The organism is Staphylococcus sp. GDY8P120P (assembly GCF_017892065.1).
GTDB classification, from domain to species: domain Bacteria; phylum Bacillota; class Bacilli; order Staphylococcales; family Staphylococcaceae; genus Staphylococcus; species Staphylococcus nepalensis.
The window spans coordinates 1-57,671 of the sequence record NZ_JAESKI010000012.1 but is presented as its reverse complement, the minus strand read 5'-3'; the positions used below and the strand labels follow the sequence as shown (position 1 = coordinate 57,671).

At 31.9% G+C, this 57,671-nt stretch carries 52 protein-coding genes and 1 pseudogene (1 of these 53 running past the window's edge); 37 read left to right on the top strand and 16 right to left on the bottom strand.

The features are described from left to right. From narH to KA900_RS08740, 7 genes are all read left to right on the top strand, one after another. A protein-coding gene (narH, locus tag KA900_RS08770) for a nitrate reductase subunit beta (protein WP_103372691.1) crosses the window boundary here: on the top strand, window positions 1–871 show its 3' portion. It extends 698 nt beyond the left edge of the window; 871 of the gene's 1,569 nt are visible here — the last part of the coding sequence; the start codon falls outside the window, past its left edge; its stop codon occupies window positions 869–871. Next, window positions 864–1,439 (top strand): nitrate reductase molybdenum cofactor assembly chaperone, encoded by a 576-nt coding sequence (narJ, locus tag KA900_RS08765; RefSeq protein ID WP_096808525.1) that lies wholly within the window; start codon window positions 864–866, stop codon window positions 1,437–1,439. Before narH ends, narJ begins: the two co-directional genes overlap by 8 nt. Further along, complete coding sequence (gene narI, locus KA900_RS08760) at window positions 1,432–2,109, top strand: respiratory nitrate reductase subunit gamma (protein WP_096808526.1); 678 nt, start codon at window positions 1,432–1,434, stop codon at window positions 2,107–2,109. The genes narJ and narI overlap by 8 nt, the downstream gene beginning before the upstream one ends. A 14-nt stretch (window positions 2,110–2,123) precedes the next feature. Then, window positions 2,124–2,576: a nitrate respiration regulation accessory nitrate sensor NreA gene (gene nreA / locus KA900_RS08755; protein ID WP_096808527.1), complete on the top strand. Its 453-nt coding sequence runs from the start codon at window positions 2,124–2,126 to the stop codon at window positions 2,574–2,576. A gap of 3 nt (window positions 2,577–2,579) precedes the next feature. Then, a complete protein-coding gene (locus tag KA900_RS08750) occupies window positions 2,580–3,620 on the top strand; it encodes a sensor histidine kinase (RefSeq protein ID WP_096811195.1) in 1,041 nt (346 codons plus the stop codon). 21 nt (window positions 3,621–3,641) lie between these two features. Then, window positions 3,642–4,295, top strand: a complete 654-nt coding sequence (nreC, locus tag KA900_RS08745) for a nitrate respiration regulation response regulator NreC (RefSeq protein WP_119487911.1) — start codon at window positions 3,642–3,644, stop codon at window positions 4,293–4,295. A gap of 559 nt (window positions 4,296–4,854) precedes the next feature. Further along, a complete protein-coding gene (locus KA900_RS08740) occupies window positions 4,855–6,018 on the top strand; it encodes a nitrate/nitrite transporter (RefSeq protein WP_119487912.1) in 1,164 nt (387 codons plus the stop codon). Window positions 6,019–6,152: 134 nt separating this feature from the next. On the opposite strand, the gene KA900_RS08735 is transcribed toward KA900_RS08740, so the two are convergent. The 3 genes from KA900_RS08735 to KA900_RS08725 form a co-directional block, all read right to left on the bottom strand. Next, the gene (locus KA900_RS08735) at window positions 6,153–6,587 is read right to left on the bottom strand and encodes an Hsp20/alpha crystallin family protein (RefSeq protein ID WP_096808530.1); all 435 of its coding nucleotides are present in this window, start codon (window positions 6,585–6,587) and stop codon (window positions 6,153–6,155) included. Between the two features lie 42 nt (window positions 6,588–6,629). Beyond that, on the bottom strand, window positions 6,630–7,001 hold the full coding sequence (locus tag KA900_RS08730; RefSeq protein ID WP_103372688.1) for an Hsp20 family protein: 372 nt from the start codon (window positions 6,999–7,001) through the stop codon (window positions 6,630–6,632). A gap of 242 nt (window positions 7,002–7,243) precedes the next feature. Continuing rightward, window positions 7,244–7,684, bottom strand: a complete 441-nt coding sequence (locus KA900_RS08725) for a MarR family winged helix-turn-helix transcriptional regulator (RefSeq protein WP_096808532.1) — start codon at window positions 7,682–7,684, stop codon at window positions 7,244–7,246. Window positions 7,685–8,082: 398 nt separating this feature from the next. Between KA900_RS08725 and KA900_RS08720 the strand changes: the two genes are divergently transcribed. The 4 genes from KA900_RS08720 (at window position 8,083) to KA900_RS08705 (ending at window position 12,067) form a co-directional block, all read left to right on the top strand. Next, on the top strand, window positions 8,083–8,439 hold the full coding sequence (locus KA900_RS08720) for a DUF3139 domain-containing protein (protein WP_096808533.1): 357 nt from the start codon (window positions 8,083–8,085) through the stop codon (window positions 8,437–8,439). Window positions 8,440–8,696: 257 nt separating this feature from the next. After that, window positions 8,697–9,218 (top strand): TetR/AcrR family transcriptional regulator, encoded by a 522-nt coding sequence (locus tag KA900_RS08715; RefSeq protein WP_115341973.1) that lies wholly within the window; start codon window positions 8,697–8,699, stop codon window positions 9,216–9,218. Window positions 9,219–9,291: 73 nt separating this feature from the next. After that, the gene (locus KA900_RS08710; protein WP_103373764.1) at window positions 9,292–10,236 is read left to right on the top strand and encodes an SDR family NAD(P)-dependent oxidoreductase; all 945 of its coding nucleotides are present in this window, start codon (window positions 9,292–9,294) and stop codon (window positions 10,234–10,236) included. 556 nt (window positions 10,237–10,792) lie between these two features. Continuing rightward, a complete protein-coding gene (locus tag KA900_RS08705) occupies window positions 10,793–12,067 on the top strand; it encodes a cation:dicarboxylate symporter family transporter (protein ID WP_210139449.1) in 1,275 nt (424 codons plus the stop codon). Window positions 12,068–12,321: 254 nt separating this feature from the next. On the opposite strand, the gene KA900_RS08700 is transcribed toward KA900_RS08705, so the two are convergent. Both KA900_RS08700 and rsp read right to left on the bottom strand, forming a co-directional pair. Next, window positions 12,322–12,666 (bottom strand): DUF4889 domain-containing protein, encoded by a 345-nt coding sequence (locus tag KA900_RS08700; RefSeq protein WP_096808537.1) that lies wholly within the window; start codon window positions 12,664–12,666, stop codon window positions 12,322–12,324. Window positions 12,667–12,812: 146 nt separating this feature from the next. Next, window positions 12,813–14,912, bottom strand: a complete 2,100-nt coding sequence (gene rsp, locus KA900_RS08695; protein ID WP_147641329.1) for an AraC family transcriptional regulator Rsp — start codon at window positions 14,910–14,912, stop codon at window positions 12,813–12,815. 211 nt (window positions 14,913–15,123) lie between these two features. Between rsp and KA900_RS08690 the strand changes: the two genes are divergently transcribed. Further along, the gene (locus KA900_RS08690; RefSeq protein WP_096808539.1) at window positions 15,124–15,699 is read left to right on the top strand and encodes a peptidoglycan recognition protein family protein; all 576 of its coding nucleotides are present in this window, start codon (window positions 15,124–15,126) and stop codon (window positions 15,697–15,699) included. A 114-nt stretch (window positions 15,700–15,813) separates the two neighbouring features. Beyond that, complete coding sequence (locus tag KA900_RS08685) at window positions 15,814–17,244, top strand: sucrose-specific PTS transporter subunit IIBC (protein ID WP_103372481.1); 1,431 nt, start codon at window positions 15,814–15,816, stop codon at window positions 17,242–17,244. 109 nt (window positions 17,245–17,353) lie between these two features. On the opposite strand, the gene KA900_RS08680 is transcribed toward KA900_RS08685, so the two are convergent. After that, window positions 17,354–18,292, bottom strand: a complete 939-nt coding sequence (locus KA900_RS08680) for a magnesium transporter CorA family protein (RefSeq protein WP_115341974.1) — start codon at window positions 18,290–18,292, stop codon at window positions 17,354–17,356. Window positions 18,293–18,619: 327 nt separating this feature from the next. On the opposite strand from KA900_RS08680, the gene KA900_RS08675 reads away from it, so the two are divergent. The 4 genes from KA900_RS08675 (at window position 18,620) to KA900_RS08660 (ending at window position 24,529) form a co-directional block, all read left to right on the top strand. Next, window positions 18,620–20,284, top strand: coding sequence for a Na/Pi cotransporter family protein (locus KA900_RS08675; protein WP_103372479.1), 1,665 nt, complete (start codon window positions 18,620–18,622; stop codon window positions 20,282–20,284). A gap of 367 nt (window positions 20,285–20,651) precedes the next feature. After that, window positions 20,652–21,668 (top strand): MsnO8 family LLM class oxidoreductase, encoded by a 1,017-nt coding sequence (locus KA900_RS08670; RefSeq protein WP_115341975.1) that lies wholly within the window; start codon window positions 20,652–20,654, stop codon window positions 21,666–21,668. Further along, the gene (locus KA900_RS08665) at window positions 21,665–22,996 is read left to right on the top strand and encodes an LLM class flavin-dependent oxidoreductase (protein WP_103372477.1); all 1,332 of its coding nucleotides are present in this window, start codon (window positions 21,665–21,667) and stop codon (window positions 22,994–22,996) included. Before KA900_RS08670 ends, KA900_RS08665 begins: the two co-directional genes overlap by 4 nt. Before the next feature lie 48 nt (window positions 22,997–23,044). Then, complete coding sequence (locus tag KA900_RS08660; RefSeq protein WP_210139447.1) at window positions 23,045–24,529, top strand: YfcC family protein; 1,485 nt, start codon at window positions 23,045–23,047, stop codon at window positions 24,527–24,529. A gap of 105 nt (window positions 24,530–24,634) precedes the next feature. Here the strand turns inward: KA900_RS08660 and KA900_RS08655 are convergent, their stop codons facing one another. Further along, the gene (locus KA900_RS08655; RefSeq protein ID WP_096808546.1) at window positions 24,635–25,396 is read right to left on the bottom strand and encodes a DeoR/GlpR family DNA-binding transcription regulator; all 762 of its coding nucleotides are present in this window, start codon (window positions 25,394–25,396) and stop codon (window positions 24,635–24,637) included. Window positions 25,397–25,570: 174 nt separating this feature from the next. On the opposite strand from KA900_RS08655, the gene KA900_RS08650 reads away from it, so the two are divergent. From KA900_RS08650 to KA900_RS08610, 9 genes are all read left to right on the top strand, one after another. After that, the gene (locus tag KA900_RS08650) at window positions 25,571–26,653 is read left to right on the top strand and encodes an MDR/zinc-dependent alcohol dehydrogenase-like family protein (protein ID WP_096808547.1); all 1,083 of its coding nucleotides are present in this window, start codon (window positions 25,571–25,573) and stop codon (window positions 26,651–26,653) included. Window positions 26,654–26,702: 49 nt separating this feature from the next. After that, entirely contained in the window at window positions 26,703–27,701 is a 999-nt protein-coding gene (locus KA900_RS08645) for a dihydroxyacetone kinase subunit DhaK (RefSeq protein WP_096808548.1), read from the top strand. Window positions 27,702–27,712: 11 nt separating this feature from the next. Further along, window positions 27,713–28,345: a dihydroxyacetone kinase subunit DhaL gene (dhaL, locus tag KA900_RS08640; protein ID WP_115341977.1), complete on the top strand. Its 633-nt coding sequence runs from the start codon at window positions 27,713–27,715 to the stop codon at window positions 28,343–28,345. A gap of 35 nt (window positions 28,346–28,380) precedes the next feature. Further along, on the top strand, window positions 28,381–28,827 hold the full coding sequence (gene rpiB, locus KA900_RS08635; RefSeq protein WP_210139446.1) for a ribose 5-phosphate isomerase B: 447 nt from the start codon (window positions 28,381–28,383) through the stop codon (window positions 28,825–28,827). A 334-nt stretch (window positions 28,828–29,161) separates the two neighbouring features. Then, window positions 29,162–30,412, top strand: a complete 1,251-nt coding sequence (locus KA900_RS08630; protein WP_210139444.1) for a copper resistance CopC/CopD family protein — start codon at window positions 29,162–29,164, stop codon at window positions 30,410–30,412. 14 nt (window positions 30,413–30,426) lie between these two features. Continuing rightward, complete coding sequence (locus tag KA900_RS08625; RefSeq protein ID WP_119488146.1) at window positions 30,427–31,008, top strand: YcnI family copper-binding membrane protein; 582 nt, start codon at window positions 30,427–30,429, stop codon at window positions 31,006–31,008. 128 nt (window positions 31,009–31,136) lie between these two features. Then, window positions 31,137–31,550, top strand: a complete 414-nt coding sequence (locus tag KA900_RS08620) for a DUF2871 domain-containing protein (RefSeq protein ID WP_096808553.1) — start codon at window positions 31,137–31,139, stop codon at window positions 31,548–31,550. A 315-nt stretch (window positions 31,551–31,865) separates the two neighbouring features. Then, entirely contained in the window at window positions 31,866–32,897 is a 1,032-nt protein-coding gene (locus KA900_RS08615) for an NAD(P)/FAD-dependent oxidoreductase (protein WP_096808554.1), read from the top strand. A gap of 55 nt (window positions 32,898–32,952) precedes the next feature. Further along, window positions 32,953–33,354, top strand: a complete 402-nt coding sequence (locus KA900_RS08610) for a GNAT family N-acetyltransferase (protein WP_096808555.1) — start codon at window positions 32,953–32,955, stop codon at window positions 33,352–33,354. 133 nt (window positions 33,355–33,487) lie between these two features. Here the strand turns inward: KA900_RS08610 and glcP are convergent, their stop codons facing one another. Beyond that, window positions 33,488–34,852, bottom strand: coding sequence for a glucose transporter GlcP (gene glcP, locus KA900_RS08605; RefSeq protein WP_182478054.1), 1,365 nt, complete (start codon window positions 34,850–34,852; stop codon window positions 33,488–33,490). 218 nt (window positions 34,853–35,070) lie between these two features. Continuing rightward, complete coding sequence (locus KA900_RS08600) at window positions 35,071–36,060, bottom strand: acrylyl-CoA reductase family protein (protein WP_103373577.1); 990 nt, start codon at window positions 36,058–36,060, stop codon at window positions 35,071–35,073. Between the two features lie 219 nt (window positions 36,061–36,279). Here KA900_RS08600 and KA900_RS08595 point away from each other — a divergent pair, with 219 nt between their 5' ends. Continuing rightward, entirely contained in the window at window positions 36,280–36,798 is a 519-nt protein-coding gene (locus tag KA900_RS08595; protein WP_096808557.1) for a GNAT family N-acetyltransferase, read from the top strand. Between the two features lie 278 nt (window positions 36,799–37,076). Then, window positions 37,077–37,829, top strand: coding sequence for a hypothetical protein (locus tag KA900_RS08590; RefSeq protein WP_119488145.1), 753 nt, complete (start codon window positions 37,077–37,079; stop codon window positions 37,827–37,829). A 301-nt stretch (window positions 37,830–38,130) separates the two neighbouring features. Here KA900_RS08590 and KA900_RS08585 read toward each other — a convergent pair whose 3' ends face one another. Further along, entirely contained in the window at window positions 38,131–39,828 is a 1,698-nt protein-coding gene (locus KA900_RS08585; protein WP_096808559.1) for a CDP-glycerol glycerophosphotransferase family protein, read from the bottom strand. Window positions 39,829–40,114: 286 nt separating this feature from the next. On the opposite strand from KA900_RS08585, the gene KA900_RS08580 reads away from it, so the two are divergent. Further along, a complete protein-coding gene (locus KA900_RS08580; protein WP_096808560.1) occupies window positions 40,115–41,719 on the top strand; it encodes an L-lactate permease in 1,605 nt (534 codons plus the stop codon). 148 nt (window positions 41,720–41,867) lie between these two features. On the opposite strand, the gene KA900_RS08575 is transcribed toward KA900_RS08580, so the two are convergent. Continuing rightward, entirely contained in the window at window positions 41,868–43,016 is a 1,149-nt protein-coding gene (locus KA900_RS08575) for a glycosyltransferase family 4 protein (protein WP_096808561.1), read from the bottom strand. A 396-nt stretch (window positions 43,017–43,412) separates the two neighbouring features. On the opposite strand from KA900_RS08575, the gene mqo reads away from it, so the two are divergent. After that, complete coding sequence (gene mqo, locus KA900_RS08570) at window positions 43,413–44,891, top strand: malate dehydrogenase (quinone) (RefSeq protein ID WP_096808562.1); 1,479 nt, start codon at window positions 43,413–43,415, stop codon at window positions 44,889–44,891. Between the two features lie 64 nt (window positions 44,892–44,955). Here the strand turns inward: mqo and KA900_RS08565 are convergent, their stop codons facing one another. Both KA900_RS08565 and KA900_RS08560 read right to left on the bottom strand, forming a co-directional pair. After that, window positions 44,956–46,326, bottom strand: coding sequence for a HAMP domain-containing sensor histidine kinase (locus KA900_RS08565; RefSeq protein ID WP_096808563.1), 1,371 nt, complete (start codon window positions 46,324–46,326; stop codon window positions 44,956–44,958). After that, window positions 46,319–46,993: a response regulator transcription factor gene (locus KA900_RS08560; RefSeq protein ID WP_096808564.1), complete on the bottom strand. Its 675-nt coding sequence runs from the start codon at window positions 46,991–46,993 to the stop codon at window positions 46,319–46,321. The genes KA900_RS08565 and KA900_RS08560 overlap by 8 nt, the downstream gene beginning before the upstream one ends. A gap of 154 nt (window positions 46,994–47,147) precedes the next feature. On the opposite strand from KA900_RS08560, the gene KA900_RS08555 reads away from it, so the two are divergent. After that, on the top strand, window positions 47,148–48,200 hold the full coding sequence (locus KA900_RS08555; RefSeq protein ID WP_096808565.1) for an ABC transporter permease: 1,053 nt from the start codon (window positions 47,148–47,150) through the stop codon (window positions 48,198–48,200). Beyond that, entirely contained in the window at window positions 48,200–48,868 is a 669-nt protein-coding gene (locus tag KA900_RS08550) for an ABC transporter ATP-binding protein (RefSeq protein ID WP_096811197.1), read from the top strand. The genes KA900_RS08555 and KA900_RS08550 overlap by 1 nt, the downstream gene beginning before the upstream one ends. Before the next feature lie 325 nt (window positions 48,869–49,193). On the opposite strand, the gene KA900_RS08545 is transcribed toward KA900_RS08550, so the two are convergent. Further along, window positions 49,194–50,165 carry a YdcF family protein gene (locus KA900_RS08545; protein ID WP_107644117.1) on the bottom strand — a complete coding sequence of 324 codons (972 nt, stop codon included), beginning with the start codon at window positions 50,163–50,165 and terminating at the stop codon, window positions 49,194–49,196. Window positions 50,166–50,386: 221 nt separating this feature from the next. Between KA900_RS08545 and KA900_RS08540 the strand changes: the two genes are divergently transcribed. The 3 genes from KA900_RS08540 to KA900_RS08530 all read left to right on the top strand — a co-directional run bounded on the left by KA900_RS08540 (window position 50,387) and on the right by KA900_RS08530 (window position 54,087). Then, the gene (locus tag KA900_RS08540; RefSeq protein WP_096808567.1) at window positions 50,387–50,851 is read left to right on the top strand and encodes a MarR family transcriptional regulator TcaR; all 465 of its coding nucleotides are present in this window, start codon (window positions 50,387–50,389) and stop codon (window positions 50,849–50,851) included. Between the two features lie 381 nt (window positions 50,852–51,232). Further along, window positions 51,233–52,618: a membrane-associated protein TcaA gene (locus KA900_RS08535; protein ID WP_096808568.1), complete on the top strand. Its 1,386-nt coding sequence runs from the start codon at window positions 51,233–51,235 to the stop codon at window positions 52,616–52,618. Window positions 52,619–52,875: 257 nt separating this feature from the next. Then, on the top strand, window positions 52,876–54,087 hold the full coding sequence (locus KA900_RS08530; RefSeq protein ID WP_318270776.1) for a putative multidrug effflux MFS transporter TcaB: 1,212 nt from the start codon (window positions 52,876–52,878) through the stop codon (window positions 54,085–54,087). A gap of 71 nt (window positions 54,088–54,158) precedes the next feature. Here the strand turns inward: KA900_RS08530 and KA900_RS08525 are convergent, their stop codons facing one another. Continuing rightward, window positions 54,159–54,707, bottom strand: coding sequence for a TetR/AcrR family transcriptional regulator (locus tag KA900_RS08525; RefSeq protein ID WP_103372883.1), 549 nt, complete (start codon window positions 54,705–54,707; stop codon window positions 54,159–54,161). 126 nt (window positions 54,708–54,833) lie between these two features. On the opposite strand from KA900_RS08525, the gene KA900_RS08520 reads away from it, so the two are divergent. Further along, window positions 54,834–55,481 (top strand): HlyD family secretion protein, encoded by a 648-nt coding sequence (locus KA900_RS08520; RefSeq protein WP_096808571.1) that lies wholly within the window; start codon window positions 54,834–54,836, stop codon window positions 55,479–55,481. 12 nt (window positions 55,482–55,493) lie between these two features. After that, window positions 55,494–57,386, top strand: a complete 1,893-nt coding sequence (locus KA900_RS08515; RefSeq protein ID WP_096808572.1) for a DHA2 family efflux MFS transporter permease subunit — start codon at window positions 55,494–55,496, stop codon at window positions 57,384–57,386. Between the two features lie 87 nt (window positions 57,387–57,473). Here KA900_RS08515 and KA900_RS08510 read toward each other — a convergent pair. Beyond that, window positions 57,474–57,671, bottom strand: a pseudogene (locus KA900_RS08510) (IS5/IS1182 family transposase); the annotation flags it as partial.

The window sequence follows — 57,671 nt, the reverse complement described above, 5'->3', positions numbered from 1 at the left end:
TTTTAATTGGAAGACAAATAAAGCTGAAAAATGTACATTTTGTTTCCCACGAATTGAAGCTGGTTTACCAACAGTTTGCTCAGAAACGTGTACAGGACGAATGAGATATTTAGGAGTACTTTTATACGATGCTGATAGAGTTGAAGAAGCAGCTACAACAGAAAATGACCAAGATTTATATGAAAAACAATTAGATTTATTTTTAAACCCATATGATGAAAGCGTGGTTGAACAAGCACAAAAAGATGGCATTTCTATGGAATGGATTGAAGCGGCGCAAAATTCACCTGTCTATAAATTAGCTATTGAATATAAACTCGCATTCCCATTACATCCAGAATACCGCACAATGCCGATGGTTTGGTATTGCCCTCCACTAAGTCCAATTATGAGTTATTTCGAGGGTAAAACGGCGATGGATGCCAATAGAAATCCTGATATGATTTTCCCGGCTATTGAAGAAATGCGTTTACCAATACAATATTTAGCAAGTTTACTTACAGCGGGAAAAACTGAACCAGTCAAAGAAGCACTGCAAAGAATGGCGATGATGAGAAGTTACATGCGCGCCCAAGTTACGAATAAACCATTTGATGAAGATAAGTTACAGAGATTAGGTTTGACCGAACGTCAAACTAAAGATATGTATCGTTTACTTGCTATTGCTAAGCATGAAGATCGATTTGTTATTCCAACTTCTCATAAAGAAGCCTATATGGATACGTACCATGCACAAGGCAGTCAAGGATATGGAGGAGAATATTTTGGTTCAAATTGCGAAGGGTGCGGCGTGCCTGTAGGCACAGCTTCAGAAAAATCGGGGCAAGAGATATATAATGATAATTTCTATGGAGGGATTTTCCGTGATTAATATCGCACAATTTAAATCATTTCAAGAAACACTCGGATATTTCGCTCAACAATTAGATTTTCCTGAAAAATTGACATTACATCCTAAACCATTTGAAAGTATCATTCATCCAGACCATCCAGCTTATCATAACCTTATTATATATCGAGAGCGCATACATGCATATCGTTTTTTAGAGGTTCAACAACTCTATTCTGACACGTTTGATTTTAATAAGAAGGCGCCGTTGTATATGACTTATAATAAATTTGATACTCAAAAAGAACGGGGACAATTATTAGCTAAATTAAAAGTACTATACGAAATGTTTGGTTTGAAAATGGCGGACAATGAGTTATCTGATTTTTTACCACTAATGCTGGAATTTTTATATATTGCACAATGGCAAAATGACCCAAGAGCAAAAAGCAATATTGAGTTTGTCATTATGATTATTGAAGATGGTACGTACGCTATGGCAAATCAATTGGCAGAACAAGATAGCCCTTATTATTATTTGGTTAAAGCTTTAAGAGAAACGCTAAAAGCGTGTATTGAGCCAACAAATGAGGTGAAAGCAAATGTTTAATCAATTCTTATGGGTTATATTTCCTTACCTATGTATCGCTATATTTTTTATTGGACATATTGCAAGATTTAAATTTGATAAGTTTTCATGGACGGCAAAATCGAGTGAATTTATAGAAAAAAAACGCTTGAGGTGGGGGAGCCTCATGTTCCATTTAGGCATTATTCCAGTAGCGGTTGGACACTTTGTTGGTTTAATTATTCCAGCTTCTTGGTTACGAGCGGTTGGCGTTAACGATCATTTATATCATATAGGGGCAGTGTATATTGGTAGTATATTTGGTATAATAACATTGGTAGGTATGTTGTTATTAACTGCACGACGCATCACTCAAAAAAATATTAGAAAGCTCAGTTCAGCTTCAGATATCATTGTTAACCTTTTATTATTACTGATTGTTTGTATGGGGTGTTACGCTACTTTAGTTACTAACGCTGTGACGCCCGATTTTGATTATCGTGCATCCATATCAATTTGGTTCAGAAATTTATTTATCTTTTCACCAGATGCAGCTTTGATGGCAAATGTACCACTCTCATTTAAATTCCATGTGTTGTTAGGATTTACAATTATGGCATTATGGCCATTTACGAGACTAGTTCATGTGTGGAGTGTGCCATTAACATATGTGAGTAGAAGTTATATTATTTATCGTAAACATAAAGTATAAAAGGGGGCCGTATATTGAGTTCATTGCTTTTAAATAAAAAGATTGATTACCAAGCAGCTTTGGATTTAATTAGAACAAGAGAAGGTTTTGACTTTGCGGGATTAGCGTTTTATGAGCAAGAAAATCAAATATCACCTATTAAATGGCATTATGTTTCAGGCAATCTGAATACTAGATATAAACTGATTGTCTTGAGAAAAGGTAAAGGGCTTGCTGGTAATGTTATGAAGACAGGTAAACGTATGATTATTGAAAATGTAGACCAATGTTTATTACCTTCAGAAAAATATAAATATCCGATTGTTTTAACTGAATGTTTAACTGCAATGGTGGCAATCCCTTTATGGTACAACCATAAGGTGTACGGTGTTTTGCTTTTAGGACAGAGAAATAGAAAAAACTTACCTTTAGCGCATGCTACACTTTCAATAAGTGATGTGTTAGGTATTTTTAAAGAAGAAGACTAGGTGATGATAGTGCAAATAAATCAGATGGAAGATATGAGTCAATTATTATTGCAGTATTTTAATAACACAAGAGAAAAGATAGTATTCGTTGATAATGAAGGTAAAGTCATTGCTAAGAATCAAGCTGCAAAAGATATTATTTCCAATGATGAGAACTATCGTGATATGACTCATGTTATATGTAATCGATGTGATGGTTATACAAATGAATTTGATTTACAATCATGCAAAAATTGCTTTCTTGAAGCTGAAGAAGTAGGAAACACAAGTTTTCAGGTTTTTATGAAAACAAATAGAGGTACTGTTGAGCCATTTACTGCTACATACCAAACGATTGATCCAATCAATGACATTAAAGTATTCACTCTACAAAATGTTTCTCCGCAAATTGAGCGTCATGATAAAATGTACCAACGTAAGATGATGCAAAAAACAATTTCTGCACAAGAGAATGAAAGAAAACGTATTTCTAGAGAATTGCATGATAGCGTTGTTCAAGAAATGTTGAATATAGATGTAGAGCTGAGATTATTAAAATATCAGCAAGAAATGGCTGATTTGCTTGAAGATTCAAAACACATCGAAGGGTTGATGTCCAAGCTTATAGATGATATACGCAATTTATCTGTTGAATTAAGACCATCTTCTTTAGATGATTTAGGTTTAGATGCAGCGTTTAAAACATATTTCAAACAAGTTGAATCGAATTATGGAATGAAAATTGTTTATCATTCCAATTTAGATGCCCAACGATTCGATAATGAAATTGAAACGGTTGTTTACCGTGTGGTACAAGAGGCACTATTTAATGCCATTAAGTACGCTAATATCGATAAAGTAGATATTGATTTACATTATAATCATAATAGATTAATTGCTGAAGTTGTTGATAGAGGTAGAGGATTTATTAAAACAGACCAACCACAAGGAACTGGTTTAGGGCTTTATGGCATGCATGAGCGCGCTGAATTAGTTAATGCGGAAGTGAATGTTGATAGCCAAATTGGGAGAGGAACGATTGTGACTTTAGAAGTGCCAATTTAAGGGAGTAAGGAGAAGTTAATTTTGAGAATAGTTATTGCAGATGATCACGCGGTTGTCAGAACAGGGTTTTCTATGATTCTAAACTACCAGGACGATATGGAAGTTGTGGGAACTGCTGCTGATGGTGTAGAAGCATATCAAAAAGTAATGAAACATAAACCGGATGTATTAATGATGGACTTGAGTATGCCCCCAGGAGAATCTGGGCTAATAGCAACCAGTAAAATAGCTGAAAGTTTCCCTGATACAAAAATCTTAATATTAACAATGTATGATGATGAAGAATACTTATTTCATGTATTAAAAAATGGAGCAAAAGGTTATATTTTAAAAAATGCTCCAGATGAGCAGCTCATTTTAGCAATTAGAACTGTTTATAAAGGTGAGACATATGTAGATATGAAACTAACCACTTCTCTTGTAAATGAATTTATTAGTAATACTTCACAAGATATAGCTTCAACATCAGATCCTTTTAAAATTTTATCTAAAAGAGAAATTGAAATATTACCTTTGATTGCAAAAGGCTATGGTAATAAAGAAATAGCAGAACAATTATTTGTATCGGTCAAAACAGTAGAAGCGCATAAGACACATATTATGCAAAAATTGGAACTAAAATCGAAACCTGAATTAGTAGCATATGCGATGAAGAAAAAACTAGTTGATTTTTAGTTTATTAGATAATATATTCATGTAAAACCATAACGCCGAGAATAGGACAGAAATCACATGTTTTTTAATGACTTCATTGTCTCCTCTAAGGATTGGTTAGAACTATACATTTGCGTAAACGCGTTGTATAGGCTAACACACATATGCCATCAGTAATGTTAATTTAATCCATTGATAAGTGATGCTTCATAAAAAAGCATGGACCCAAACGGGTCTTTTTTTTATATAAAAGCCTTAGGTTAAGTAGACGATATGAACTAAAGTTTATGCATATAAGGGTGATTTTACAAACTATTTATAATCAATTCATGAATATAGAAATAGGGGGAATTTGACAAAAGTTAAGGGATAATCCTTATGTTTATTTTTTCACAAAGATTTTACACTAACTATATAGCTAGTATTCTACGATGTTAAAAATTTTAAAGACTCAAATGTTACACCAGTTTTACCTTTCATAGTTAATTCCTTAATACTTAATAATGAAATACATGATTATTGTAGGCCATTTGTAGAATACTAGTGTTTTAATTAAAAAACGTAAATGTAGGTGAATGTAATGAACAAAGCAAGTGGCGGTTTTCAATTAACTTTACAATCTTTAAGTTTAGTCGTGGGGTTCATGGCATGGAGTATTATCGCACCGTTAATACCTTTTATTTCACAAGACGTTAATATATCTGGGAATCAACTCTCTATTATATTAGCAATACCTGTTATACTCGGTTCTATTTTAAGAGTACCGTTTGGTTATTTAACAAATGTCATAGGTGCTAAATGGGTCTTTTTCTGTAGCTTTATTATTTTATTATTTCCAATTTATTTTTTAAGTCAAGCTCAAACAACAGGGATGTTAATGACTTCAGGATTCTTTCTAGGCGTCGGTGGCGCTGTGTTTTCGGTTGGTGTTACATCTATCCCTAAATACTTCCCTAAAGAACGCGTCGGCTTAGCAAATGGTATATATGGTATGGGTAATATTGGGACTGCAATTTCATCATTTTTGGCACCACCTATAGCTTCAATCATTGGTTGGCAAACGACGGTGAGAAGTTATTTAGTCGTAATCGCTTTATTTGCAGTTTTAATGTTTTTATTTGGAGATGCAAAAGAGAAAAAGGTTAAAGTGCCTTTAATTGAACAATCTAAACGTCTGTTTAAAGATTTGAAATTATATTATTTATCACTTTGGTATTTTATTACTTTTGGCGCTTTTGTGGCATTTGGATTATTTTTACCTAATTATCTTGTACAAGACTTTGGTATTAGCGAAGTAGATGCTGGTCTACGGTCGGGCGTATTTATAGCATTAGCAACATTTTTAAGGCCTTTGGGAGGGATATTAGGAGACAAATTTAATGCCGTTATATTATTGATGATTGATTTTTCTTTGATGATTGTGGGCGCAATTATTTTAGGCATCTCAAATCATATTCTGTTATTTACAATTGGTTGTTTACTCATTAGTATTTGTGCTGGGTTAGGCAATGGGCTTATCTTTAAACTTGTACCGTTTTACTTTAGTAATGAGGCTGGTTCTGCAAATGGTATTGTTTCTATGATGGGGGGCTTAGGTGGCTTTTTCCCACCTATTGTTATATCTTATGTAACGATGATGACAGGAACAAGTCATTTGGCTTTTATATTGTTAGCTATATTTGGAACGATTGCTTTGTTAACAATGATGCATATGTTGAAAAGAAACAAGGTAAGCACTGTTTAATATAATAATATAGTCAAATAGTTAACTATTCATTAATAGTAGTTGTTTTATTTAGATTACTTTATAAATAGCTAGAAAGTAATACAAATAAAAAAGCAACGCTTGATTTTAAAGCGTTGCCTTTTTTAGATGGATTAATCTATTTGAATGTTAGAAGATGAGGATTCTTCTTTCTCTTTTTTAGGTAGTGTAACATTTAACATACCGTTTTCATACGCAGCTTTAATACCATTTTCATCAACATTATCAAATTGGTATTGTCGTTTTACATCACTATAGCTACGTTCTTGATGGATAATACGTCCATTTTCATCTTCTTTGTTATTTTCGAAGGTTTGTTTACCTTCAATTGTTAAAATATTATCTTCAAATTGTAAATTAATATTTTCTTTTTTCATTCCTGGTAATTCAGCTTCTACTACGTAAGCGTCTTCTAATTCTTTAACATCCGTTTTAATATTGCTACTGCCTGGGAATTGATCGAAGATTTGACGTCCAAAATCTTTGAAAAAATCGCTAGGGTTCACATCGAAAAATGAATTATCAAAAGGTCTCATATTGAAAGCCATAAAAACATCTCTCCTTCAATTTAATTATATTTAGTTTATAATTTAGTCAATATTAATTTGTGTTTTTGTGTGATTAATTGGTAATTCAACACTTAAAATACCATCTTCCATTGTTGCTTTGATATTTTCTTTATCTACATTTTTAAATATAAATTGTCTACTTTGTTCATTTGAATTGCGCTCTCTAATCAAGTATTGATCTTGGTTTTCGGTTGTAGTAGAAGTTTGTGTTACGCGAATCGTTAATGTTTTATCTTCAAATTGAATAGTGACATCGTCTTTGCTATAACCAGGGAGTTCAGCTATGACTTGATATGCACCATTTGATTCATACACATCTACTTTAAAATCATGATGCTCAGTTAGTAAACTTTCAATTATATCTGTTGGAAAATTTTGAGTGTTTTGCATCATCTTTTCACCTCTCCTTTAACCTTATATTCATATTATAATACAATAGTCAAAGAAAGTCAAAGTCAAAGCATGAAAGTTAAAAGTAATTTATATTTCAATTTCATCATAGTGTAATGGAAGGATATTCGCAAAATATTGAAAGTATTATATTTAAATGACTTATTAAAAAAATAGAGGCAAGTATAAGTTCAAATGAGATGTATGATTTATAACATCCAAACTTTTCTTTGCCTCTTTATATATTAAAGTTCTTTATTAAAATTTTTATTTACGAAGTTTTGTAGAGTTTCTTTTAAGTGAATAGCTTCTTCAATATCCATATCGAATTCACTAAAAACTTTTCTAGAAACATGGGATAATGCCTCTTGAATTTCAGCACCTTGGTCTGTAAGTGCGATTTGTAAATTACGTTCATCATCAATCTCACGTGTTCTACTAACATATCCTTTCTTCTCTAATTTTTTTAGTAAAGGTGTTAGTGTCCCTGAGTCAAGATAAACACGTTGACCAAGTGTTTTAATGTTTATCTTTTCATCATTTTTTATAGCGAGCATAACAATATAGCCAGTGTATGTTAAATCATACTCTTTTAAATAGGTAGTATATTTTTTTATAATTTCTTTAGAAGAAACATAAAAAAGAAAGCACAGTTGTTTTTCTAAGTAGCTAATTTTTTCCTCCATTTAATCACCCCTTTTGAAATTTAACCTTATTATGAACCACGAACATTGTCAAGGAACTGTTGTGCACCTTATTCATAATATTTTTATACTATTATTTAAGTATTATCTGAGTAGACATATTGAATATTGCTTATTTAAAAGAAATTCAACCTTAATACAAGTACATACCATCTGAAAAATTAAAACAAAAATGTACGTTTATTCGTTGTTTGAAATAAATCTAATCACTTATTAAAGTCATAATTTAAGAACATTTTGTTACAAAAAGATATAATACTTTATAAATGATTTATTATCATTCATAATATGAATATTATGTATTTTAACAAAAAGTTGATGGGTTTAATGGTGAATGAAAAAATATTTAATTGATTGTTTTTATTAAAAGGAGATTAAAGATGAAGACGTTTTTAAAAATTTTAGGACTATTGGTGCTTTCATTGGTTTTAGCAGTGGCATTTTTCTTCGGTTTAAGGACGTATCAAGGCCACAAAAATTTGGAATTAGTTGATAATTATATGGATGAAACGCATTTAACAGAAAAAATCCAATCTGAAAAAACCTTATATAGTGCTAAAAAAGGATTGTATTATAAGGAAGTTAAATTCAAAGATGATTCAGAACATACTTATGTTGTGCAACCAGTTAGCACATTTAAGGGGATATTAGTACAAGGTTTTGATGAAGAAACTAAGAAAAATGTAAAAGATGCAAAACATAATACGTTTAAAGAGAAATATAAACCTAAAGATTAAAAAGTTATTTGTTTAATGATGTTATCATTTTATTGATTAGAGCAAAAGCAATATAAAGTTGGCTGATTCCTTATTTATATAGGGTGTCAGCCATTTTTTATTAATGAGAGGTAAATATATTAAGTGAAAAGTAAAAGTGAATCTAATAGTTTACTTTTATAGTTTATTTTTAATATTAATATGTATAATTTGCATTATAATATTATTAGGTTTATATTATTTATTAATCAATCAATAAATAAAGGGGCAGAGCCGAAATGGAAAATAAAAATAGCATGAAACGAAAAAATGAAATTTTAGAAGCTAGTTTAATAGCGTTTTCGAAGAATGGTTACTTTAAAACTACAACGGCACATATAGCGACTATAGCGGGTATTTCGCAACCCTATGTTTTTAAATTTTTTAAAACAAAAGAAGCATTATTTATTGCGGCTTTAAATCAAGCATTTGAAAGAATTATAGAAAGTTTTGAACAAATTAAATCTAATAACGCAGATATTGTAGAAGATATGATTACGGCTTATGAAACGATTTCTAATAAATATCCTAATGAAGTTAATATTCAAGTGATCGCGTTTTCGGTGACAGAAGAAAATATACAAAATACAGTTAGAACAGGTTTATTAAAAATTAGAGATTATGCGTTAAAAAGATTTGAAAATGAAAATGTGAACAACCCAGAAAACGAAGTTACTACTTTTTTAGCGAGAGGTATATTATGTAATATTTCTCAGTTTATAAATTTACCTAGTTTGATAAATCGTAATTTAAATAAATAATCATTTGAAATGGTTATTTATTTTTTTGGAAGTTTATTTATTGATTGATCACTAACAAAAAGGAAGTGTTAACATGAATAAAGTTATTGTTTTAGGGGCGACTGGCGGTACAGGTCAAGCGTTAGTTTATGAATTGCTACAACGTAATATACAAGTAATTGCTTTTGGGCGATCTAAACGCAAACTAGAAACTTTAATTAAAAAACATAATAACGCTAATCTCACTTATGCACTAGGCGATATATTTAATTACCAAAGCATATTAGAAGCTTCTGAAAATGTAGATATAATATTTCAATGTGCTAACGTACCTTATCAAGAAATGAAATCGAAATTACCTATTATCGGAGAAAACGTGATGCAGGTAGCAGATAAGTTAGAGAAAAAAATAGTGATTATTGATGGTATATATGTATATGGCCGTCAGTGTGCGCAAGGAGATGAAAATCATCCAAAACTTCCAAATACGAAAAAAGGTGCAATACGACTTCAATTTGAAAATTTGATTTTTGATAAAAATAAATGGACTAAAGCAAAGCCATTAATTGTTAGATTACCTGATTATTTTGGACCTAGTGCTCAAAACACATATTTACAGCCCACAATAGATGGCGTATTAAATAATAAACATACAATTTTCATTGGAAATTTGAAAACGTCTCGTGAGTATATTTATTTACCAGATGCTGCCAAAATGATTGTAAATATTGCAGAAAAAGAAACTTCATACGAAGAAAATTGGAATATACCAGGAAGTAATCCCATTTCAGGGAAAGAGATCATTCATAAGATTCGTAAAATTACAAATTATAAAAAGCGCATCATCCCATTAAATAAACTAATGATTTCATTAATAGGACGGTTCAATCCATTTATGAGAGAAATTATTGAAATGATGTATATCACAAAAGAAGGGTTTATTTTGAATGGTGATAAATATCAAAATAGAATTGGGCCTATCGTACGTACTGACTTTGATAAAGCATTAAAGGAAACTTTAAATCGTGCGGATGATTAATTTAAGTATGAGGAGTGGAATCATTATTTCACATACTCAATCTAGTCAACCACTGTCAATATCATAAAAGAACCTGAGACATCGATTGATGTATCAGGTTTATTTTTTATAATAAATAGATTTTACTTTCTATTCTTTCAATCCATTGCTTACTTTATTACAACTTAAGCCACATAACATAGATTTTCTACTTACTATAACGAATGTTAAATGATATTGTAATATAACAATTTATTCACGCTTGAAGTGAAACGAATATTAAAAAATAGTACTGATTATTTATGTTACACAAATATAAAAATAACTAAAAGAGAAGTGATTTTAAGCGCTGAAACGTGAAATTATAGTATGTTGAAATCTCTTCTATTTATGTATTGCTTTAATACTCAACTAGATTTTTTAGGGATTAGACAAAAGGTTAATGTTACTTATATATATATAAATAGAGTAATAATAAAATATAAATGTAATATTATAAATTTTATCAAAAAAATTTATATCTAAACAAAAAATATTTTGATATAATTAAGCAATGTCAGAAGAGGGGAGTAACATCATGGCAATAATAAGAAGAATAAGTTTGCCAATGCAAGTTATTATCGCATTGGTATTAGGTATTATCGTAGGTCTATTACTTTATGGACATGATGAGATTGCAAATTATATTAAGCCTTTTGGCGATATCTTCTTGAATTTAATAAAAATGATTGTAATTCCAGTTGTTTTTTGTTCACTAGCGTTGTCTATTTCAAACTTAGGTGAATCTAAAACAGTAGGACGTTACGGTTTTAAAACAATTTTATATTTTGAAATAATAACAACAGTTGCTATTGGACTAGGCATACTTTTTGCAAATATATTTAAACCAGGTAGTGGATTAAATCCTGATAAACTACCAAAAGGTGATATTTCAACATATGAATCCTCAGCGAAAGCTGCTGAAGAATCTACATATGGCAACCATTTTATCGATACAATTGTAAACATTGTACCGCAAAACTTTTTTGAAGCTTTAACCGCAGGAGAATTATTACCGATTATATTCTTTGCAGTATTTTTTGGTATTGCATTATCAGCCATTGGTAAAAAAGCGCAACCAGTTCAGGACTTTTTAAATGGTTCATTAGAAGCTATATTTTGGATGATAAATAAAATATTGAAATTAGCTCCAATTGGTGTATTCGCATTTATTTGTACAACCATAATGACTTTTGGCGCCGCAGCATTACTACCATTATTAAAATTATTATTAGTAGTTATCGGTGCCATGGTGTTCTTTGTTATTGTGGTATTAGGTATTGTAGCTAGAATGTGTGGTATTAGTATTTTCTCTATTATTAAAATATTAAAAAATGAATTGGTATTGGCATTTTCTACGTCTAGTTCTGAATCTGTATTACCAATCATAATGAAAAAGATGGAGAACTTTGGTTCACCAAAAGACATTACATCGTTTGTAGTGCCAATCGGATATACTTTCAACCTTGATGGTTCTGCATTATATCAATCTATAGCAGCATTATTTGTTGCGCAAATGTATGGTATAGACATGTCAATCGGACAACAAATAATGCTTATGGTCACTTTAATGGTAGCTTCTAAAGGTATGGCAGGCGTACCAGGCGTATCCATTGTCGTGCTTATTACAACGCTAACTTCTATGGGATTACCAGCGGAAGGTTTAGCGCTGATTATTGGTATAGATAGATTATTAGATATGGTACGAACTTGTGTTAACGTTTTAGGCAATGCTTTATCTACTATTGTTATCGCAAAATGGGAAAACGCTTATGATAAAGAAAAAGGCCAAGCCTATTTAAAATCTATATAATTAAAAAATTGAATTCTGACATTTTCGCACTGAATAGCAAAATGAGCTATTCAGTGCTTTTTATATAAATACTAGAAATAAAATAGATAATTTTAAATAAGTTTCGTTATCTAGCGTCTACAGGGAAGTTAAAAAGTGGAATGGTGCTATATGTTTATGCTTCAACACATTAGCTACTGTCTATATCATATTTATGGCTGGAGCATTAATGAACGCACCAGCCATAAATAGAATGCTATTAAATTAATTTTATATTACATGCCTTTCATGTCCATGTCATGGATCTTCATCATTAAACCATGTGGTACATCATCGTGATCGACTACTTCCATTTTACTATAGTCGTCTTCATTTTCAGACTTAGTTAATTTGACGAAGTCGCCTTTTTTAGGGTTAAATCCTGATTCAGAAGGTATTTTTACATTTTCTTCTACTTTATGGTCTTTCTCACTCACCACTTTTTCAGCTGTTGTACTATTTTTCATGTAGCCGAAATATGTTTCTTTTTGTCCGCCTGAAACCATCATGATAACTAAGACAATTGCTACAATAACCATAATAGCACTGATAATAATTGCAAACATTTTATTGTTTTTCAAAATAAGATTCTCCTTTATATACCTTTACTTCAGTTATATCTAAAATATTAGGATAATGCGATTGAAGAAGAAGTAAAGAGTGTACTTTTAAAAACAATTGTACGAATTTCGCCTTATTTCTTATTGACTGTATTATATAAAAATTGTTACTTATGCGTAGGCGTTAAAAGCATGTATTTGACTTCGTCGTGTCCTATATCAAATTCTATTGGACTATTAGGGAACGTAGTATGCCGTAATTCAGATTTTGGCATGTTTGAACGTTCAATGTTTCGTAAAAGCGATTGCTCGATAAAAGTATTATTAAAAATAGGCGGCAATGCGTAAGCAATAAAACCATGTTCTCTATTTAAAGTACGAATAAACAAAATCGATTTTGAAATAGATGATTGTTTTTTTAATATGAATTTTTGTGTTTTTTCTGTAGTGTGTTGTTTTGAATTAAATAATAATAAGTGTATACCATGCTTATCTTTTGTAATTAAATAATTAGATTGTATCAGAGCAGGTTTATTATAAAATGGTTTCAAGAACTGAAAGATATAAACAATAGGTTCATAAATGCCATGTTGATTCATTAAAGCAATATCTGAGCCATTTTTAGACATTAATTCATAACCTATAGCAGCCCCATTTTTTATTAAAAATAAAAAATGTTGCATCATTTCTGATACCCCTAAAGGGGTTTTGGGGTCGCGTTGAGTAAAATAATTTTTCGTAATCTTTGTGTATACACATTTGGAAGGCTTCAACTTGGATATAGCGATGAATATTTCATAATAATCTTGATAATTTGAAATATTGTCAAATCGATTGCTATATTTATGCACCATAGCTCGGACATCATTTCGTTCTATATCGATAAAATTGAAGTCAAAATTAAATCTATGTAAAAGTGTAATTGTATGATTGAGGTTTTGCGTTTGGTTAAGTACACCTTCAATATTTATAGCTAATTTGATATTAATACTTAAACTTTTAGCTCTGATATACAAACGATTTACATCGTTTAAAGAAAGATATTCTGTATCGAATAGAATCATAAAATGATACATCTCATTGTGGTTATGATACTTTGGTTTAAATATAAGGAATTGAGAGATAACTTGTTCGACTTTTTCGTATTGTTCTATGGATTTAATTTTAATGACCACACCCATACACTGAGAAAACAGTGTATCGATAAAATTGACAATGCCATTTAAATTTAATGTCTCTAATGCAAGATTGCTAATGTTATTTATGAGCAAATAGCAATTGCTAAGATCGCTAAAGTTAAGCTTTTGATTTAAATTTGTTTGAATAACATCCATAATACTATCTATATGAATAAAAACAGTAGGTTGCTTCGCAGAGTCATCGTATTCTAGGTAATCTAAATTGATTGTTTGTATATTAAATGTCTGAGGTTTATCAATTAATTGTGATTTAAAATAACATGAATAATCGCTTACATCAGTAGTTAATAATTTAACAGACTTATGATGTAGTAAGTTTAGCCTTTTTCTATACGAGATGGGTGTTAAATTTAGATAATTTTTAAATTGTTGCGTGTAATTTGCGTAATGATTGAACCCCATATTTTCTGAAATAGTGTAAATCGTTTTATTACTGTTCATAACCTCTGAAAGCGAAATGGCAATTTTTAAACTTGTAATATAATGTTTAAAACTGATCCCTAAATACTTTTTAAACAAAATTGAAATGTATGAAGCAGAAATATAAAAAGTAGCAGAAATTTCTTTAGACATGATAGGCCGAGTGATATGACATTTAATATATTCTGATATTTTATTTAACAGTTCATTATCAGATTGGATGTTTGGTATGTAAAAATAATCATTTGATTTTTTAGTTTCTTGTTCTAAGATAGCGATGATTTCAGTTAATTGTGGTAGCTCTATTGTGCTATGGTCACTTAATTTTTCAATCATATTTAAAATTAAATGCTTTAAATATTCTGATGAATTTAAAACTTTAACATCATAATGGCAATTAAAAAACAATTGATTTAGCGGGATGATTTGTTGAATAGGGATTTTTAACTCAACAAGTTGTTCTGCATGTGTGATACGAAACAGATCACTATGATTGATGATGACGATATTACTATCAAACGACCCTTGTTTACCGTTTATATTGATATCTATCTGACCTTTTAAAGAAAATAACAATATCACTTGATTGATACAACGGCGAGTGTTTGTAGTTAAAAACTCGTGGATACATAATGTGGCATGTTCCATTTAATCTAGCAACTCCTAATAGTGTATTGATATATTAGTTAAATTACATTATATAATAAATAGTTGTGAATATTAACATATTAAATATAACTTTTTTCCTATTTTGGCAGTTGATTTCGTCTGATAAATTAAATTGTATACGTCCTTAATTATTTTATAGATAAATTTAAGTGGTTCATGGTAAGAAATTTTAATAATAGGAGAGTGGCTTATGGAACATATATATTCTGATTATTTTAATCTAACTGAGACAATCACAGAATTGAAAAGAGATATATTAGGTGTGGTACTTCATGATGATGCAGAAAATTATACAGCAAAAGCATATATCACTTGGTTAAAAAAAAGAATCGACCAAGATGAGTTAGAAAAAGGGTGGGCAAGTGTTTATGTTGATCAAACGACTTGTTATTGGTTTCATCCAACACATTATACGGAATGGCACTGTGGAGATAAGTTTGCGAATACCCACTATATTGGGATAGAACGATGCCAATCTAAAATAAATGGTGTATTAAATGATAATGAGTTTATGAAGGTAGAAGAAGTTAGTTTCTGGTTAGCTGCTGCAATATTAAAGAAATATCATTTACCTGTTAATAGAACCACGGTAAGAATCCATAAAGAGTTTTATAATACGGCTTGTCCAGCTAGGTCATGGCTAATTCATTTACAAAATGGGCTAGATACGTTGGAAAGTATTAACAAACTCAAAGACTATTTTATTTTTAAAATAAGCCAGTATTATAGCGATATTAGCAAAAAGGACATTGAGATTCTTGGATAAATAATAAAGCTTAAAAATCATCAAAATTTCAAAAAATATTGCGTTCTAATTTGGAACCGGTTACAATAATAGTAAAGGAATTTGGAACCGGTTTCGTTATTGGGAGGTTAAACTATGAATTATAAAAAATCAGCTGAGAGTATTTTAAATGCGATTGGCGGAGAGAATAATATTGATGCAATGGCACATTGCGCCACGAGATTACGTCTTGTGCTCAAAGATGAAAGTTTGATTGATGAAGAAAGTTTATCATCAATGGAAGTAGTAAAAGGCACCTTTGCTACAGGAGGTCAGTACCAAATTATCATAGGTTCAGGTACTGTAAATAAGGTGTTCGCAGAATTGGAAAAAATCACAGGAAAAGAAGCATCGACAACTTCAGAGGTGAAATCTGAAGGTAATAAGAGCATGAACCCATTCCAAAAATTTGTGAAAATGTTATCAGACATATTTGTACCTATTATCCCAGCAATTGTAGCTGGTGGTTTGTTAATGGGTATTAATAATATTTTAACAGCGCCAGGTATATTTTATAATCATCATTCTTTAATAGAGGTACATAGCCAATTTAAAGGCTTAGCAGAAATGATTGATATATTTGCTAATGCACCTTTCACGTTGCTACCAATTTTAATTGGTTTTAGCGCAGCAAAACGTTTTGGCGGTAATGCGTTTTTAGGGGCTGCCCTAGGGATGATTCTAGTTCACCCAGAACTAATGAGCGCATACGATTATCCTAAAGCGGTTGAATTAGGAAAATCAATCCCTCACTGGCATTTATTTGGGTTAGAAATTAATCGAGTCGGATACCAAGGACAAGTATTACCTATGTTAGTAGCAACTTATATATTGGCTAAATTAGAACAAGGATTGCGTAAGGTCGTGCCAACGGTGTTAGATAACTTATTGACACCTTTAATCTCAATATTAGTTACCGCTTTTATAACATTTTTATTTGTTGGACCTATAACAAGAACATTGGGTTACTGGCTTTCAGATGGTTTAACGTGGTTATATGAATTCGGCGGTGCAATTGGAGGACTAATATTTGGACTGTTATATGCACCTATTGTGATAACAGGCATGCATCACAGCTTTATCGCAATTGAAACTCAGCTCATTGCTGATAACGCAACGACCGGCGGATCATTTATTTTCCCGATAGCAACGATGTCAAATGTGGCACAAGGCGCAGCTGCGCTTGCTGCTTTTCTAATTATAAAAAAGAATAAGAAATTAAAAGGGATAGCTTCTGCTGCAGGTATTTCAGCATTATTAGGTGTTACTGAACCTGCAATGTTTGGAGTGAACTTAAAATTAAGATACCCATTTATTGGAGCAATTATAGGTTCTGGAATTGGTGCAGCCTATATATCATTTTTTAAAGTAAAAGCGATCGCATTAGGAACTGCAGGTTTACCAGGGTTCATTTCCATCAGTGGTGTGAATCACGGATGGTTACATTATGGCATAGGTATAGCTATTACTTTTATAGTTACATTTGTTGTAACGTATGCTTTGTCTTTCAGAAAAAAATATGTGTGATTACGGATAAACAATAATTTAAGATACACCCCTAAAGTTGAATGGTATCATTCATTTTAGGGGTGTGTTTTTATAAAAAATAAAGATAAATTGTCTTTAGTTCTTTTTATTAAAATTTTTGTTTACGCCATAAAAATGCGCCGACTAAAGAAACAATTGTTAGTGAAATACCGATTACGATAATCCAAGAAATATAACTATGTTCATCGATAGGTAATGGAACATTCATTCCAAAAAAGCTAAATACTAGGGTCGGTAGCGTTAAAAATACAGTGAATAGTGTTAGTGTTTTCATAGTGTTATTCATTTCATTTGAAAGTAATGATGCATACGAAGTAGTAATGCTTTCTAATATGTCTGTATATAATCGCGTCGTTTCCAAAGCTTGGTTATTTTCAATTAATAAGTCTTCAAGCAACGCTTCATCTTCTTCAAACCGCTTGATTGCAGGTACTCTAAAAAGTTTTTTGATAATTGTTTCATTGCCTTTGAGTGCAGCTAAGAAATAAACTAAACTCTTTTCAACTTCCATTAAGTTATATAATTGCTTATTTGTAACATTATTTTTTAAATCACGCTCTATACGTAATCTCGTTTTGTTCAATAATCTAAGATTTCTATTGTAATGATTCGCAATAGTTAATAAAATATTGAGTGCGAAGCGACTGTGAAAATGTAAATTAATATTTTGCTGGCTGAATTTTTCGAGAAACTCATTTTCAATATTACATACAGTAATTATTTTTTGATTACCAATAATAATACCTAAAGGAATCGTGGTAAAAGACAGCACTTTAAGGTTTGTATCATTGACAACAGGTAAGTCTAGAATAATAAGAGAATAGCGTGTATCTTCATCATATTCAATACGTGAACTTTCTTCAGTATCTAGTGGGTCTTTAATAAAATCTTCAGGTATATGATATAAGGTCATTAATTGTTCTATTTCTTCCCAATTTGGGTCTATAACGTTAATCCATGATGCGTTATGGTCTAAAGTAGATGTCACAACCTCTTGTGTACGTGTATGTTTATAAGCAGTGATCACAATATAAATCTTCCCTTCGTTAAATTCTTTTTAATAGTAGCGAAGATTTGAAAATATGACAAGTTCTATTCTATATTGTTAATGTTATTTTGGATAAGCATTTAATCAATATTTAGATATTTCATTAAATAGACATAATTTTTATAAATGTACATATTACTGTCAGGGTTGTAATGACGGGCTTTGAAATGCGAATAAACGCCTGTTGAAATAAGATTACAAAATTATTTAGAAATTAGATTCTAATTTTAACTAGAAATTAACATTAGCTTAACAAAAATTAGTTATAATTCACATAGTTTACAAATATTTTAAAGAGGTGTGACGATGGACTCTTCTGTAATGGAGATTATATTTACTTTTATAGGTGGATTGGGAATCTTTTTATATGGTATTAAACAAATGGGCGACGGTTTACAAGCTGCTGCTGGTGATAGATTAAGAAGTATATTAAATACCTTTACGAGTAACCCTTTGATGGGTGTACTAGCAGGTATGATTGTGACAATTTTAATTCAAAGTAGTTCAGGTACTACAGTTATTACTATAGGTCTTGTTAGTGCAGGTTTTATGACAATGCGTCAAGCTATTGGCGTCGTTATGGGAGCGAATATTGGTACTACGGTTACTGCATTTATTATAGGTATTGATATTGGTGCCTATTCGTTGCCTATTTTAGCCATTGGTGCGTTTTTAATTTTCTTTATACAAAAACGCAAAGTTAAAAATATAGGCATGATTTTATTTGGTTTCGGTGCATTGTTCTATGGTTTAGAATTAATGGGCGGTGCAGTAAAACCATTAGCTAATTTAGATTCCTTTAAACAAATTATGTTAGATATGTCTTCTAATCCAATTTATGGTGTGTTAGCTGGAACAGTCTTAACAGTTATTATACAAAGTTCAAGTGCCACAATCGGTATTTTACAAGGGTTCTTTGCTAATGACTTGATTAGTCTACACGGTGCCTTACCAGTATTGTTGGGAGATAACATTGGTACGACAATTACTGCAATTCTTGCCAGTTTAGCTGGATCATTAGCAGCAAAACGTGTGGCCTTGGTTCATGTATTATTTAATGTTATAGGCGCGACGATATTCTTAATCATCTTGCCACTATTTCAATTAGTAATTGAGTGGATGCAAGGTGCCATGAATTTAAAACCTGAAATGGTAATCGCCTTTGCACATGGTACTTTCAACGTAACAAATACACTGATTCAATTACCATTTATCTTTGTTTTAGCTTGGATTGTGACGAAATTAGTGCCAGGTGAAGATTTGAATGAAAAATATAAGCCAAGAGTATTAGATAAAAATTTAATTAATAGAGCGCCTAATATAGCTTTGCAAGAAGCACAAGATGAAATTCAAAACATAGGCAGAATGACATTCGATATGTTCGAAAACATAAAAAATTGTGATGGAAAAACAGAAAAAGAGATACTCCAAAAGCGTGCTGCTGTAGAAAGCATGTATGAAAATGTAAGACAATATTTAACTAAAATTTCAGAGAAAAAGATATCGAAACAAGATGCAGAAAGAATGTCTGTACTATTCGACGTAAATCGAACGTTTATAAAAGTAGCGAGTTTGACTGAAGCGTATTTACTAGATTTAAAGAAAAAAGAAGCAGACTCAATACAGATTTCTGAGAAGGCAGAAAGAAGTATTGAAAAATTATATAATCATGTCAATGCGTCTCTTGAAAAGACAGTTGAAATGTTTAGTGTGTATGACAGAGTTAAAAAAGATGAAATAGTAAGTTTAAGTAATGACTCTTATTCACTTGAGCATGATCTCCGAAAAAAACATATTAAGCGTTTAAGTTCAGGAGAGTGTACGTTAGAAGGTGGCTTGTTATATCTAGATATGATAGCTATCTTAGAACGTATTGGTTACCATTCAAGAAATATTTCAGAATCTATGATAGATATTGATAATATTGAAAATGAAAACGTAGTAGAACATACATTAGGATGGTCATATTAAAAAAATGACGTTGAGTTCTATAGTATATGTAAAATTTAATATTATGATAGCAAACATATGAAATCAATGTTGATTTTCATACTTTGAGAGACCCGGCCATCTGTTGTGCTTAAGAATACAAGAGCTCATTGCTCTTTGTAGGCAATCAGAGATCCAATCGGGTCTCTTTTTTTATGCAATAAAGCATGTATGGGCTAAAAATTAGTGTCGTTTTAGTATCGTCATTTATCGATAATGAGAGAGAACAATGGTCTGTGGGCATCACTTTTTAAAACATAGTAAATCGATAAGGATACTTGACAAAAACAAGAAGTACGTCTAAGATTACAATTAATATAATTTTCAGAAAATGATTGGGGGGCTGTTTATGACAGCTATAAGTATTCTTGACCAAAGTCCAATAGACGATAATGAATCAGTTAATACAGGCTTATCTAGAACCGTTGAATTAGCACAAGTAGCAGAAAAGTTAAATTATACAAGATATTTTGTGGCAGAACATCATAATATAAATGAAGTAGTGGGGACAAGTCCTGAAATATTAGTTACGCATTTATTAAATCAAACAAACCATATAAGAGTTGGTTCTGGTGGCGTTATGTTACAGCATTATAGCCCATTCAAAGTGATTGAGCAGTTTCATTTTATTAGCCATATTGCTCCAGGAAGAGTTGATTTAGGTATTGGTAAAGCACCTGGTGGTTTTCCGTTAGCTACCCAAGCCTTGCAAGAAGATATCAAGGACATACCTACATCTTTCAACGATAAATTTCATCGACTCAATCAATTTAATAATGAAACATTTTCAGAAGTAGATGCCTATTCAAATTTAAAAACAACAATCCGTAATGAAGAAATTCAGAAACCGCAAGTCTTTCTTTTAGGGGGAAGTGAGCGTTCAGCATGTTTTGCAGCTGATGAAAAAGTTGGTTTTATTTATGCTTATTTTTTAAATTCTGATCAGGCGCTTTTACACAAAGCAATCAGTACATATAAAGCCCATTATCCTGAAGGGAAAATAATCGTCGCGTTAGCTGCTGTCGTATCGGAGAACGATGAAGATAGCGCCTTAATTGAAGAAGGAAGAACAAATTATGTGTTGCATTTTAATGATGGGCGTAAGTTAACGTTAAGTAGTAAGCATCAAATTGAGGATTTTAAAAAGCAAAGTTCAGAGCATTTTGAAATAGAAGCGCAACAAATAGAAGTATTTAATGGTACAGCTGAATCAATACAACAACAGATTCAAGAATTAAATATTGATAATCACGTTGATGAGTTTATGTTTCATATGCCAGTGAAAAATCATGCATTACGTTTAAAAACATTAGAACAGTTAGCACAAATTTACAATAAAGAGAATTTGAAAGAAGGGGTAAAATGACTAATAAAAAGATAGATTTAGGAATTATGTTGAATGGCCCTGGTAGTCATATGCATGCTTGGAAATCGGATGAAGTACCTAGTGATGCAAGTACAAATTTTAATTTTCAATTGGATATCGCACGTAAAGCAGAACAAGCTGGGTTTAGCTTTGTTTTTGTAGCAGATGGGTTATATATAAATGAAAAATCGATACCACACTTTTTAGATAGGCATGAGCCATTAACTTTTTTAGCAGCACTTGCTCCGATAACAACACAAATCGGGTTAGTAGGAACTATTTCAACTTCGTACAGTGAGCCATTCACAGTTGCAAGACAACTTTCAACTATTGATAAGTTAAGTAATGGTCGTGCCGGTTGGAATGTTGTGACGTCACCTTTAGCGGGAAGTGCTGATAATTATAGTAAAGGAGATCATCCAGAACATGATATTCGGTATGATATCGCAGAAGAACATATCCAAGTAGTTCAAGGATTATGGGATTCTTACGAAGATGATGCATTTATGTTCGATGTTGAGACAGGTGAATATGTTGATAAAAGTAAAATGCATACATTAGATTACAATGGTCAATTTTTCCAAGTTAAAGGGCCTTTAAATGCGAGTCGTTCAGAACAAGGACAACCTGTTATATTTCAGGCAGGTGCTTCACCGAAAGGACAAGCATATGCTGCAAAGTATGCAGACGCCGTATTTACATTAGGGGAATCACTTGATATTGCCAAGCGTAACTATGACAGTATTAAGGATCAAGCTCAAGCGTTTGGAAGAAATCCAGAACATATTAAAGTCTATCCTATACTTGCGCCAATCATTGGAAAAGATAAAGATGAAGTAGAAGCGCGATTTAATGAAATTAAATCGTTGGCTACAATTGAAGAAGCTTTAGATTACTTAGGAAGATATTATGATCATCATGATTTCAGTCAATATGAACTCGATGCACCGTTTCCTGAATTAGGTGAAGTAGGCAAAAATAGTTTTCGTGCTACAACAGATGCAATTGCTGAACGTGCCAAATCACAAAATTTAACTTTAAGACAAGTTGCACTAGAAGAAACGGTAAGGCGTTCGCCATTTACAGGCACATATAACGAAGTTGCTGAACTGATGATTGAATGGTTTGAACAAGGGGCAGCAGATGGATTTATATTTGGCCCACATGTTTATGGAGAAATATATGATGAATTTTTAAATAAAGTATTACCTATATTAGAAGAAAAAGGTTACTATACACAATCCTATGACGGAGATACATTACGTGATCATCTTGGTATTCCTTTCAAGGAAAATAGATATAGTCATTCAAAGATAACAAATAGATAAACTTAGCGAAATGAACTTATTTTATCTCATTTTAAGGAGTGAAAAGAGATGTCTGAATATGGTGCAACTTCACATAAGCGTAGATATCAGTCGCAAAAAGAGGTTGAAAAAACCAAAATAAAAACAAAAGAAAAAAGAAAATTCGAATTACCACATGTGTTATTAATGATGTTAATGATGATGATGTTTGCATGTATTTTGACATACATTATTCCGGCAGGTGAGTTTGATACTACAAAGAGTGGCGAAATTGTGCAAGGTACTTACCATGCTATTTCACAAAACCCCGTTAATCCATTTTATGCTATTACTTTGATTTTAAACGGAGGCATTCAGTCTGCTCAAACAGTGACTTTATTATTATTTGTTGGCGGTGCTATAGGTGGTATATTGCAGTTGGATTCAGTGACAAAACTAACCAATTATATGATATATAAATTTGAACATGCTGGTGCTTTACCATTAATTATTGGGTTGTTTTCATTAATGGCATTTATAGGTTTTTTTGTAGGTGGCGACCAAATGATTGTCTTTGTTACGCTAGGCGTTATTTTGGCTAAAAGATTAAAATTAGACCCAATTATTGCGCTTGCCATGACCTTTCTCCCATTATATATGGCATTTTCTGTTTCTCCTTCAGGTATGGCAAAAATTGGGCAAATTGTTTACCCTGAAGTCGCTTTATATTCTGGGTATGGTGGCAGAGCGATTATGTATGTAGTGTTTTTATTAGTTACAATGTTATACGTTGTTTGGTATGCAAGAAGAGTCATTAAAAATCCAAACAAAAGTTTGATGAATACAACATCTTGGCAGAAGCACATGACACAATCATCAAATGATGAAATGAATATTCAAGATAGATTGATTAATTGGAGAGATGTGGTGGTTGTTAGTCTAGTCATTTTTACACCTATTATCTTAGCTGTAGGTAACGGTATGCTTAAATGGACAGAAAAATATGGTAATGGCGTATTTATAACTGTATTTGGCATTAGCTTTGTGATTGCTTACTTAGTAAAGCGTAAGCGTTCAGGTGAAATGGTAGATGGTTTTCTAGCCGGCGCCAAGCCTATGTTAGTTGTAGCATTTGCTATTATTATGGCTAATACCATTAGTGTGATTTTAGAAAAAGGAAAAATACTTAGCACAATAGTAAATGGGTTAACAACACAACTCGATGGATCTTCAGCAGGTGTCGTTTCAATTTTAATATTTTTAGTTGCGAGTGTGTTTAATTTCTTGGTACCTTCTGGTTCAGGATTAATGAGTGTTATGGTTCCGATATTACAGCCAGTGACGCACACGCTAGGTGTGAATGATCAATTACTTTTAACTTCATTATCCTTTGGAGGTGGTTTAGGTAATTTAATCACACCTACGCTCGGTGCAACAGTCGGTGCAATTGCGATTGCCAAAGCGAACTTTAGTTCGTGGTTTAAATTTATGGCGCCATTGTTTTTAATTTGGATTATAGTCGGATCATTTATATTATATGTCTTTACAAATGTTGGATGGACTGGAGGAATATAAACAGTTTCATGGATTTAATATAAAAATAAGCTGTATCGTTAGGAATTGAGTTACTTTCCTAATGGATACAGCTTATTTTTAATGTTATACGAAAGCAACCACTAACTAAACAACAGTTAATTTGAAAGGCATATTTTCTGTCCATTTTCGATTTGGTTTTTTATCAGTAATAACTTCAGTAATATCGTTAATTTTGGCAAAAGAAAGTGTGGATGAAACATCAAATTTACTTTGGTCTATAAGTGCGATAACTTTTTCGCTTTCTTGAACCATTTGCTTCTTCAATTGAACTTCTGGTAATGAGAAATCCGTTAAACCATTTTCCAATGTAAAACCATTTGCTGATAAAAAGAAATAATCGATATGATACATTTCTAAAATTTGAGAATCGATATTTCCAGTAATTGCATTTGAATCTTGGGAAACAAACCCTCCAACTACAAGTACGGTTAAATTAGGGTTTTCTTTTAGAAGTACAGCATTTTCTAAGCCATTGGTTATAACTGTAAGCTCCATAGTCGTTTCTGATATTAATTTAGCGAGTTCATAGGTAGTTGAACTTGCATCAATAAGTATACATTGTTGTGGTTCAATTTTATTTAGAGCGTATTGACTAATTTTATGTTTTTCATGATGATTTTGTGATAGGCGGTAAGAAAAGTTTAATTTTGAATTCATATTATTATTAACTTTTGCGCCACCATGTGTACGTGTGAGTTTATTTTCACTTTCTAAAAGTCTTAAATCACTACGAACAGTTGCTTCTGTCACGCTTAGATAATCTGACAACTGTTTTACCGTAGCTCGCTTATGTGACTTTATGTAAGTGTATATATGTTCCCGTCGTTCATCCGCGTACATTTTCATATGATTCACATCCTTCTTAATCTCATAGTTCAGTTTAACACAATTTTTTATAAAAAAAACAAAAGAAAGATAAAACGAAAATAAACGAAAAAATATTTGAAATAAACGAAAATGTATATTAGAATAATAACTATAAATGAAAGCGTTTCCTAAAAGAAAAAGGGGTTGTTATATATGGCAAATCAAAATTATCCAGACAAAATGAACGCAGTTGTAGCTTATGCACCAGGTGAATATAAATATGAAACTGTAGATACGCCGGTTATTGAAAATTCAAAAGAAATTATCGTAAAAGTTGAAGCATGTGGTATTTGTGCAGGAGATATTAAAGCATATGGTGGGGCGCCAAGCTTTTGGGGTGACGAAACACAACCGTCTTATATCAAAGCACCAATGATACCAGGTCATGAGTTTATTGCACGAATTGTAGAAAAAGGCGATGACGTGACTGACTTTGACATAGGCGATCGTGTGATTTCTGAACAAATCGTACCATGTTGGGAATGTAGATTCTGTAAACGCGGAGAGTATTGGATGTGTGAAAAACACGATTTATATGGCTTCCAAAATAATGTGAATGGTGGCATGGCAGAATACATGAAATTCACTAAAGAAGCAATTAATTATAAAGTACCTGAAGATTTACCGATTGAAAAAGCAATTCTTATCGAACCATATGCTTGTAGTTTACATGCCGTACAACGCGCAAACATCAAGTTAGGAGATTTTGTTGTATTATCTGGCGCTGGGACACTTGGGTTAGGTATGATTGGGGCTGCCAAAAAATCAGGCGCTGAAACATTGGTAGTACTTGATATGAAAGATGATCGTTTAGAATTGGCTAAGCAATTTGGTGCTGACATTGTAATGAATCCATCTAAAGTAGATGTTGTAAAAGAAATTAAAGAGATGACAGAAGGTTACGGTTGCGATACTTATATTGAAGCAACTGGTCATCCTAAATCTGTTGAACAAGGATTAAGCGCTATAAGAAAATTAGGGAGATTTGTTGAGTTCTCTGTATTTGGTGATCCAGTAACAGTTGATTGGAGTATTATCTCAGACCGTAAAGAACTAGACTTAATGGGTAGTCATTTAGGACCTTACTGCTATCCACTTGTGATTAATGGCATACAAAATGGAGATTTTCCAACTGAAGGGGTCGTGACACATCAACTACCACTTAAAGATTTTGAAGCAGGTTTTGACTTAATGAAAAAAGGAGATAAATCATTAAAAATTGTTCTTGTACCTTAATACAGCTAGGCAATATAAGAGATCAGAGAGTTAAAAGGAGAGAATTTAAATGAAAAAGATGATTAATAATCCTGATGACGTCATAGATGAGCTAATGACGGGATATTTAATTGCTTATCCCGAATATATAAGACGTTCAAACCTACATCAAAGGGCGTTAATTGGTAAAAAACGTCATCCTGATCGTAAAGTGAGTATATTAATTGGTGGTGGTTCAGGACATGAACCTGCTTTCCTAGGCTATGTAGGACAGGGTATGGCGGATGGCGTGGCAGTAGGTAATATATTTGCCTCGCCTTCTCCAATCCCTATACAAGCTGTAACAAGAGAAATTCATGATAATCACGGTGTTTTATACGTTTATGGTAATTACGCAGGTGATTTAATGAATTTCGAGATGGCGAGTGAAATGACAGAAATTGAAGATGATATTGAAACAGCAGTTGTTATTGGAAATGATGACGTTGCTTCCGCAAAAGAAATCGAAGAAAGACGAGGCATAGCAGGAGAATTACTTGTTTATAAAGCTGCAGGCGCAGCTGCTGATTTCGGCTATGGCTTAGAAGAAGTACGTCGTATTGCACAACTTGCAAATGACAATACACGTTCAATGGGTATTGGTTTAAGCCCTTGCTATTTGCCACAAACTGGCAAGCCTAGTTTCGATTTAGAAGACAATGAAATGGAAATCGGTTTAGGACATCATGGAGAACCAGGCATTGAAAAAACAACGCTACGTTCAGCTAAAGAAACTGTACAAGTTATGATGCAAAATATATTGAAAGAAAATATTTATCAATCGAATGATGAAGTTGTGGTGTTAGTGAATGGCTTAGGTGCAACGTCACAAATGGAATTATATATTATTAATAAAGAAGTAGATGAAATATTAAAAGAAAAAAATATTAAGACTTATAAATCGTATGTAGGTAATTTCATTACATCAATGGAAATGGGTGGATTCTCGGTGACATTGATGAAGTTGGACGACACGTTGAAATCTTGTATAGACCATCCAGTTGATTGTCCAAATTTTAAAGAAGTCTAGGAGGAAGCAAAATGACATTAACGAGTGAAGCATATAAATCATTTATCCTAGCGTTAACGACGTTGTTTGAGGAACAAAAAGATAACCTTTGTGAATTAGATAGAAAAATTGGTGATGGTGATCATGGCGTCACTATGAATATTGGTTACCAAGCTGTAAAAAATACAATTAATAATGAATTGCAAGAACAAGATGATATAGCCAAAATTAGTGTTGCGGTAGGTAAAAGCTTTTTAGATGCAGTAGGATCATCTGTAGGTCCACTATATGCATCAGGTTATCTTAAAGCTGCAGTCGCAGTGAAAAACCAAACTGAATTAGACGAGCCAGGCTTATATCAATTTTGGATTGCATTTAGTAAAGGTATTAAAGATAGAGGTAAAGCTGAGATCGGTGATAAAACGATGATTGATACACTTGAACCATTCTATCTCGCTTTAGAGGATGCTCAATCTCAAAATATACAATTTAAAGATGCTTTTAACACCGCTTTAGAGAAAGCTAAAAAAGGGATGGAAAGTACGAAAGATATCGTTTCAAATAAAGGGCGCTCCAAACGACTTGGTCATCGTTCACAAGGTCATGTTGACCCCGGCGCAATGTCCGCCTATCTCATGCTAGACACATTTAAATCATATGTATAAGAGAGAAGCAATAAATATTGGAGGAGGAATTTAAAATGAAAATAGCAATTGGTGCAGACCACAATGGTTATGAATTGAAAGAAGCGGTTAAGTCACATGTCGAAAAATTAGGGCATGAAGTTGAAGATTTTGGTTGTCATCAATGCGCAGAAACAGATTACCCAGATGTTGCTGCTGAGGTAGGTAAAAGTATCCAACAAGGAAACAATGAACGCGGCATCCTTATTTGTGGTACAGGTATTGGTGTATCCATTACTGCCAATAAGTTAAAAGGTATTCGCGCGGCATTGGCACATGATTACTATTCTGCTGAACGAGCACAATTAAGTAATAATGCTCAAATTTTAACAATGGGTGCACAAATTATAGGTGTGGAAGCTGCTAAAAAGAATGTTGAAGCTTACCTTAACGTAAGTTGGGAAGGCGGATCGCAACGTAAAGTGGATAAAATCGCCCAAGTAGAACAAGGCGAAAATAATTAAGTTATAATGGAGCTAATCATATCTATCATTTAAAAATAATACTAAATGTTTTTGAAAATGAATATATCAGAATGTAAGTATATTTTATTCGGCGAGACAATGAAATCTTTTTAGCAAAATGAGATTTTATTGTCTCGCTTTTTTATATCGTTTATAAGTTGTAAAATATAAACTTTTACAATAGTTATAATAAAATTTCACTTTTAATAAACGGAAACAACTATATTTAAATTATAATTATTTGTCTAAAAAATGACAAAATTATATTTATATTGTGAATGGTTGTTTTCTTTAATATTATAAATACTATAATCTTTTTAAAAGGGGGATGAACATGCAATTTACATATAAATTCTCTAAAACCTCGTGCTTTGTGTTTATAATTATATTGATATTAGGGATATTTATGTTTTCACAACAGGCCGCTGCGCATGCAACGTTGGAGAAAGTCACGCCATCACATAATAGCGTCGTAGAAGAAACGCCAAGTGAAATCGAATTACAATTTAATGAACCAGTACATGCCAAATATTCAAGTATTCAAATTTATGATGATAACGGTTCCGAAATTACTGAAGTTAAACCAAGCACATCTGGTTCTTCAGACACATTAACTTTTCCAGTTAAAGATTTAAAAGAGGGCACACATAGTATCTATTGGCATACGATGTCAGCTGATGGCCATGAAATTAGTGACCAATTTGAATTTTCGGTTGGAAAACAAACAGCAAATGGCATTGATACAACGCCTCCGTTTTATGAACAGCCAGATGTTTGGTTTGGCGTATTGCGTTTTATATCAGAAGGTTTACTAATAACATTAGCTGGCTTTTATCTGGTTAATCAACTAGCAAAAAGACTACGATTACCTCAATTTAATTTACAAACATATACTGCACCAGCGATTTGGGTATTAGTGATGCTTTCTGTAATTACTGTTTTAATTTATATGATGACCTTGTCTTCTGATGTGATCTCAGATGTGTTAAGTTTACAAAAATCAACTTTACTCCAAACCCCATTTATATTAGCAATGGTTGCAGTTATTGTATTATTAATTTTTTTTACAATAAAAAATATGGTCTCTGGTTGGTACATATTAGCACCAATTCTTATACTCATTGCGCTTAGTATGTCTGGGCATGCTTGGTCACAAACCGTACCACTATGGTCTATTATTATAAGAACAATTCACATAATAGGCATGTCATTCTGGCTAGGTGCGTTAATTTATTTAATTGTCACTGTGTTGAGTAAAGCACAATTTGATGTAAAACAAATGAAATCCTTTTTATTCAAGTTAAATCTTGGTGCTGTGACAGCTATTGTTGTTTCAGGTATCCTGATGTCCATCGATCAAACGAATATATTAACACTTTGGCAAAATATTCAAACTTGGAGTGTGTTATTAATTGTTAAAGTCGTACTTACAGTTGTGATGATGCTTCTAGGTTTTTATCAAACAACTAAAGCACTTGGGAAATATCAGCACACGAATAAATTTATATTATTTGGTGAACTGAGTATAGGTATCATACTCATATTAGTTGGTGTAATCATGAGTCAATTAAATATTCCAGGATAAGGAGCTTATAAATAATGAAAAAACAATTAATTTTAGCTATCGTAGCTTGTTTTACCGCTTTAATATTTTCTAAAAGCGCAGAGGCACATGTGACATTGAACCCTGACACGAGTGAACCAGGTTCTTATGAAAAATATGATGTTAGAGTACCAGTAGAAAAAGAATCTAACACTACAAAAATTGAATTGAAAGTTCCTAAAGGTGTAAACGTTGTGGGCGTAGCACCGCATGAAACATTTGACCATAAATTAACAAAAGATGATGATGGGAATATTACAAAAATTACTTGGACAGCTAAAGGTAAAGGTATAGGACCAAATGAATTTGTAGATTTACCTATCCAAGTAGCCAACCCTCAAAAAGAAGGCGAGTTTAAGTGGGAGGCTTATCAAACTTATGACGATGGAGAAACAGTTAAATGGGACGGAGACGAAGATGCTGAAAAGCCTTCTCCAGTAACGAAAGTATCTGAAAATGCTGATGTTGAATCTGAAAGTAGTCAGTCCAGTAATGATTCGATGGCTTTGTGGATTATATCTATCGTAGCTATTATTTTATCGTTAATAGCCATTTTTAAAAAATCACGTAAAGCATAATAATTAGAATGGTAATGAGCGTAGGGCAAGGATTGACTTTTGCTCTACGCTCTTTTTTATTATGTTTGATGAATTGTCACTGTAATTTGTAAAGATTTGTCTTATAATAATTTTGAGGAGGATTTTGAATGCGCAGAATACTGTATGCTTTTTTAATTTATACAATTTTAGGATTGCTTAGTGGTTTTTATTATCGCGAGCTAACACTTGCCTATGATTTTACAGGGGATACACAGTTAGTAGTTGTGCATACACACACACTTATATTAGGCATGTTTATGCACCTTATCTTATTACCAGTAGCTAAAGTGTTTAAATTAAGTAGTTACTATTTATTTAATTGGTTCTTTATTGTGTATAATCTAGGGGTCTTAGCTACTATAGGTATGATGTTTACAAAAGGAACATATCAAGTAATGGGGCTTACAGTGCCAGATTCATTTGCAGGATACGCGGGTATGGGTCATACAATTTTAACAGCTGGTTTTATTTTACTATTTTTCTTACTTAAAAATGCAATTATTAAAAACCCTAAAAATTAAGTGCTTATAAAAATTAGGCTCTAAACTAATTGATTATATCTTTAATAAAGACAAAAACGCCAGGCATAAATATGCCAGGCGTTTTTGTGTATTTGGTTATAAATGATTGCTTATATAACCATTTTAGTTTTTGTTTGCTTTTTTCTTAGTTATCTTGCTGTGACAGTGTAATTAGTATTTTAAGCGCATCCTATTTTTTTAGGTAAAAAGCATGGATTATTATTAAAGTTTAAAAATTGGCACTTTTTAATTGATAAGCATTATCAATAATAGGATAATGAAATAAAAGTACTAGTAGATTGTAGGAGGAATTTTATGGATGATGTGATTATTATCGGTGGCGGACCAGCAGGTTTATTTGCTAGTTTTTATTCTGGGTTAAGAGGTATGAAGGTAAGAATTATTGATATTCAAGATAAACTTGGAGGTAAAATGCATGTTTACCCGGAAAAGATTATTTGGGATATAGGTGGATTAGCGCCTAAACCTTGTTATGAAATTATACAAGACACTGTAAATCAAGGCTTACATTTTGAGCCTAAAGTCAATTTAGAAGAACGTGTCATCGATATTAGAAAAATAGCTGAACGTCATTTTGAAATAGAAACAGATAAAGGGCATATTTATGAATCTAAATCAGTAATTATTGCTATTGGCGGTGGCATTATTAATCCAAAACAATTAGATATTAAAGGCGCAGAAAGATATAAATTAACAAACTTGCATTACGTGGTGCAATCTTTAAAACATTTTAAAGATAAAGACGTTTTAATTTCAGGAGCAGGAAATTCTGCTTTAGATTGGGCAAGTGATTTAAGTGGCTATGCTAAAAGTGTGACATTAATTTATCGAAAATCAGATATTAAAGGTTATGAAGCGATGAGAGATTTATTAGATCAATTAGCAGTAGAAAAAATGCCAAATACGCATATTTATCAACTAATAGGTGATGCAACTCAATCACGTATACAACAAGTGATATTAGAAAATATGGAAACGAAAGAACAAATCGCTCGTACATTTGACGAAGTTATTATTAGTCATGGTTTTGATAGAGAGAACACATTACTAGAACAATCTACAACTCAAGTCGATATGTTTAGTGAATATAGTATTAAAGGGTTTGGAAATACAGCGACAAGTATTGATGGTTTGTATGCCTGTGGTGATATTATTTATCATGAGGCAAAGGCACATTTAATTGCGAGTGCATTTAGCGATGCTGCAAATGCAGCAAATTTAGCTAAACTTTATGTTGAGCCTGAAGCAGCGCCAGAAGGTTATGTATCTAGTCATAATGACGCTTTTAAGGAATCTAATAAAGTAGTAATGAAGAAATATTTATAATGTGTTAATTTGTATATCAGATATACGATGACTTTTGGATAGGAGATGAAATAGCGTGATTGAGATAAAGCATGAAGCACCAACAGTAAAAGATTATAGAAACATGAGAAAAACAGTGGGACTAAGTGAAAAATCTCAGAAAGCGGCTGAAAAGGGGCTTTCAAATGCTTGTTTCAATGTGACAGTTTATGATGACGCATCGTTAATAGCGATGGGCAGAGTGATCGGTGATGGAGGCACTGCTTTTCAGATTATTGATATTGCAGTAGATACAAAATATCAAGGTGAAGGGTACGGCAAACAAGTTATGGCACATATTATGAAATATATTCAATCTGTCGCTGAAGAAGGGACGTATGTGAGTTTGATTGCAGATTATCCTGCAGATAAGCTGTATGAACAATATGGCTTTATCACTACTGAACCACATTCTTGTGGTATGTATATTAAATATTAAATTTGTATTTTGAATTAGAATATCATACAAAAATAAAGAGCGGATTAAAGAAATCAATTTAGAAAATGTGATTTCTTTTCCGCTCTTTTTTAATATTAAAGTTTAATTGTTTAACTTAACTTAGATATACTAATTATTTTGATTCATTAATATCAGCCTCTGTTGCGTTTGTTCTAGAACGTAAATCAGCTTCAATTTCTTCTAAACTACGACCACGCGTTTCTGGTAGGTATTTAATAACGAAGATTAAAGCACAAACGCCAATAGCAGCAAAGATTAAGAACACTTGCTCAACAGCTAATACTTCAGTCAAAATAGGGAAAAATTGTGCAACTAGTAAACTACCGATAGATAATACTAAAGCAGCTATACCTGTTGCAGCGCCACGTGCACGCATTGGGAATAATTCTGGAAGCATAACCCAGAGTACTGGTCCCCAAGTAAAACCAAAGAATATAATAAATAATGTGAGACAAGCAACCATAATCCAAGCAGATGATTGGATGCCCATTGTCCAAATTAATATCGCCATAATTAATAGTGAAGCCACCATACCGATATTACCAATAACTAATAGGCGTTTACGGTCAATCTTATCGATAATCATAATTGCCACAATTGTAATCAGCACGTTTACCGTACCAATACCAACGGTACCTAAAATAGAAGTCGCATTACCTAAACCAGCTTTACTAAAAATAGTAGGTGCGTAATAGATAATAGCATTAATACCTATAATTTGTTGTAATAATGCAAACACACTACCAATAATAAGCGTTGGGCGTAACCATGGTGATTTTAAAACCTTCCATGTGCTTTCAGAAATAGCATTAATTTCTTTCATATCAGCAATTTCTTTGTCAATTTCACTTTCCTTAAACGTCAATTTCATAACGTCACGAGCAGCTTTTTCACTTTTATGTTCAAGTAACCATCTAGGACTTTCTGGCATAAAGGCAACACCAATTAATAGAATTAGAGAAGGCAATACTGCTAAACCTAACATCCATCTCCATCCTTCGATTGGTGTAAAAGCATAGTTGATTAAATATGAAGATAAAATACCAATTGTAATCATTAATTGGTTTAATGAACTTAAAGAACCACGTTGTTCAGTAGGTGCCATTTCTGATAAATAAACTGGTACAATTGCAGTTGAACCACCTACAGCTAATCCAATCACAAGTCTACCAATAACTAATACTGGCATGGATGGCGCTAACGCTAAAATTAACGCACCTACAATGTAGATAATCGCTATAATAAATACTACGCGTCTACGACCAAGTCTGTCAGACATAGGACCACTTGCCCCAGAACCAAATATAGCTCCGATTAACATAGATGCAACGACTAGTCCTTCAGTAAAACTATTTAATGGAATGTCATCTTTTATAAATAATAGAGCACCTGAAATTACTCCCATATCATAACCGTAGAGTAATCCTCCCAAGGCACCAAGGAAAAAGATGAGTTTCTTATTCACTTTAATTCCCATACAAACCCTCCTGATAATATTCGATAATCATAAGTATACGCTTTCATATTTTAGTTGTAAATGTTAAAGTATAATAATTTTATTTATTCATACTTATTTATATGAAATGTAATATTTTTGAAGTTCCGATAAAAATACGAAGTTATATAAATTGTTATAAAATAAAACTCCGCACTTCAAATTGAATTTTACAGTACGGAGTTTTGATAGTGACTATGTTATGAGTCGAACTCTATGACAATTCTACCAGAGTTTTTATGTTGAAGAACTTCATTAATACTATTTTTGATATCTTTAAACTTAATGGTATGTTTTATATCATGTAATTGATCAGGCTTTAAATCTTTGGCTAGTCTGCGCCATATATGCTTACGTTGTTTCATTTCAGTATATACTGAGTCGATACCGATAACGTTTACGCCTCTTAATATAAATGGAAAGACTGAACTATCAAATGTAGCGCCTCCAGTCATACCAATAAGTGCAACACTTCCATTGTAATTAAGCTGTTTGACAATTTGTGAAAAGCTCTCGCCACCTACAGGATCGATGACTGCTTGCCATGTACGCTTCCCTAGTAGTTTATCGTCATGCTTAGTTATCCTAGGCACTACATCTTTCGCGCCTAATGCTTTAAGTTTGTCAGTTGCTTCAGATTTCCCTGTACTAGCGATGACCTTATAACCAATAGCGTCTAACATCATTACAGCTAATGTGCCTACGCCTCCAGTTGCGCCTCTGACAAGTACTTTATCCTTTTCAACTGATAGACCATTATGTTCTAATCTTTCAATTGCTAACCCCGCTGTATAACCAGCTGTTCCATAGATCATTGCTTCTTCAAGTGTTAGATCCTTTGGTAAAGGTACAATCCATTCTTCTTTAACACGAACGTATTCACTAAAGCCTCCAAAATGATTTGTCCCTAAATCATAGCCAGTTACGATGACTTCATCTCCTGGTTCAAAAGCATGAGTATCTGAATGGGCTACAACGCCCGCTAAGTCAATCCCAGGCACCATTGGATAAGATTGAACGATCTTAGAATTTTCAACAGTAGCTAAGGCATCTTTATAATTAATCCCAGAGTATTTGGTTTTGATTAACACTTCGCCTTCTGGAAGATCATTTATTGTGATATCTTTAAATTCGCTTGTTACTTTGCCGTCTTGTTCATTGACCACAAAAGCTTTAAATGTTTTAGTCATTGCCTTATGGCACTCCCTTATGTATATTTTTATGAACAATTAAAAAGCTAGGACTACTTTATCATGATATTGTCAATTTCACAATAAGTGGAAAATGACTGTTTTAAAGTAAGCGTTTTAATATTTTTGGGATGATACATAAAATCTATTGAGTTGTATAGTAACCTATTACATATTTTAGTATACTAATTGACAAGATAATTAAAAAGGTGGATATATATGACGGAAACAATTGAGTTAGTGAAAGAATCAGAAGTAACATTGTTGAGAGATATTTGTATATCAACATTTAAAAACACCTTTAAAGATGGTGAATACTCAAAAGAAGATTTTAAACAGTATTTTGATGAGGCATATAGCGTTGAAAAATTGAAAAAAGAACTCGAAGATGCTTATGCTTTTACTTATTTTTATCGTGTAAATAATCAAGTTGTAGGTTATTTTAAATTAAATATTAATGAAGCACAAACTGAAACAATGGGGAGTGATTATTTAGAAATACAACGTATATATTTTTTGCCGGGTTCACAAGGTAGCGGTAAAGGGAAACAAGTCTTTAATTTTGCAATTAAAAAAGCACAAGAATTACAAAAATCAAAAATTTGGTTAGGTGTTTGGGAATATAATGAACAAGCGCTAAATTTTTATAAAAAGCAGGGACTAAAAATAACAGGCTCTCATAAATTTTATACAGGAGCAGTTGTAGATACAGATTTGATAATGGAAAAAAGTATATAGACGCTATTTACAATTAATCATTCACCATTCAGTTATCTCACACATAATGTAGAATGTAGCGTTATTATTTTTTAACATTATATAGTGCGTTAAATAAACGTTTTAGGTTTTTAGATTTTGTGAAAATTATATTTAAATTCGAAAAAGTTTTGTAAAAAGTTGTTTAGCTTAATAATAATGGTGAATAATATAATGATTCTCATTTGCCCTAATTGATAGTTGTCATACATAGTAACGATAATTAGGAAATGAGCAAAACAAATTTAGGAGGTATGTATATGAAAAAATTATTAGCAGGTTTTTTAACACTTTCGTTGGTGCTTGCAGCTTGTTCTAATGGTAGTAATGATGATGATGGAAATAAGGATGATAACTCGAAAGACAATCAATCTTCAGATGATCAATCGAAGGATAATGAAAAAGATTCTAAAAATGATGACGAAAAAAACAATGATAGCGCTAACGATAATTCGGACAGTAACTCTAGCATGAATGGCACTGACTCTAATGCTAACGATGATAACAATTCAGAAAACGATGAAAATGCTAATCACAATTCGGATAATAATGCTAACAACAGCAGCGAATCTAATAGTGATAGTAATGCTCAAGACAACGCTAGTCCTAATGATAATACATCAAGTAATGCTAATAGTAATCAAGAACCAAATCGTAATAGCAATTCAAATGCGGATAACTCAAGTGACGCTTCAAAAAATCAATACGTAGCACCATACCAAGGTCAAAATGCAGTACCAGTAGCACAAAATATTACTTCAGGTAATACTGACGCACAAGTGGCTTTACAATCATTACCTCATTTCCAAAATGCGTTAGATAATGCCAAGGCTGAAGTGAATGCATTAAATGGTCAGTCGAATCCTTATAATGATTATGCAATTGAAGGAAGCGATGGGAATTATAGTTACATCTTTAGCTTCCAAAATCAAGCGCAACCAGGTACGTATTCAATTGTAACAGTCGATCAACAAGGCACAGTTAGAGTCGTTGATCCAGCTTACCAACAATAAAAAGTATAACCGATATATTAACAGGTATAGAGTTAAAATTTATTTGTGACGGCTAAATAGTGCATGGTTATCATGAACATAGAATTACAATTAAAAAACAAGCATAAGGGAGCAAGACAACGAAACCATTTTAGTAAAATGTGATTTCTGTCTTGCTCCCTCTTATGCGTTATTATCGTTGGATGACTTAATGTTTAAATTGAACCATATTTATTTTTAACCAGCTCAAGTTGTGTTTAGCGGTCTATTTTCTAAAGGAATATCGTATTAGATCGATTGTTTACATTTTGATACATATCATTTATTTGTTGGATTTAATTGATTTTTGAATAATATGAGAAATTGTTTCAAAAGCATGATTATCCTTGTTTATAAAAGGATTTTCATGTATGTCCTTCATTTGATGACTGATTAAATCATTTAAAAGTGCTTTTGCATCACTATATCTAACAGTAGAAAGAGAATGCATGACATCATCATATACACCACGCTCTGAGACATATTTTTCATGGTCAGGTGTATATTGACAAACAATTTTATCAATTGTTAATGCATCAAAAATAATTGAAGAGTAGTCTGTTAATACAATGTCTGACGCAAGTAATAAATCTTGAACTTCTAAATTTGATGGTGCGACGATAGCGTTCTCGGGAATATAGTTAGATTCGTCTTTAGTGTGCCCTTTAAAAATAACATTATATTTATTTAATAATCCGTCACTAATAGGTAATAAATCTGATGTTTCGTTTGTTGCTTTCCATGTTGGCACGTAAAGCAATGTTTGTTTATCTGGGTTTAATTTCAATTCTTTTTTAATGAATGAGATATAAGGTTGATCGGATTGTTTATCTAATAAATATCTAATTCTAGGGTAGCCACAGTTCAACAAATGTGTATGCTGCTGTGGGAAAGCAGATTTAAAATATTCCATAATCGCTTCACAATCACTAACGAAATAATCTTGGTGCAACCATTTATTGTATTTACGGGCACGATAATTATAAATGTTGAGATTTTCACTTGGTTCATGACTATCTAAAAATAACTTTTTAATTGGTGTGCCATGCCAAAGTTGGATAATCGTACCGTTCGGTTTTAAACCGTCAGGTATGTACGTCTCTAATATAACCACACTTGCTGTTTCAATAAGTGTTTTAGCTTTTGGATCATCTGGATTAACAAAATTAGGCCCACTAACGTCTTTTGTTATAAAAAATACCGGTAATTTCGAAAAGTGTTTTGCAAAATGATTAAATAAATAACGTGAATTACCTTGGAATCCATAATTAAAACCTAAAAAAACAATGTGATTTTTGATTTTCGTTTTATCTTTTTTGTAAATATAACTCATTTCATAATGTTTCTTTTCATAATGGGAATGAATGAGATTATAAATCCAATGAGGAAGTTTAAAATTAGTAGACTTTAACGCTTTATCAGTAGAACGAACCGCTTTAGTTTCAGGTGGTAACGTTTCTTTACTTTTAAAAGGTACCGGATGCCTATGTTCAAATGCTAATTTGTTTAGGCTGAATTTAGTTGTGTTTAGCGGCGTAAAATCGTCAATATATTTCCAAACTGCCTTACTAGTTCTATGATTATGTTTAAAATTAAAAACGACATGGCTATCTGTAGCAATATCATCTTGTAACAGTGACAACAATGCTAAGTCAAATGCATTATGTATTTGATATTGGTTCATTAAATGGGCTACAGTTTCAATATGAAAGATTACATTCGGAAAATGGTTGATATTGTCTATCCAATCATTAAAAGTAATATATAATTGTCCGAAATATCGGCAGTCATTTAAATATTGTTGATTAATTGTATAATCTGCCACCATCGTGACAGGCTTGAGCTCAACTGCTTTTATCATTGATTGGTAAATTTCAACATCCTGATTTATAAGTACAAAATGAGAATAACCTTCTGTTGTAGCTTTTTGAAGTTCCTTTGCTAAAAGATCCCACTCTAAAATTTCAATTTGCTTTATCATTTACTATCCCTCTACTTAAATATGATTATTTCTATTTTATCATGGAGTGCATTAGAGACAAAAGAAACGTATATGTTAAAATAAATAATTAATTAAAAAGTTTGAAAAAATCAATTTTAATATACTGTATTTTGCCTTATTAACCAAAATAAATAACTTTAATATATAAAATGATTGTTTTTTAAAAAACTTATTGTGTTTTGATTGAAAAGGATGTTATAATTTATGTGAAATAATTCACAATATAGAGATGGCTAATTATTTTAAGTATAGGAAGTGATTGTAAATGTTTGTAGAAAGTTTTAACCCCTTTGGTAACGTCTTATTATCAAGTATTGTGGCTGCTATACCTATTATTTTATTCTTATTATGTTTAACTATTTTTAAAATGAAAGGGATATATGCTTCAATTACTACTTTAGTAGTTACACTCATACTTGCTATAAGCATATTTAAATTACCTATGAAGATAGCTACTGGTGCTTCTATAGAAGGGTTTTTCCAAGGCATTATACCTATTGGTTATATTGTAATGATGGCTGTATTATTATATAAGGTTACTAATGAGACTGGTCAATTTAGTACAATTCAAGATAGTATCGCAAGTGTGTCGCAAGATCACCGTATACAATTATTATTAATTGGTTTTGCATTTAATGGCTTCTTAGAAGGGGCGGCAGGTTTTGGTGTGCCAATTGCGATATGTGCACTATTATTAACCCAGTTAGGTTTTAAGCCTTTACAAGCAGCAATGTTGTGTTTGATTGCGAACGCCACAGCTGGTGCATTTGGAGCAATTGGTTTACCAGTGACAGTTATCGATACACTTGGCTTACCAGGTGACGTTACAGGATTTGCAGTTTCTCAGATGTCGGCTTTAACATTATCCATTATGAATATGTTTATACCGTTTTTATTAATTTGGATTATTGATGGCTTTAAAGGTATTAAAGAGACATTACCAGCCATTTTAATTGTTGGAGGTACATTCACAGTGTTACAAGCTATTATTACTGTGTTTATTGGACCTGAACTCGCAGACATTATTCCGCCATTAGGCGCAATGTTAGCGTTAGCTGTTTTTTCAAAAAAACATCAACCTAAAGAGATATTTAGATTGAAAGACAGTAGCGAACCAAAACCCATTGAAAAACATAGCTTTAAATCATTAATATACGCATGGTGTCCATTCGTTATTTTAACTGTATTAGTAATGATTTGGAGTGCACCTCAATTTAAAGCAATGTTTGCTCCTAATGGCATATTAAATGCATTCGTGTTTAATATAGCGTTACCTGGAACTTATAGCGAGATTGCTGATAAAGCAATTACACTTCCGCTAAATATTATAGGACAAACTGGCACAGCCATTTTATTGGTGGTTATCATTACAATATTAATGTCAAGACAAGTGAGCTTGTTTGATGCAACACGTTTATTTAAAGTTACATTTAAAGAATTATGGTTACCGATTATTACGATATGTATTATTTTGGTTATTTCGAAGTTAATGACGTACGCAGGTTTGAGTAACGCTTTGGGTGAAGGAATAGCAAAAACAGGATCAATATTCCCATTACTATCACCTGTTTTAGGTTGGATTGGTGTCTTTTTAACTGGCTCAGTGACAAACAACAATACATTATTTGCACCTATACAAGCAGCAGTTGCTAATAATATTGGTACAAGTGGCGCATTACTTGTGTCCGCAAATACAGTGGGTGGAGTTGCAGCAAAATTAATTTCACCACAATCCATTGCCATTGCCACTGCGTCTGTACAACAAGTAGGTAAGGAATCAGAATTATTAAAAATGACTTTACGCTATAGTGTTGTATTAATTATATTTGTATGTATATGGACATTTATTTTAAACTTAATTTTACATTAAAAACAACGGATAGTATTAAGTGCAACAATGATATTTTAGAAGTTGTCTGCACCCTCAGTTGTTTTAAAACTATAATCTGATATTCAGATACAATGATAAAAGGCATACGAAATCAATAGTTCAAAATTGATTTCGTACGCTTTTTTTATTAGGATTCTAACATAGTTTGAAATGATTGGTACACAGAGTCTGGTGAATAAGATTGCACCGTTTGGTATGCATTTTCAATCAAATGTTGTTTATTAAATTCTTGATTAATCAGTCTTAGCAATTGATTTGATAAATCTTCTATACTCCCGTGTGTAACTAAATAACCATTCACATTATTATTTATCAGAGAATCAGGACCAGCATTCCCATTAAAACTGACTACAATATTACTCTGGTTCATTGCTTCTAAAATAACCATACCAAAACCTTCATTACGTGAAGGCACAACCGTAATTTCACTCATTGCTAACTTTTCATTTAACTGTTGTGTTGCGCCTTGAAGTTTTATGATATCCGCAAGTTGATGATCTATGATGAGCTGTTGTAATAGGGCATGCGCTTCTCCATCACCGTAAATGTGTATTTGATATTTAAAGCGTCTCACTTCTTGCTGGATAGGGATGATGCTTTTAATTAATAGATCAAACCCTTTTTCGTATTCTAAGCGTCCTGCAGCAGTGATAATTTTATCTTTAGATGCAGGCAACCGTGGTTCATTTAAAATATTAGGGACGATATACACAGGCACGTTAACGATAGATTCATATGTATGTTTATCACTTTCTGTTAAGGTCGTTATTTTATCTAAATGTTTATAAGCTGTGGCAATCTCATCTTGCAAAGCATCACTATGCGCTTCAAAGTTCATATGCTCCATACCAATTTTTTCTATATTCTGTGAACCATAACAAGCAATTAATATATTAAAACTAGCTCTTGTGCCGATAAGTGTATCTGTCGAAACATTACGTATAGATTTAATCATTTTCTTTTCTATATAATGTGAAAATTGATTTAAACCAGGTTCATGTTGTGAAAGTATGCTTGGTTTAGAAAAAGGTGTATATTTATGGATACGGTTAAAAAATATGTCCTTAATATTTAAAGGATGTACTTGATAATCCGTTAAAGAACGAATTTGAATAGAATCATGTAAATCAAAATAGGGCTGAGAAGCGCCTCTAAAAACTGAAATAATTTCAATTTGGTGACCTTTTTCAGCTAAAACATTAGCAAGTTGTGAAATAGATTTAACAGTTCCACCCATGGCGTAAATATTATGCATAAAAAAAGTGATAGATTTCATTGGAATACCTCCAAATTATATAAACTAAATTAAAATTTATTATAGCATGAAATATACTTAATGAATAAAGTAACTCATAATAAATAGATTAGAAACCATTTGATTAAATCCTAAACAATTAAGATATAAAGTTAAAAGTTTGTATTATGCTTGTTTTAGTTAACACATATTAACATAATTTGTGTAGAATTACTGAAAGCCCTTTTTTCATAGGGCAATAACGTATATAATTAGAAGCGTACGGAAAGATTCTGTTGTTGTTTACGTTTTAAACATAACAATAATGGATTAGATTTTAAAATTTTAGCTATAGAAAACGCTTTATCACAGTTGTAAATTTTCTTAGATAAAGATAACGTGTCTATAAACATATATAAAAGGGGGACTGTGTTTGTTATGAGTACACAACATAGCAAAACAGATGTCATATTAATTGGCGGCGGTATCATGAGCGCAACACTAGGAACTTTATTAAAAGAACTTGCACCTGAGAAAGAGATAAAAATGTTTGAAAGATTATCTACACCCGCAGAAGAAAGTTCTAATGCTTGGAATAATGCAGGTACAGGGCATTCTGCATTATGTGAATTAAATTATACAAATGAAAACCAAGATGGTTCAATTGATATTACTAAAGCTGTAAAGATAAACGAGCAATTTCAAATTACAAAACAATTCTGGAATTATCTTGTTAAACAAGGGCAACTATCAAAACCAGAAGCTTTCATAAAACCTGTGCCACATATGAGTTTTGTACAAGGGGTACGCAATGTCGATTTCTTAAAAAGACGGGTTGATCGATTAAATAAAAACATATTATTTAGTAATATGGAAATCACTGATGATAAAGATAAAATTACTGAGTGGGCACCGTTAATTATGGAAGGACGCACATCAAACATTCCGATGGCTATTACATATGATAAAACAGGTACCGATGTAAATTTTAGCGCGTTAACTAAAAAGTTGTTTTCTAACTTAGAAGAAAAAAATATTGAACTTAATTATGAACATGAAGTAGAAAATTTAAATCAACACAAAGATGGCAGTTGGGAAGTTAAAGTCAAAAATTTAAAAACGGAAGAAGTTACTATAATAGAAAGTGATTTTGTATTTATTGGTGCCGGCGGGGCAAGTTTACCATTATTACAAAAAACAGGCATTAAAGAATCTAAACATATAGGTGGGTTCCCTGTTAGTGGGCTGTTCTTAGTATGTAGAGATGAGTCTATCACTTCAAAACATCTAGCTAAGGTATATGGAAAAGCTGCTGTTGGCGCACCGCCAATGTCAGTTCCACATTTAGATACGCGTTATATCGATGGTCAACGTACGTTATTATTTGGGCCATTTGCTGGATTTTCACCTAAATTCTTAAAAACAGGTTCAAATATGGATTTAATAAAATCTGTAAAACCCAATAATCTAATTACAATGTTGTCTGCAGGGATTAAAGAAATGAATTTAACAAAATATTTAATTTCTCAACTGACATTATCTAATGAGGAAAGAATGGAAGATTTGCGTCAATTCGTTCCAAATGCTAAGAGTGAAGATTGGGAAATAGTTGTTGCAGGGCAACGCGTCCAAGTTATTAAAGATACGGACAAGGGCAAAGGAACGTTACAATTTGGTACAGAAGTTATTACATCTGAAGATGGCTCATTAGCAGCGTTGCTAGGTGCTTCTCCAGGTGCTTCCACTGCTGTTGATATCATGTTAGATGTGCTACAACGTTGTTACAAAGATGAATTTAGCCATTGGGAAGAAAAAGTTAAGGAAATTGTTCCTTCATTTGGTATGCAATTATCAGAAAACGAAGCATTATATACTCAAATCAATAAAGAAATTACAAAAAACTTAAAAATAAATTAATTCCCATCTTATTAATAAAGAAAGCGAGGCGGAGACATCAATAATGATGTCTCCGCCTCGCTTTTTATTTATTGATAATGACAGTAAATGTAGTGCCTTCATATTTTTCGCTTTCTACTTTAATTTTACCATCGTGTAATTCAAAAATAGCTTTTGCAATTGCTAAGCCTAATCCATTGCTATTATCATGATGACTGGCTTTATAAAAACGTTCAAATAAATGAGATTGTGTTGTTTGTGTCATACCTTGACCGTCGTCAGTTATAGTGAAACGAATCGCATTTAAGTCAGTGTCGTTCGTTAGTGTAATATCAATTGTTCCGCCTGGTTCTGAGTATTTGATGGCATTAATAATTAAGTTTTGAAATGCTTGATGAAGCAATCTTTCATTCCCAACAAATGTTACGTTGTCTAAATCTGACATAATAATGAGATCTTTTTGATTTGTAGAGAATTGTTCATGACGAATAATTTGTTTAATAAGTTTATTAAGTGCTATGTGGTCATTTAATTCGAGATGTTCGCCATTATCAATTTCTGATAGTAAAAGAAGTTCTTTTGTTAATTCACTAAGTTGTGTTGTAATTTGATATATTTCATCAATGTATTGTTCACGGGCACTAACGTCTTTAGTGAATTTCAATTGATCAAGTAAATGATGGATATGTGTTAAAGGTGTTTTAATCTCATGCGAGACATTTTGGACAAAGTGTTGTCTCATGTCATCCAGTTGTTTTAAAGATAAACGCATTTTATCAAATCGATATTGCAAGGTGCCGAATTCATCGTTACGTTTAACATTAATGGGCACATCAAAATTACCTTCCATAAGTCTTTCTGTTGCTTGCTTCAATTGCTGTATCGGTTTAATTATCATATAAGTTGAAGAAATCACCGAAATGATAGAAATGACTAACAATAGAGTGATTAATATAATTAAGAAAATTCTAAATTCACTAAAGGTTTTGCCGATATCGGGCCTCATAAATACGGCATAATTCTTGCCATTTGCTTCATAATGCACACCAACGGTATTTTGTGTGGTATTTTCGAAAAAACCAGTAATAAAAGGATTGTAAGATAAGTTTTTTATACCATGATAGTCGTTACCATTTAAAACGGCTTTAATATTTTTAGTGTCGACATTATCTTTCCTAAACGGAGCCCCATAATAGGCTTTCTCACCTTTTTCGGTTACAGTCATAATTTGGTAATTCATTTCACCTAAATGTCTGAAAAAAGGTTTGGGCAAATTTATATGAGACTTATGCATATAAGATGTAGCATCTTTTAAAGTACGCATAATTTTAGTATCGTTATTTTCTTTTAAATGATTGTGATAGATAATATTAGTTAATAAAAAACTGAGTATGGCACTTGATAGCATAATGATAATTGTATATATAGCAATACGAGAATAGAGTGATTTAAACATTGTCATCCACCTTATATCCCAAACCACGAACTGTGTGAATAGTAATTGACGCATCTAATTTTGACAAACGCTTTCTTAATCGTTTGATGTGTACATCAACAGTCCGTTCGTCTCCTTCATAATCAAAGCCCCAAATTTTCTCAATTAAATCATCACGGTTAAATACTTGTTTCGGGTGTGAAGCAAGTAAAAATAACAGTTGAAATTCTTTGTTTGGTAGATTCATTGATTTGGTAGAAGATTGAAGCTCTAAATAGGCTTGGTTAAGTATGAGATTGCCTACTTTGAGTTCATTATTTGCATTAATATTATAACGCTTTAGAACTGCTTTAATTCTGAAAATCAGTTCTTTGACTTCAAAAGGCTTGGTTACATAATCATCTGTGCCTGTTAAATAAGCTTGTTCTTTGTCGCTAAGTGCATCCCGTGCTGTTAGCATAATCACAGGTATTTCAAAGTCTTCTTTTAAAATTTTACATAATTCAAAACCACTCATACCTGACATCATTACATCGACTATAGCGATATTAACTTGATGTGAATCAAGGTATACTAGCGCATCTTCGGCACTTGTTTGAGTTACTACATCTAATCCTTCTTTTGTAACATAGTTTGAAACATATGCTAGAATTTTTTTATCGTCATCGACAATTAAACAAGTAGTCATGCACAAAAACTCCTTACCCATTTTATAAATATTATATATGGAAAGAAATGACTTAACAAATATGAAATTTTTAAAAGGTTAACAATTGTTCATATTGAGTTCATATACTACGACTAAACTCTAGATATAAGTTCTTTTGAAGGAGTGAAACGTTATGAAGTTAGCATGGCAAGAAATTAAATATTATAAATTTCGTTATATATTAATCATGTTAATCATATTATTATTAGGTGTTATGGTGTTATTCATTAGTGGTTTAGCACAAGGTTTAGCAAGAGAGAACGTATCAATGTTGGACAATATGAAAGCAGAAAAATACGTTATGCAAGACAACAAAAAGCCACAAATTGAGAAATCAGTGATTAAGCCAGATCAACAACAGAAGGTCGAAGATATAACTGACCAATCCCCTTTAAAAATAGCATCTCAAACACTGAAAATTGATAAAGATGAAGAAGATGTGGTTATGACTAATACAGTGACAAATGAAAAACCGAAATTATCAGAAGGTAAATATCCTGAAAAAGATAATGAAATTGCTATTAATAGTAAGTTAACTGCTAATGGCGTAGAAATCGGAGATACAATTAACACCAAAAATGGGAAAAAATTAAAAGTATCTGGTATTTTAGACGATACAATGTATTCTCATAGTTCGGTTGTTATGATGAATAACAGTGGATTTGATGAATTAAATAAAGAAGTGAGCACGGTTTATCCAGTTAAAGATTTATCACAAAAACAACAAAATGAATTAGAAGATATTTCTGGTATAAAAGTATTTAGTGAAGATGATATTACTGCTGAAATACCAAGTTATCAAGCAGAACAAGCACCGCTTAATATGATGATTGTTAGTTTGTTTGTTATATCTGCTATAGTACTTAGTGCATTCTTCTACGTTATGACAATACAAAAGATACCTGAAATAGGTATTTTAAAAGCAATAGGTATTAAGACAAGACATTTATTAAGTGCTTTAATTATTCAAATATTAATCACTACCATGGTTGCAGTGATCATTTCTGTAGGGTTGATTAGTAGCTTATCATTAATAATGCCGATTACTATGCCATTCCATGTAACGGTTACAAATATTTTATTAGTAGTTGGTATATTCATTATCGTCGCTATAGTGGGCGCAGCGCTATCATTTATAAAATTATTCAAAGTAGACCCTATTGAAGCAATTGGAGGTGGAGAATGATGAGTTTACAAGTAAAAGATATTAAAAAATCATTTGGTAAAGGTTCTTCAGAAACAAAAGTCCTAAAAGGAATTAATTTTGAAGTTAATGAAGGAGAATTCGTTATTTTAAATGGTGCTTCTGGTTCTGGTAAAACCACACTATTAACTATTTTAGGCGGGTTATTGTCGCAAAGCAGTGGTAATATATTATATAATGGTGTACCTCTCTATTCTAATGATAAAAAAGCTTCGGAATTGAGACTAAACGAAATAGGCTTTATATTTCAGTCTTCTCATTTGGTACCGTATTTAAAAGTAAAAGACCAGTTGGCAACAATTGGTAAAGAAGCAGGAATGTCTAAAAAAGAAGCAACTAAAAGAGCAGAAAAATTATTAAAGCAAATAGGTTTAGAAGAACAACTAAACGCATTTCCCCATACACTATCAGGAGGTCAAAAACAACGTGTTGCAATTATGAGATCATTAATGAATAATCCTAAAATGATTTTAGCTGATGAGCCTACTGCAAGTTTAGATGCAGAGCGCGCCACCGAAGTGATAGATATGATTAAAGATCAAATTCAAAGTAAAAAAATGATTGGTATTATGATAACACATGATAAAAGGTTATTTGATTATGCTGATAGAGTAATAGAATTAGATGACGGTATTATTGTAAGTAAATAAAATAATGATAATCTATAACAACAAGATAGATATCACATTTTACTATTATGATTTTAATGTTCCTTTCTCATACTAAATAAACAAAAGCACTTCCATTCAGAAATGGAGGTGCTTTTGTTTATTTAAAATTATATGATGGCTAAGAGTAAGGCAGAAATCGTATTTTTATAAAATGAATTTGTTGCTCAACTCTGGCAAAATGATTTGAAAAATGAACTGAATTCAAAAAGATGCTTATATTAATTTTTGAATTTATTTGTAATTGTCTTTTAAAAAACAAAATAAGACAATTAAGACTGAATTTTTATCATGCCATGCTTTAATTTTACATGGATGGTATATGCCATAAAGCCATCATGCATGCCCAAAATAAGGTAGCAAAATAAATGGTTAATAATAATTTATATTGATACATAATTGCTAAGAAATCTCTGATTAACGCGATTTCAAAAAAAGGGTAAGGGGTATGACTGCCCACACCTTTCAGTTTGATATTTAATTTTTGACCGAACCTTAATGCACGCATAATATGAAATTGGCTAGTTACACATAAAATGTTTGGTTCATTCTCGTAATAATGTTCAATTAAAGCTTTAGTATATTTAATATTTTCGAATGTGCTTGTGGATTGGTCTTCCATTGTAATGGCTGATGGGTTAACGTTGTTATGCACTAAATATTGATACATCGCTAATGCCTCTGATATTGGTTCATCTGGTCCTTGGCCACCACTCACGATAATCTGAGCATTTGGATATAACTGATATAATTCCAACGCTTTGTCTAATCTTTTTGCAAGCATTGGTGTCACTTGGTTAGTGAAAATACCTGCCCCTAATATGACAATGACATCGAAATTTTGATGATAGGTAACATTTAAAAATGCAGATGAACATAACACGTAACAGATAAAAGTGAAAAAAGCACTAAACATAATGGCTGCGACCCAGTAAAAAATAACATTAATTCCAACTGGAATTAAACTGATATAAGCACATGCAACCATGAAAAGCAGTAATTTAAAGGCGATATAATAAAGACGTTTTATAAAAAGTGCGCTTGTTCTATATCGTAATAATCGTTTGTGTTTGATATGTATAAGTGATACGCCAACAAACATAGTAATCGTTAAGTCTATAGGTAATGATAGTTTACCAGCATGCAAAATAATAACAATATATCCTATAATGATTTGTACAATAAAAAAAGTTAAATGAGTAGCCCAGTTCCAATTTTTATACATAACAATAAAACCGAATACAATGATTAGGCAACAAATGAAAGACAACGTATGCATGGTTCACCCCGAATATTTATAGTAAGTTAAATGTATTGCAAACTTCCAAAATAATCAAATGTTAATGATGCTATATATGAATTTCTCCTTATTTCAAAATTAAAACTCCAATTATTTGTAATTATTGCTTTTATACAGCAGAGAATATTGATATTATTAACATAATATAAAAAAAATAACGTTTACATAAGTGAGCTAGAATGGTAGAGGTGCGAGAAGTTATGGTTAAAAATTTAAGTAGTCATATTGATTTTATGGGAGAATTTATAGATGATGTGAATACTTTATTAGCTAAATTATTAAAAGAGTTACGAGAAGACTATAACGTATCAAGAGAGCAAGCCAATGTGATATTAATGTTAGAAAACGAAAAAGCGATGACATTAACAGAAATAACCGAAAGACAGGGCGTAAACAAAGCTGCTGTCAGCCGTAGAATTAAAAAGCTAATACAAGCAGAAGTTGTTCAATGGGACAAATCAGAAGAAAATATAGATCAAAGGTTAAAATATATTAAATTAACGGAAAAAGGTAAACAATTTAATAAGCAAAGTAAAGCAATTATTAATGATATTGTAAGTGATATTTTACACGATTTATCCGATGAACAAATTGAACAAGCACGTTACGTTTTAGAAATTATAGATCAAAGGTTAAAAAATTTCATTACAAAACATAACCATTAATATGCCTATTAATGATAATTATTTAATATAAAGCTAGAAAGCACAGTTTAAAATATATGGGTTGAGAGTTGCTAGATGACTATAAGTCTATTTAGTAACTATTTTATTTGAGGTTATGTTTTTTAACTATATACAGTTTTCAAGAGCATGAATGGTCAGGCTTTTTAATTTTATAGCTTACTAGTCATTGGACTAACGATGTATATCAATTGAAACATAATAAACATATAATAGAAGTTATGTAGTGTAAAATGAATTTAATGCAATTTAAAATATACCATAAATAAGTAGAAATGGCTTGCTAATGCCGTATAGTTTAAGATCAGGATATGTTAAAATAACGAAATAATGTAAAAAATTGGGTAGTAGCGAGGTGATAAAATGCAAAAGTGCCCTAAATGTGGGGAAAATATAAGAAAAGGACAACGAAGATGTAGTCATTGTGGCTATCGTATAGAGTCAACAGATAGTGAAAAAATGACTCGATCTACCAAAGAAAACAAAAAAGCAATGAACATCAAAGCAAGAAAAATTATCCCCTGGGGGATTGCAGCTTTTATTATTATCCTGATTTTGATTATATTTATCTTATTGAAAAATTTTAATTCGCCAGAAGCACAATCAGAAATATTGATCAATGCTATAGATAATAACGATACACAAAAGTTATCCACTTTATTAAGTACTCAAAATAATAGTGTAGATGAAAATGAAGCCAAGGCATATATCAAATATATAAAAAATGAAGTCGGTATGAACCAATTCGTTAAAGATATAAATCAAAAAGTAACAGATTTAAACGCTAGTCAAACCAACGAAGAAGATTATGTTACAGCAAAAAACGGCGAAAAGGTTTTGCGTATCAGCAAAAATGGACGACGCTATTTAATATTTGATAATATGAGTTTTACGGCTCCTACCAAAGAAGCTATTGTTAAACCGAAGTATGATACAACTTATCAATTCAAAGCAAATGATAAGCAAAGAACTGTGCATGCAGAGAAAAATAAGACAACAGTTTTAGGTGAATTTATCCCTGGCAATTATATGATTGAAGCTAAAAAAGAAATGGCTAATGGTCAATTTAGCGGTGAACTTAAATTTAATTTTAATAATAGTAATCATGAAACAGTAGATGTTTCAGAAGACTTTAATGAGGCCTATATAGTAGTTGACTTAAAAGGCGCTTCAGAAATTGATAAAGACACGGTTAAAGTAAAAGTAAATGATAAAACGTATGATTATGCGAAAAACCAAGAAATAGGCCCATATCCAAAAACGAAAGAATTAACTGTCTCTGCAGAAGGTCAAGCGAAGAAAAAAACATTTAAATCAGCTGAAACGGTTATTAAAACCGACAACTTAAAAGATAAAACACGTGTCACATTAAACTTCGATAGTGATGAAATTCAAGATTATGTAGATAAAAAAGAAAAAGAGGAAAATAGCTTTAGAAATAAGGTGATTAATTTTTTCGGTAATTATACTGCGGCAATGAATAGTGCACATAGTCAAAGCAATTTTAATTTGGTTTCATCTTATCTCAAGACAAATACCGATAATTATAAATCTACTAAAAATGAGGTGCAAGGTAATACTATGTTTTATTTGCCTCAACCACAAATTACTGAAATTGTGAGACAAGGAGACACGTTTTACGTTAAGGCACAGACAGTAAAAGAAGACGGACAATACGGTGAAGTAGATTATCAACTTGAAGGCGATGATGATGCGAGCAACCTTAAAGTTGTAAAGTATTCCGAGTAGTATAAATCATACAGAAACAGCAGTTTGTTAAAGTAATAAATATAAGTGAAAAACTAAGCAATAATTTAAATTATTGCTTAGTTTTTTTATATCAAATAAAAAATAATAAACTATATTAATATTTTTAAACTAAAGTTATAATAGTAATAATGATTTCAATTTACTAATCAATCAAATGTTCAATATGGTAATATTTATACTAAAAGATACCCAAAGGGCTTGAGTATTACAAGTTTATCGATAGGAGTAAAGTAATGATGGAACACCAACAACATAAACAATCACTTATTTTTGTTATTATACTAGGTGCTTTGACTGCAATCGGTGCGTTATCAATAGACATGTTTTTACCTGGATTGCCTCAAATACAATCTGATTTTAATACCACAACTTCAAATTCACAATTAACTTTGTCTTTATTTATGATTGGTTTAGCAATGGGTAATTTATTTACAGGACCAATTTCTGACGCAATTGGGCGTAAGCAACCGCTTTTGATAGCTATGATGTTATTTACATTGGCAAGTATAGGCATTATTTTTGTAGATAACATTTGGTGGATGATTGCTTTACGATTTGTACAAGGATTTTGTGGAGGAGCTGGCGCAGTCATTTCGAGAGCAATTTCAAGCGATTTATATAGTGGGAAACAATTAACAAAATTTTTAGCATTATTGATGTTAGTCAATGGCGTTGCGCCTGTATTAGCGCCTGCTTTAGGTGGCGTTATCTTGTCTTTTTCTACTTGGCGCATGGTATTTATTATATTGACGATATTCGGCGTGCTCATGTTTTTAGGTACGATGTTCAAAGTCAAAGAATCACTAACTACTGAACACAGAGATAGCCCTCACATCATAAGTATATTTAAGAATTTTAAACAATTACTCCTAACGCCTCGTTTTGTATTACCGATGCTGATTCAAGGGGTTACATTTATCATATTGTTTAGTTATATTTCAGCATCTCCTTTTATCAGTCAACGTATATACGCAATGTCGCCACAGCAATTTAGTATAATGTTTGCGGTTATTGGCATCAGCCTCATTATTTCAAGTCAGTTGACAGGTAAACTCGTCGATTACATACATCCTCAAACATTACTCCGTATCTTAACATGTGTGCAATTGATTGGCATCATATCAGTTACGATTATTTTGCTGAACCATTTGTCGATTTGGATGTTATTTATTGGTTTTATTATTCTTGTAGCACCGGTTACAGGTGTTGCTACTTTAGGTTTTTCAATTGCAATGGATGAGCGCACTGGCGGCAACGGAAGTGCATCCAGTTTACTTGGACTTGTACAATATTTATTAGGTGGAGCGATCTCACCACTTGTAGGAGTAATGGGGGAAGAAAATTATACACCTTATGTATCAATTATCTTATTAGCAGGAATTTTATTAGTAGTTTTACAAATAACAAACTATTTTATATTTAAGAAAAAGAAAATAATTTTAAATTGAACAAAAAAGTACGCAAGAATTAATTAAATTTTGCGTACTTTTTTATGTTTGTCGGTCAAAAATAAGATGAATTAGCGTTTTAATTTAATGGTGTTGGCTAGCAAAATTTGAGCTAATTCATCAATGGGTTGTGTACACCCCTCTTTAATCCAATCATAAACGAGACCCATTTGACCGCCTAGTGCATAAATTACAAAATGCTTTTTATTTAATACATTTGTATGGTCATTTAAAATTTTTGTATAAGTTGCTCGAGTATTTTCTATATAATCAAAAAATAAATCACGATTAGGATGTGTGACTAAAATAGCATGGAAATAACCGTAATGACGGTAAATATACCGTAAAATAATTTTGAAAAATTGATATAGTTTCACCTGATTAACTGAAATTTGTTCTGAACTTTCGTATAAACAATTTAAAAGGGTTTTATACTTTTGGATATGATGTGCTTGTATCGTTGATAAAAGATCGTATTTATCCACAAAATAATCATAAAATGTTGTTCTATTTACCCCACTATAAGCGCATAGCATCTTAATAGTAATATTTTCAAACGGATGTAATTCTAACAATGAAATCATATTAAATATTATTTTACGCTTAGCATATTGTTTCATAGTAACTCCTTTATCAAACATAAATAATGTATCCAACACATTTTATATAAGTGTTGGTATATTTTTATTTTTCATCTCTTTATAATATATAAGGTGAATTTTAAATGCAAATAGGAGGAAACTGTAATGAAAAAAATGGTATTAATAAATGTCATTACCATTGTTGTGCTTGTAATTATCGGAGTAGTAGGATTCCATTTTTATAATCAAGCAACATCATATGTAAGTACGGATAATGCCAAAGTCGATGGAGAACAAATTAAAGTCTCAGCTCCGGCTTCTGGTGAAATCAAATCACTTGATATTAAAAATAATGAAAAATTAAGTGAAGGTGACAAAGTTGCAGAGATAGCTGCAAAAGGCGAAGAAGGACAGGCTCAAAATATGGATATTAAAATGCCTAAACAAGGTACAATTGTCAAAGTTGATGGTATGGAAGGTTCAATGGCCCAAGCAGGAACGCCAATCGCTTATGCTTATAATTTAGATGAAACATACGTTACTGCTAATGTTGATGAAAAAGATATAGCGGATGTTGAAGAAGGTAAAGATGTAAATATTAAACTAGATGGTGAAGAAGCTGAATTGAAAGGTAAAGTAAAAGAAGTAGGTAAAGCTACTGCTTCAAGTTTTTCATTAATGCCTTCATCAAACAGTGATGGCAACTATACAAAAGTATCACAAGTTGTACCAGTAAAAATTTCTCTAGACTCAAAACCATCTAAAAACGTTGTTCCAGGAATGAACGCTGAAGTTAAAATTCATAAAAATTAAGGGGGTCTTAAAATGACAATGACCTTCATTATTATTTACGTAGTCATAGCGCTCATTCTTATCGGTGGACTTAATTTCTTTGTTATAAAACGAAAAAAGAAAAAAACAAGCCGAACTTTGGAACAATCTAAACATGAAAGCATTGCTTCTAACGAAAGTTATCAATCTAAATTTAAAGTAAAAAGTGATGAAACATCAACAGACGCATCAGTCAAAAATACAACAGCTCAAGAGAATAACGAAACAAATAATCTAAATGAAGAAAATGAGCAATCAACATTCAGTGAAGAGACGGATAATTTACACAATCCAAATGACACTGATTATGAAAAAATAAATTCAAATTCAGAAGAAGCTCAAGTAAATGAAAAATTGAAAGCTAAACATAGCACATTTATGTTTGGAAAAGGCACCTCTCAAGGAAAAGTTTTAGTAGCGATGATCTTTGGTATGTTTATAGCTATTTTAAATCAAACTTTACTCAACGTGGCATTGCCTAAAATAAATACAGATTTTAATATATCTGCAAATACTGGTCAATGGCTTATGACAGGGTTTATGTTAGTGAATGGTATCTTGATACCGATTAGTGCGTATTTATTTAATAAATATTCATATCGTAAATTGTTTTTAATAGCAATGGTATTATTTACCATAGGCTCTCTGGTCTGTGGTATGTCAGGTTCATTTACTATCATGATGGTAGGTCGTGTGCTTCAAGCGATAGGTGCCGGTGTCTTAATGCCACTTGGTACAAATGTATTCATGACTATATTTCCACCTGAAAAACGTGGTGCAGCAATGGGGACACTTGGTATAGCAATGATCTTAGCACCCGCGATTGGACCGACATTATCCGGTTATATCGTAGAAAACTACCATTGGAATATTATGTTCTATGGTATGTTTATCGTAGGTTTAATTTCATTAGCAGTTGCCTATATATGGTTTAGAGTATATCAAGTCACTACCAATCCAAAAGCAGATGTGCCAGGTATCATCTTCAGTACAATTGGTTTTGGTGCATTATTATACGGCTTTAGTGAAGCAGGTAATAATTCTTGGGGTTCTCCAATTGTTGTAGTGTCACTTGTTATAGGTGTTATATTTATCATTGCATTTGTTATTAGAGAGCTTACAATGCGTGTGCCAATGCTAAGTATGGAAGTATTAAAATATTCAGGCTTTACTTTAACTACTGTTATCAATATGATTGTAACAATGAGTTTATTCGGCGGTATGATTTTATTGCCACTTTATTTACAAAACTTAAGAGGTTTTACACCGATACAATCAGGACTTTTATTATTACCAGGTGCATTAATTATGGGTGTCATGGGCCCTATAGCAGGAAAATTATTAGATACGATTGGTATTAAGCCTCTCGCTTTAATTGGTACTGCAATCATGACTTATGCTACTTGGGAATTAACGAAATTAAATATGAACACAACTTACGGCCATTTAATGATGATTTACATTGTGCGCTCGTTTGGTATGAGTTTTGTTATGATGCCAATTATGACTGCTGGTATGAATGCATTACCATCACGGCTTATTGCACATGGTAATGCTTTGTCTAATACTTTAAGACAATTGGCTGGTTCAATTGGTACAGCACTATTAGTCACAGTAATGTCAACACAAACGACACAATACGCTGCTGGTTACGCACAAGATTTAGATAAAACCAATCCATTTATTAAAGATCGTTTACAAGAAATGGCACAAGCGATGGGTGGAGAGCAAATGGCTACTTCTCAAATATTAGAATTTGTTCAAAAACTAGCTTCAATTAACGGGGTCAATAGTGCATTCCTCATTGCCACAGTACTCAGTGCATTAGCATTTGTTTTAAGTCTTTTCTTAAAAGGAAAAGCGCATTATATTTCAAATGAAGAATAAAAAGGGCTAGGTGAAGCAGATTACATGAATCAAACACATGTATAAGGTTCGCCAACGTACTTCAATTAAAAGTAGCGCATTATATTCCTATTGCAGACACTTGTTGCCTATGCAAAGAGCCTGGGACATAAAGTTCTCGGACAAGTGAAAAAAGGCAATTTCTATTGAAATAATATAGAAATTGCCTTTTTCATAATTGTTTTGATTATAGTTAGCTCGTTGAGCTACTACTTTTCTTATATTAAGTGCCATTAATACAAAGCCCAGTTCGCTTTTGACGTGTTT

Coding starts and splice junctions, on each gene's coding strand:
- mqo (WP_096808562.1), top strand. CDS start 43,413: ATGAGTACACAACATAGCAAAACAGATGTCATATTAATTGGCGGCGGT.
- KA900_RS08595 (WP_096808557.1), top strand. CDS start 36,280: ATGACGGAAACAATTGAGTTAGTGAAAGAATCAGAAGTAACATTGTTG.
- KA900_RS08615 (WP_096808554.1), top strand. CDS start 31,866: ATGGATGATGTGATTATTATCGGTGGCGGACCAGCAGGTTTATTTGCT.
- KA900_RS08730 (WP_103372688.1), bottom strand. CDS start 7,001: ATGATGCAAAACACTCAAAATTTTCCAACAGATATAATTGAAAGTTTA.
- KA900_RS08740 (WP_119487912.1), top strand. CDS start 4,855: ATGAACAAAGCAAGTGGCGGTTTTCAATTAACTTTACAATCTTTAAGT.
- KA900_RS08750 (WP_096811195.1), top strand. CDS start 2,580: ATGATAGTGCAAATAAATCAGATGGAAGATATGAGTCAATTATTATTG.
- KA900_RS08620 (WP_096808553.1), top strand. CDS start 31,137: ATGCGCAGAATACTGTATGCTTTTTTAATTTATACAATTTTAGGATTG.
- KA900_RS08600 (WP_103373577.1), bottom strand. CDS start 36,060: ATGACTAAAACATTTAAAGCTTTTGTGGTCAATGAACAAGACGGCAAA.
- KA900_RS08525 (WP_103372883.1), bottom strand. CDS start 54,707: ATGAAACAATATGCTAAGCGTAAAATAATATTTAATATGATTTCATTG.
- dhaL (WP_115341977.1), top strand. CDS start 27,713: ATGACATTAACGAGTGAAGCATATAAATCATTTATCCTAGCGTTAACG.
- KA900_RS08650 (WP_096808547.1), top strand. CDS start 25,571: ATGGCAAATCAAAATTATCCAGACAAAATGAACGCAGTTGTAGCTTAT.
- KA900_RS08550 (WP_096811197.1), top strand. CDS start 48,200: ATGAGTTTACAAGTAAAAGATATTAAAAAATCATTTGGTAAAGGTTCT.
- narI (WP_096808526.1), top strand. CDS start 1,432: ATGTTTAATCAATTCTTATGGGTTATATTTCCTTACCTATGTATCGCT.
- KA900_RS08535 (WP_096808568.1), top strand. CDS start 51,233: ATGCAAAAGTGCCCTAAATGTGGGGAAAATATAAGAAAAGGACAACGA.
- KA900_RS08630 (WP_210139444.1), top strand. CDS start 29,162: ATGCAATTTACATATAAATTCTCTAAAACCTCGTGCTTTGTGTTTATA.
- KA900_RS08665 (WP_103372477.1), top strand. CDS start 21,665: ATGACTAATAAAAAGATAGATTTAGGAATTATGTTGAATGGCCCTGGT.
- KA900_RS08590 (WP_119488145.1), top strand. CDS start 37,077: ATGAAAAAATTATTAGCAGGTTTTTTAACACTTTCGTTGGTGCTTGCA.
- KA900_RS08555 (WP_096808565.1), top strand. CDS start 47,148: ATGAAGTTAGCATGGCAAGAAATTAAATATTATAAATTTCGTTATATA.
- KA900_RS08655 (WP_096808546.1), bottom strand. CDS start 25,396: ATGAAAATGTACGCGGATGAACGACGGGAACATATATACACTTACATA.
- KA900_RS08670 (WP_115341975.1), top strand. CDS start 20,652: ATGACAGCTATAAGTATTCTTGACCAAAGTCCAATAGACGATAATGAA.
- KA900_RS08515 (WP_096808572.1), top strand. CDS start 55,494: ATGACAATGACCTTCATTATTATTTACGTAGTCATAGCGCTCATTCTT.
- KA900_RS08540 (WP_096808567.1), top strand. CDS start 50,387: ATGGTTAAAAATTTAAGTAGTCATATTGATTTTATGGGAGAATTTATA.
- KA900_RS08575 (WP_096808561.1), bottom strand. CDS start 43,016: ATGAAATCTATCACTTTTTTTATGCATAATATTTACGCCATGGGTGGA.
- KA900_RS08705 (WP_210139449.1), top strand. CDS start 10,793: ATGGCAATAATAAGAAGAATAAGTTTGCCAATGCAAGTTATTATCGCA.
- KA900_RS08645 (WP_096808548.1), top strand. CDS start 26,703: ATGAAAAAGATGATTAATAATCCTGATGACGTCATAGATGAGCTAATG.
- KA900_RS08625 (WP_119488146.1), top strand. CDS start 30,427: ATGAAAAAACAATTAATTTTAGCTATCGTAGCTTGTTTTACCGCTTTA.
- KA900_RS08675 (WP_103372479.1), top strand. CDS start 18,620: ATGGACTCTTCTGTAATGGAGATTATATTTACTTTTATAGGTGGATTG.
- KA900_RS08710 (WP_103373764.1), top strand. CDS start 9,292: ATGAATAAAGTTATTGTTTTAGGGGCGACTGGCGGTACAGGTCAAGCG.
- KA900_RS08565 (WP_096808563.1), bottom strand. CDS start 46,326: ATGTTTAAATCACTCTATTCTCGTATTGCTATATATACAATTATCATT.
- KA900_RS08735 (WP_096808530.1), bottom strand. CDS start 6,587: ATGGCTTTCAATATGAGACCTTTTGATAATTCATTTTTCGATGTGAAC.
- KA900_RS08530 (WP_318270776.1), top strand. CDS start 52,876: ATGGAACACCAACAACATAAACAATCACTTATTTTTGTTATTATACTA.
- glcP (WP_182478054.1), bottom strand. CDS start 34,852: ATGGGAATTAAAGTGAATAAGAAACTCATCTTTTTCCTTGGTGCCTTG.
- KA900_RS08545 (WP_107644117.1), bottom strand. CDS start 50,165: ATGCATACGTTGTCTTTCATTTGTTGCCTAATCATTGTATTCGGTTTT.
- rsp (WP_147641329.1), bottom strand. CDS start 14,912: ATGGAACATGCCACATTATGTATCCACGAGTTTTTAACTACAAACACT.
- KA900_RS08720 (WP_096808533.1), top strand. CDS start 8,083: ATGAAGACGTTTTTAAAAATTTTAGGACTATTGGTGCTTTCATTGGTT.
- rpiB (WP_210139446.1), top strand. CDS start 28,381: ATGAAAATAGCAATTGGTGCAGACCACAATGGTTATGAATTGAAAGAA.
- KA900_RS08660 (WP_210139447.1), top strand. CDS start 23,045: ATGTCTGAATATGGTGCAACTTCACATAAGCGTAGATATCAGTCGCAA.
- KA900_RS08560 (WP_096808564.1), bottom strand. CDS start 46,993: ATGACTACTTGTTTAATTGTCGATGACGATAAAAAAATTCTAGCATAT.
- KA900_RS08690 (WP_096808539.1), top strand. CDS start 15,124: ATGGAACATATATATTCTGATTATTTTAATCTAACTGAGACAATCACA.
- KA900_RS08585 (WP_096808559.1), bottom strand. CDS start 39,828: ATGATAAAGCAAATTGAAATTTTAGAGTGGGATCTTTTAGCAAAGGAA.
- KA900_RS08715 (WP_115341973.1), top strand. CDS start 8,697: ATGGAAAATAAAAATAGCATGAAACGAAAAAATGAAATTTTAGAAGCT.
- KA900_RS08725 (WP_096808532.1), bottom strand. CDS start 7,684: ATGGAGGAAAAAATTAGCTACTTAGAAAAACAACTGTGCTTTCTTTTT.
- KA900_RS08580 (WP_096808560.1), top strand. CDS start 40,115: ATGTTTGTAGAAAGTTTTAACCCCTTTGGTAACGTCTTATTATCAAGT.
- KA900_RS08520 (WP_096808571.1), top strand. CDS start 54,834: ATGAAAAAAATGGTATTAATAAATGTCATTACCATTGTTGTGCTTGTA.
- KA900_RS08685 (WP_103372481.1), top strand. CDS start 15,814: ATGAATTATAAAAAATCAGCTGAGAGTATTTTAAATGCGATTGGCGGA.